A 56,577-nucleotide genomic window follows, 5' to 3' on the forward strand; every position below is an offset into this window, starting at 1 on the left:
TCGACGAAGCCGCTGCCGAACTGATCGCCCTCACCGATATTGATCAGCCAGGCGTCGTACTCGGCGTCCTTGCCCAGTGCCAGCAGCTCCTCGAACATCACCCCTGCCTTGACCCCGTTGGGGGTGGCCAGCGAATAGAGCTGGAACGGGTGCTTGCCCACCGGCAGCGCTTTCTCGTGGGTGGGCCCGGCCACCGGACGGTTGATGCTGGCGAACTTGCCGCCGCTCTGTTTGGGTTCCCAGACCTTGGGGGGCGTATAGCCAGTGTCACTCATGCAACTTCTCCACTCTTGGTCGATAGCGCGCGAAGCGCCTGTGTGAAGAAAGGTAGCTGGTTAATGGCCTGCGATCGAGGGGCGGTGATCGAAGCGCCACGCCCACGGCCATCCTCGATCGCGCTTTTCAGTAGCCGACGGTGAAGCGCTGACGTATATGACGCGGGGTTTCCAGCTCGTCCACCAGGGCGATGGCATAGTCCTCGAACGAAATGCGTGAGCCCTCCGCATAGGTCAGCAGCGTATCCTGCCCCAGCCGGAAGCGGCCGGTACGCTCGCCGGGCACGAATTCGGCGGACGGCGAGAGGAAGGTCCAGTCGAGATCCGTCACCGCCTGCAGCCGCTCGAGGAATTCACCACCTCGGGCCGCCTCGGCGCGGTAGGCTTCGGGGAAGTCCGGCTGATCGATCAGCCGCTGCCCTGGCGCCACCTCCAGGCTGCCGGCACCACCGACCACCAGATAGCGCTTGACGCCGGCATCGCGAACCGCGCCGAGCAGCGTCTCGACGTCACTGGCGACAAAATGCACCGCACTGATCACTGCGTCGTGCCCAGCGAGCAGCGCCGCTAGCGCCTGGCGATCGTTGGCATCGCCGGCGACCGGCGAGACACCCTCATGCTGGGCGATCTTCTCGGGGTGGCGGGCGATCGCCGTCACCTGATGGCCGCGGGCGGCGAGTTCGGCGAGGATGCGCGATCCGGCATTACCGGAGGCACCGATCAAAGCAATCTTGGCCATGGGTTCTTCCTTCGATGAGTCGAGTAGAGGACATGGGTCTACAAACTGGACCGTGAAGCAGAATCTATGCGAGTTTTACCCCTCTCACAAGAAGTCACGCCGGCCTGACCCGGTCACACCCGACTGACCTATGACCACCGCCATGGCTGCCACTATCGAGATTCCGGTCGCCATCCCGATCACGAGGAGACACCCCATGAGCGACCGAGCGCTCCCGTCAGATACGCCTTCACCCGCCGCCTCCGAGACGCAGACGTTCGCCCAGCCCTGCCCGATCCGCGACGTGCTCGACCGGATCGGCGATCAGTGGAGCCTGCTGGTGCTCGAGTGCCTGGCCCCCGGCACCCGCCGATTCAATGCGCTGCTGCGAGAGATCGGCGATATCTCCAAGCAGATGCTCTCGCGTACGCTCAAGCAGCTCGAGCAGGATGGCCTGGTGACGCGAACGGTGTACCCGGAGGTACCTCCTCGGGTCGAATACACCCTAACCGATCTCGGCCGCTCGCTGCTGACGCCGGTCGCCGCCCTGGTCGCCTGGGCCGAACAGCACCAGCCTGAAGTGAACGCAGCGCGCGAGCGCTACCAGCGAGCTATCGAGCGCTGAGCGCCGGACAATACGCAGTCATTGGCCGGCGCCCGGGAGAGGGGGGCTAAGGCGACGTCTCCCCGAGGCAGTGCTCGGGTACCGGGTCCGGCACCAGAGTGTCACTCATGCAGACCCAGGTCATGCCGTCGAGTTCGTCCTGTTCGTCGAAGCGCGGATAGGGGTTCAAGGTCAGGCTCTGGCCCGCCAGCCATCCCCCGACGAAGGTGTACTCGAGCTCACCTTCGCTGCCGAGTTCGAGCGTGGCCGGCACGGCGGTATCGCTGTGGCGGCTGGCGATCCCCACCTGCTCGAGCGTCGAGGGCCACTCCATTTCACGCAGCGTGAACGCGGTGAGCGCTTCCCGATCCGGGTCGGTCTGTTCGATGAAGCGCGTCAACTGCTCCTTGGCCTGATACTGCTGAAACGCCTGCACGCCGACCACCGCCGCGACGGCGATGATCACCACGAACACCAGCGCACCGGCGCCACCGAGCCCGGGTACCCGCGGGCAGAACGCCGCGAAACACCAGGCCAGCGGGTGGCGGCGCGGCTGCGAAGGCGTCTCGCCACGGGCAAGCTGGAGAATCGCATGGGCCCGTTTGGCGGTCCAGGGGTAGTCGCCGATCAACTCGTTCAGCGAGGCCCAGAACCCCTTGACGTCGTGGCGCTGCGCCGCGAACACCTCGAGATCGAGACTCGCATGCCGAGAGCCCCCCGCCGCCAGCGCCGACATGGCGGCAAAGGCCGCGTCCGGGTCCGGGCAACAGGCCAGCCCGTGTCGGTCGCAGGTGTACTCGCACGCGCGGCGGTAGGCAGCGCCCAGCAGCGGCAACCAGGCCGCGATCGCGACCACGAGCCCTTTACTCAGATGCCCGCGCCGGATATGCCCCAGCTCGTGGCCGATATAGAAGCGCAGCGCTTCCGGACGATCTTCCAGCGCATCGACCACCGAGGAGTAAAGCACCACATAGTGGCGACGCAGGAAGCGGGTGGCGAGCGCGTTGAACAGCCCATCGGCATGCAGCAGATAGGCCTCCGGCGGCCGCTCTATGCCCACGATCCGGCAGCAGTCTTCGATATCCGCCGCCAGCGCCGGAAACTGCTGCGCGCTAATGCGAACCCCATTGCCACGGATCGTGGAGATGAACGCAGACTGCACGAAGAGAGCACCCACCCAGATGAACAGCAGATAGACCAACACCAAGCCCAGCGACGCGACAAAGAGCAACGCCCATAGCGTGACGGCAATCACCATGAGCACAGCGAAGCGTCGCCGCTCCCCCGGATAAATCAGAGAAAATTGCATTACTGTTCCCTTGCTTTCGTATTTTTCTTGATCGGCAGTGCCGGCCGTAGGGCAACGCCAGGTTGGATATCAGGCCCAAGTCGGCCATGGCGCAACAGCACTCACGCGCATGCGGCATATCGCGCCGCGCAGAATCGTATCCCGAGTTTTGGGCAAGCTCCATGTCTAAATGATGACGCGGAGGCGAGCGCGACGAACGATGACATCGAAGCGTCAGTGAGTCGCCGAAAGGCGTGCGCCTCATTCGCCGAGCGCCTCGCGCCGGTTGGGCGGGACGAGCCCATGGCGGCGCATGCGCCGGTAGAGCGTCGGCCGCGACACGCCCAACTGGCGCGCCACCTGGCTGACGTTCCAGCCTGCCTGGGCCAGAGCACGCGCCAGTGACTCGGCCTCGGCCGGCGCGTCGTCGCTGTCATGCTTCAACTGGGGCGTCGTGGGTGTCGCCGATGTCGGGGAGAAGTGTGGCGCTGCGCCCCGATCAGCGCGGCAGCCCTCGGGCAGGTCATGCACGGTGATCGCTTCCCCCTCGCGGGTGGCGAGGGCGAATGCCAAGGCACTCTTGAGCTGGCGCACATTGCCCGGCCAGGGGGCGTCGAGCAGCGCGTTCATGGCGTCGCCACGCAGAGGTGCCGAAACGCCCTGCTCGGCGGCCAGCGCGGCCAGCAGACGCTGGATCAGATAGCGACGGTCGGCGCGCTCGCGCAGGGGCGGCAACACCAGCTCGGCGCCGTTGAGACGATAGTAGAGATCCTCGCGGAAGTGGCCCTCGGCGATCAGCGCGGCGAGGTCGCGATGGGTAGCGGTGACCACGCGCAGCGCCACCTTGACCGGCCGCTCGGCCCCCAGCGGCATCACTTCCTGCTCGGCCAGCACTCGCAGGAGACGGCTCTGCAGCGCCAGCGGCATGTCACCGATCTCGTCGAGGAACAGCGTGCCGCCGTCGGCCTGCGGGATCAGACCGCGCATGCCCTTGGGGTTGCCGCCGGTAAAGGCCCCGGGCAGATAGCCGAACAGCTCGCTCTCGATCAGCGACTCGGGTATCGCCGCGCAGTTGACCGCGACAAAGGGGCCTCCGGCACGGTCGCCGCTGGCGTGCAGCGCGCGCGCCAGCTCCTCCTTGCCGGTGCCGGTCTCGCCTCGGATCAGCACATTGAGCGGCTGCCGGCAGAGCCGTCGGGACAGGCCCAGCAGCCGCTGCATCGCCGGATCGTCCCCCGCCAAGCGATCCAGCGCCGGCGTCGAGGTGGGCGCCACCGGACCGTGGGACGCGGTGGCGACGTCACTCGCCATGTCCGTCGCAATGTCCCTCGCAATGTCCGTCGCGATGCCACTTGCCATGTCTCTCGTGGTGCCGGTCGCCGCCGCGTCACGCTGCCGCGCACGCCCACCACGCGGTTCGACCAGCGCAGCGAAGCGGATATCGCCGCTGGCACGCAGGCGCAGGTCGCGCAGCTGGTCCGGCTCGCAGCGTGGCAGCGCCAGCAGATCGTCGAGTTCGGCCTCGAACAGCTGGGTCACCCAGATCGGTGCCGGCGGCGTGCGCCGGGCGTGGGCGTCGATCAGCGCCCGGCCCTCGCCGTTGGCGGCGAGCACCCGCCCCTGTGGGTCGAAGGCGAGCAGCCCGCGGCCATTGAAATGGACGAAGGCACGGGTGGTATCGAAGCGCAGGATGGTGGTATCGCGGTAGCGATGCAGGAAGTAGGCGTCCTCGATCATCCGCGCGTAGAGCGTGACCAGCGGCAGCGCAAAGCTCTGGCTCTCCAGGCCACGCGGTGACTGCAGCGCCGAGATATCGAGCACCGCGATAGGCCGCCCCTGGGGGTCATGAATCGGCGCCGCGGTACAGGTGAGCGCGATGTGAGTCGCGTCGAAGTGCTCACGCTGATGGCAGGTCAGGGCGCGCGACTCATGAATGCAGGTGCCTACGGCGCAGGTGCCGGCATGGCGCTCGTCCCAGTCGGCGCCGAGATAGAGCCCGGCGCGACGCAGCGCGGCATCCTGCGCTGGATGACCGCGGAAGTCGACGGTGACTCCGTGCCGATCGGTCAGCAGCAGGACATAGCCCATCGGCGCGACCTGGGCGAAGAGCTGGTCGACCCCGGCCCGGGCCACATACAGGAGCTCATCGACCGGCTCGCGCGAGTCGACCAGCGCCTCCTGGGTCAGCACGCGTACCGGCTGCGGGCGGCTGGGGTCGAGCCGGTAATCATCGACGCAGCGCCGCCAGGAGCGCTGGATGATCTCGCGCCCTGCCAACGCCTCGCGCCCCTCACCCAGACGCGCCACCGCCGCAATGTGCTGACGCTGCGCTTGTTCGAACCTGCCCGCCTTGGTCAAGCCGAGTTCCATACCGACGCCTCCTGCCGATGGCCTGCTGCCAGCCCGCGCCTGTGCGCCAAGCCGGCGCGCGACGGCCAGTCCGGTCTCCAGACTACGCTCTCGCGGCTGGCTGACGCCCTTGTCCGTTGGTCGCAGCGGCACTGCCCGACGTGACAGCTGTCACAGGCGACGTTACAGCTATGACGCCCCGGCGTTACACCCGCACCATCGGCGCGCTCGTGCCGCGCCCTCGACCTGACCGCCCTTCCCGCAAAATGCCTTTTTATCAGCCACTTGAATCATAAGACCAAAGCACTAGCACGGTCTGGCACGCGCGCTGCAAAGCGTTGAGCCGAGCGCCCTGTGCGCCACATCCCATAGCAATAACAGGAGCAGACCATGCCCGCATCCACCCCGACCCAGCAGGCCGCACAGTGGCTGGCGGATTTCGACGCCGCCCTGCGCGCCGGGGATATTCCGCGCGCCACCACGCTGTTTCGCGCCGACGGCTACTGGCGCGACCTGGTCGCCTTCACCTGGAATCTGAAGACCCTGGAGGGCCGCGCCGAGATCGCCGCGATGCTCGAGGCCACCCTGGCGCGTATCGCCCCCAGCCAGTGGCAGCTCGACGGCGAAGCCAGCGAGAGCGACGGTGTGATCGAAGCCTGGTTCACCTTTGCCACCGGGGTCGCCACTGGCAAGGGGCTGCTGCGCCTCAAGGAGGGCCAGTGCTGGACCCTGCTGACCACGATGCAGGCGCTCCAGGACTACCCCGAGCCGCGTGGCCGCAACCGCCCCAAGGGTGCCGAGCACGGTGCCAACAAGACGCGCGAGACCTGGCGCGAGGCGCGCGAGCGCGAAACCGCCGAGCTGGGTATCACCCGCCAGCCCTACTGTCTGATCATCGGCGGCGGCCAGGGTGGCATCGGCCTCGCCGCGCGTCTGCGCCAGATGAACGTGCCGACCCTGGTGGTCGACAAGCACGAACGCCCCGGAGATGCCTGGCGCAAGCGCTACAAGTCGCTGTGCCTGCACGACCCGGTGTGGTACGACCACCTGCCCTATCTGCCCTTCCCGGACAACTGGCCGGTGTTCGCGCCCAAGGACAAGATCGGCGACTGGCTGGAGATGTACACAAGGGTGATGGAGCTCAACTACTGGTCCAGTACCGAGTGCGAGAGCGCCAGCTTCGACGAAGCCAGCGGTGAATGGACAGTGAAGGTAGTGCGCGACGGTGAGCCGTTGACGCTCAGGCCCAAGCAGTTGGTGCTCGCCACCGGCATGTCCGGCGTCCCCAACGTGCCGCACTTTCCCGGGGCCGAGGACTTCGCCGGCGAGCAGCACCACTCCAGCCAGCACCCGGGGCCGGATGCCTACCGCGGCAAAAAGGTCGTCGTGGTGGGTGCCAACAACTCGGCCCACGACATCTGCGCCGCGCTGTGGGAGAACGATGCCGACGTCACCATGGTGCAGCGCTCCTCGACCCATATCGTCAAATCCGACTCGCTGATGCAGCACGCCCTCGGCCCGCTCTACTCCGAGGAGGCACTGGCCAACGGCATCACCACCGACAAGGCGGACCTGATCTTCGCCTCGATCCCCTACCGGCTGCTGCCAGACTTCCAGCGCCCCGCCTTCGACGCCATCCGCGAGCAGGACGCCGACTTCTACCGGCGTCTCGAACGCGCGGGCTTTCTGCTCGACTTCGGCGCCGACGATTCGGGCCTGTTTCTCAAGTACCTGCGCCGCGGTTCCGGCTACTACATCGACGTCGGCGCCAGCGAACTGGTCGCCAGCGGCGAGATCAAGCTCTGCAGCGGGGTCGACGTGGCCCGGATCAACCGCCACTCGGTGAGCCTGAGCGACGGCCGCGAGCTGCCCGCCGATCTGATCGTCTACGCCACCGGCTACGGCTCGATGAACGGCTGGGCGGCCAAGATCATCTCGCAGGAGGTCGCCGACAAGGTCGGCAAGTGCTGGGGAATGGGCTCGGACACCCCCAAGGACCCCGGCCCCTGGGAGGGCGAGCTGCGCAACATGTGGAAGCCGACCCAGCAGCCGGCGCTGTGGTTCCACGGCGGCAACCTGCACCAGTCACGCCACTACTCGCACTATCTCGCGCTGCAGTTGAAGGCCCGCCTCGAAGGTATCGAGACACCGGTCTACGGATTGCAGCCGGTCCATCACCTGGCGTGATCGCCAAACCACAGCAGCAGGAGAGACGTCATGAGTGAACAGCACATGAAGGCGGCCCGCTGGTACCAGGCGCGCGATATTCGCGTCGAGCAGATCGAGGTTCCGATCCTGGACGACCCGCACCAGGTCAAGGTGAAGGTCGCCGCCTGTGGCATCTGCGGCAGCGACCTGCACGAGTACGCCGCCGGGCCGATCTTCATTCCGGTGGATGCGCCACACCCGTTGAGTCACGACCAGGCGCCCATCGTCATGGGTCACGAATTCGCCGGAGAGGTGGTCGAGGTGGGCAGCGCGGTGACCCGGGTGGCGGTGGGCGACCGGGTGGCGATCGAGCCGATTCTCTCGCCCCACCGCGACGGCGCCTATCTGATGGAGCGCTACAACTTGAGCCCGCAGCTGGGCTTCCACGGGCTCTCCGGCGGTGGCGGCGGCTTCGCCGAGTACACCGTGGTCGGCGAGCACATGGTGCATCGGCTACCCGATGGGCTCTCCTTCGAGCAGGGCGCGCTGGTCGAGCCCGCCGCGGTCGGCCTGCACGCGGTACGTCAGAGTTCACTCAAGGCGGGCGACAGCGCGGTGGTGTTCGGCGCCGGGCCGATCGGGCTGATGGTGATCGAATCGCTCAAGGCTGCCGGCGCGGCGTCGATTCACGCAGTCGAAGTCTCCGCCGCGCGCAAGCAGCGCGCCAGCGACTTGGGCGCGGTCGTGCACGATCCCACGGAAGGCGACATCGTCGAGCGGCTCATGGCGGCCAGTAACGGCGGCTTCGACATCGCCTTCGAGGTCACCGGCCTGCCAGCAGTGCTCAACCAGGCGATCGCCAGCACCCACGCCGGTGGCGAGACGGTGATCGTCAGCATCTGGGAGTCGGAGGCGGCGATCCATCCCAACCAACTGGTGATCCAGGAGCGCACGCTCAAGGGCATCATCGCCTATCGCCATATCTACCCCGCAGTGATCGCGCTGATGCAGCAGGGCTACTACCGCGCCGAGGATCTGGTGACCGCGCGCATCGCCCTGGATGACGTGGTCAGCCAGGGGTTCGAGGCGCTACTCGCCGACAAGGCGCAGGTGAAGATCCTGGTAGACCCCAGCGCCTGAGCCGAGGCACCGACGGGCGTGGCTTTGGCGTGTGGAGCGAGGCCACGCTCGCCCATCCTCAGCATTCGCCGCTGCTACGCTTCTCTCGCCGTTAGCGTGGGCACATTCCGCCCACTGGGCGCTCCGCGCATCGCTCTTGGCCACACTCCGAGATACGCCTACCGCCCTGTCTGCGCATCAGTCGCGACCTTCGCGAATGACGCGCGAAGCTGGACCGGTTCAAGTGTTCAGAAATCCAGCCGATAGCAGTCAAAAAAACAAACAAATACTCATAAAAACGATAAGCACGCCTCTCCCTACCGCCATATCCAAAAGCTGAAAAACAATAGGGAATCTCTCTCATGAGGCAAGTCGTGCAATACCTTTCGGTGAAGGGCAAATTCCTGCTGGTGCTCGCACTCCCCATCCTGGCGATGCTCTATTTCGCCGTCGACGGCGCGATCGATCGCCAACGGGTCGCAACGGGCATGGACCGGCTCCATACCTTCACCTCGCTAGCCCAGCAGGCGGGCAATCTGGTACACGAGCTGCAGCGCGAACGCGGGATGACCGCTGGTTTCCTCGGCAGCCAGGGGGAAAGTTTCGGCAAGCGTTTGCAAACACAGCGCAGCGCGTCCGATCAGCAAGTCACTCGCCTACTCGACACGCTGACCACGATCGACCGCCAGCAGCTCAGTCAGGCAGCAGACGACAGCCTCACCAAGGCGGAGAAGGATCTCGGCGAACTCTCGGCCATGCGCCAACGCGTGGATACCCTGAAGGTCCCGCTCGCCCAGGCCCTGTCTTACTACACCGGGGTCGACAATGCGCTGATAAGGCTGGCCGGCCAGCTCGCCCACCAGACCAGCAATGCCGATATCGCCAGACGCCTGACCGCCTACCATGAACTGCTGAAAGCCAAGGACCTGGCGGGGATCGAACGCGCCCTGCTGACCAATACCTTCGCCGCCGACCGGATGGCGGACGCCACCTACCGCCGCTTCCTGCGCCTGCTGGGCACCGAAGCCGCATCCCTGGACAGCTTCCAGGTGCTGGCCCGCCCGGCACTCGTCGAACGCTACCGTCAGGCGCTTTCCGGCCCCGAGATCGAGCGCCTCGACAAGTTGCGCCAGCTCGTCATCGATCGCGCCAGCCAGGGTGGCTTCGGCGTCGACCCGCAGCAGTGGTTCGACTGGCAGACCGTCAAGCTCGACCGCCTGAAGCAGGTCGAGGACGCCGCGGCATCCGGTATTCTCGAGCAGGCCGATCACTTACGCGCCGCGGCACGCATCGCCCTGTGGGTTTACATCGCCGTGGCCCTGGGCGTTCTGCTGCTCACCCTGACGCTGGCGCTGCTCGTCGTGCGCAGTATCCTCGGGCCGCTGACGCGTAACCTGCAGGCCATCAACGCCCGCGGCGGCGACCTGACCCAGCGTCTCGAGGCAAGCGGCAGCGACGAACTGGCTAGCCTTTATCGGGCGTTCAATCGCACCACCGAGGAAACGCAAACCCTGGTCGCCGGGATTCGCGGCAATGCCCGCTCCATCGATCGGGCCAGCGATGAGATCGCCCAGGGCAATCAGGACCTGGCCCAACGCACCGAAGAGCAGTCGGCATCGCTGGTGGAGACCGCCTCGAGCATGGAACAGATCACCTCGACAGTGCACAACACCGCCCAGCATGCCGCCGAGGCGCGAACCCTGGCCACCCAGGTCGCCGAACAGGCCGTCCAGGCCCAGGGCATCGCCAATCAGGCGCGCGACGCCATGCAGGCCATCCACAGTGCCAACCAGACCGTTACCACCATCGTCGGCGCCATCGACGACATCGCCTTCCAGACCAACCTGCTGGCCTTGAACGCTTCGGTCGAAGCCGCCCGCGCCGGCGAGCACGGCAAGGGTTTCGCCGTGGTCGCCAGCGAAGTACGCCAACTCGCCAGCCGCAGTGCCGGCGAGGCCCAGCGGATCCGCGAGCAGATCGCCCATAACGTCGCCACCATCGACAGCGGCAACGATCTGGTCTCGACGACCCACGACACCCTCACCGAGATCGTCGCGCGCATCGATCAGGTGTCGTCGCTGGTGACGGATATCTCGCATGCCGCCACGGAGCAGTCCGGCGGTATCGAGCAGATCAACCAGGCCATGGCGCAGCTCGACGAGGTCACCCAGCACAACGCCGCTCTAGTCGAACAGGTCGCCGCCGCCAGCCGCTCGCTGAACGAACAGGCCAGCGACATGGTGGTCAGGGTCGAGCATTTCAGCCTCGGCGACGATGGGCAGCCGATGCCCACCGCGCTACCCGAGACGCGCGCCGAGCGCCCCCGCCGCAAGGCACTCGCGCAAGCCGCCATCGCGTGATTCTGATAACCTCATAAGAGAATAGTGATAACGGACTAGTGATAACGGAATAGTGATAAGAGACTCGACCCAGCGGCCGGCTCAGTCGGTCGCCGCCCCGGACACAGTGACGTGTCCGGGTTCGTGAATGCCAGGTCGCGAACGACAAGGAGTGCCGTACCATCGTCATCCCCGTATCGGGCCGGCCGGCCTCGACTATCCATCCCGCCCACGTAAACCGACACGTGCCACGGCGCGGGCCACCGCAAGAGCTCCGTCCATGAGCGACAAACGGCTGTTCCGGTCGCTCAGGGTCTACAACTACCGCCTGTGGGCCGCCGGCGCACTGATCTCCAACACCGGTACCTGGATGCAGCGCGTCGCCCAGGACTGGCTGGTGCTCACCGTGCTGACCCAGCACAACGCCAGCGCCGTGGGGATCACCATGGCGCTGCAGTTCGGCCCCCAGCTACTGCTGCTGCCCCTCACCGGTTACGCCGCCGACCGCTGCAACCGGCGCCGCCTGATTCTGCTCACTCAGGCGCTGCTCGGCCTGCTCGCGCTGGGGCTCGGTGTGGTCACCCTCACCGGCGTGGTCACACTGTGGCAGGTCTACGCCTTCGCCCTGGGGCTGGGCTGCGTCAGCGCCTTCGATGCCCCGGCGCGCCAGACCTTCGTCAACGATCTGGTCGGCGAGAAGTACCTCTCCAACGCGGTGGCGCTCAACGCCACCTCGTTCAACGCCGCACGCATGGTGGGCCCAGCGGTGGCCGGCTTGCTGATTGCAGCGATCGGCACCGGCTGGGTGTTCATCGTCAACGCCATCTCGTTTGCCGTGGTGCTGGGGTCGCTATGCTTGCTGCGCGTGGGCGAGCTCTACCCGACCCCGTGTCCACCGCGCCAGGCCGGCGGCCTGACCGAGGGGTTTCGCTACGTGTGGCGGCGCCGGGACCTGATGGCGATCCTGCTGATGCTGTTCTTGATCGGCACCTTCGGCTTCAACTTCCCGATCTATATCTCGACCATGTCGGTCAGCGTCTTCCACGGCGATGCCGGCCAGTACGGTCTCTTGACCTCCTGCCTGGCGGTCGGCTCGGTGGTGGGCGCGCTGCTCGCCGCCCGGCGCGAGCGCCCGCGGATACGCCTGCTGTGCATCGCCACCCTGAGCTTCGGCTTCTTCTGTGGCGTGGCGGCGTTCGCCCCCAACGTCTATCTGTTCGCCGCGGCGTTGACGCTCATCGGCCTCTCCGCGCTGACCTTCATGACCGCGGCCACCGCGCTGATGCAGCTCGCCACCGAACCGATGATGCGCGGGCGCATCATGGCACTGCGGATAGCGGTGACCATGGGCGGCACGCCGGTCGGCGCACCCATCGTCGGCGCCATTGCCGATCACGCCGGCCCGCGCTGGGCCCTCGGGGTGGGCGCCGTGTCAGGGCTCGTCGCCGCGGCGATCGGCGCACGCCTGATGCTCGAAACGCACCGCCGTCGCCAGCGTCAGCCCACCCAAGAGACGACCTGAATCGCGCTCAAACCATGCCGCCGTTGACGCGCAGGATCTGGCCATGCACCCAGCGCCCCTGGGGCCCGGCGAGGAAGGCCACGACATCGGCGATCTCCTCTGGCTCACCCAGGCGCTCGAACGGCGACAGCGCGGCGATATTGGCGACCTGCTCGTCGCTCTTGCCGGCAAAAAACATCTCGGTGGCCACCGGCCCCGGGGCCACGGCATTGACGCTGATCCCGCGCCCGCGCAGCTCGTTGGCGAGCACCCGCACCAGCCCTTCGACGCCGGCCTTGCTGGCGATATAGGCGCCATAGCCGGGGAACGACTTGCCCAGCACCGATGACGAGAAGGCGATGATGCGCCCGCCTTCGCTGAGGCTCTCGGCGGCTCTGGCCATCACCAGCCAGCTGCCACGCAGATTGGTCGCCAGGGTACGGTCGAGAATCGCCAGGTTGTCGCTGGTCACCTGCCCCATCTCCAGCACACCAGCGCTATTGACCACCACGTCGAGACGACCGAACGCTTCATGGGTGGCCGCGAACAGCTGCTCCACCGCCACCGGGTCGGCGATATCGGCCTGTACCGCCAGCGCCCGGCCGCCCGCGGCTTCTATTTCTGCGACGGTCTCCTCGGCGCGCCGAGTATTACCGGCATAGTTGACCACCACGGCGAAGCCCTCGGCCGCCAGCTTCAGCGATACGGCTTGGCCGATGCCGCGGGAACCGCCGGTGACGATGGCCACCCGTTGATCGGTATGTGGGGTATTGGCATGACTCATGATCTGGCTCCTTGGATAGCGATATCAGGGACGTATGTCCGACAGGGGTATTGCCTGTGACACCAGTATCGAGATTCATCCGCAGGAAATAATCACCGCTATACTGGCAACACCATTCAATCTGACATAACAATTGCCATGGACCGCTTCGACGCCCTGACGCTGTTCACCCGTATCGTCGAGACCGGCAGCTTCACCCGCGCCGCCAACGGCCTCGGCATCCCACGCGCCACCGCGACCCTGGCCATCCAGCAGCTCGAAGCGCGTCTGGGTGCCCGTCTGCTGGCGCGCACCACGCGTCAGGTGCACCCCACCCCGGAGGGCGCGGCCTTCTACGAACGCTGCGTACAGCTGCTCGCCGAACTCGAAGAGGCGGAGGCGGCGCTGGGCCCGGTCGCCGCAAGCCCGGCCGGCACCCTGCGCGTCGAGATGCACGGCGTGCACGCGCGGCACATCGTACTGCCCCATATCCAGGCGTTTCGCGCACGATATCCCAAGCTAGATGTGGTGCTGACCAGCGGCGACCGCCGCGTCGATCTGGTGGGTGAAGGCATCGACTGCGCCCTACGCGCCGGCGAACCGGCGGACTCCAGCCTGATCGGCCGCCGGCTCGCCGAGCTGCCCCAAGCGATCTGCGCCAGCCCCGCCTATCTGGACCGAGCCGGCCGGCCCCACCACCCGGATGAACTGCGTGATCATCAGGTGGTGCGTTTCTTCTCCGGCAGCAACGCCGCGGACGACACCCTCGATCTGCGCATCGACGGGCGAATACGAGGATTCGCCGCCGGCGGCTGGCTCACCGTCAACGACGCCGGCAGCTACGTGGAAGCCGCCCGCCAGGGCTGCGGGCTGATCCAGCTACCGCGCTTTCATATCGAGAAGCAGCTGGCCCAGGGTGTGCTCGAAGAGGTACTGAGCGAGTGGGAGAAGCCGCGCCTGACGCTGTGGGCGGTCTACCCGCAGCGGCGCCAGCTCGCCGCTCGGGTGCGGGTGTTCGTCGACTGGGTGAGCGAGCTCTACGCTGCGCGCTTTCCCGCCTGAGCGCCCGGCGGCGCCCATCTCTCACGCATGCGCCATCGGTGGCGTCAGACGCGGCAAGCGTGTTTCCAATAGACGCGCCACCGCCATCACCCGATCATCACGATAGCGTGGCCCCACAAGTTGGAGCCCCACCGGCAGGCCCCGATCATCGAGCCCACAGGGCATGGATGCTGCCGGCTGCTGGGTCAGGTTGAAGGGGTAGCTGAACGGGGTCCAATCCACCCAGTCGACGTAATCGCTTCCCGGTGGCACCTCGTGTCCGGCGGCGAAAGGGGCCAGCGGCAGCGTGGGCGTGACCAGCAGTCAGTGTCGCCGCCAAGCGCCAGGAGACACGCTCACCGGCAGACGCCCTCACCTCAGCCTCACCTCAGGCTAGGCCACACGCCCATAAACCACGCCGACCCGAAGTCAATCATGGGGCGGCGTGATGCACAGCTTGTCGCCCCAAAATCGCCACTTCTGGTACGGCCGGATGAATCGGCACGCGGACTCATGAGCGAGCCAAAGGCAACGCCTCAATATGCTGCCGGATGATCGCCGCCAGCCGGGTGACGGCAAGCGTGGGGGCGGATTCGGCACAGTAGAGCGAGAGTCCCAGATGCGGCAGCGCCGGCAACCCGGCCGCCGATGCCTCCAGCACACGCACGCTCGGGGGCAAGCACAGTGGTGTACGCAGGCCGATGCCCAGCCCCGCGGCGATGGCGGCCCAAGTGGCGGCGAGACTGGCGCTGCTGAACGCAATGCGCCAGGAAATTCCCGCCCTGTCCAGGGCATCGAGGGCTGCCTGGCGCAGCAGACATGGCCCCTCCAACACCACCAGCGGCAGCGGCGCCGCAAGCGGCATCGGCCCGTCAGCGGAAGACGGGCCGATCCAGGTCATGGGGACGCGGGTGAGCATCTCACCATCGAGCAACTCGCCCTCTCCCTGCCAGGCCAGTGCCAGATCCAAACGGCCCCGGGTAATGTCATCCTTCATCTGCCCGTTGCTGGCGACGCGCACCGCGATCTGCAGGTTCGGATGCGCGCGAGAAAAACGCGCCAGTACCCCCGGCAACAGACGCTCGCCGAAATCCTCCTGCAACCCCAGACGGATACGCCCTACGAGCGTCTCACCACAGATCGCCGCCGCAGCCTCGTCGTTGAGTTCCAGCAGTCGCCGCGCGTAGCTCAACATGAGCTCGCCCTGTTCGGTGAGCATCAGGCCACGCCCCGCTTTCTTCACCAGGGGCGTGCCCGTCTGTTCCTCGAGGCGTTTCAGCTGAGCACTCACGGCAGAGGTCGAGCGGTTCAGGCGCTCGGCAGCCTTGGTGAAGCTACCCAACTCAGCCCCCAAGACGAAGCTGCGCAATACGTCAGGATCAAAGGCAATTCGGCGCACACAAAAGTCCCGAAATCATGGACATTCAATCCTATTAATTTCGATGTTAAGGATCATGGTCAAGCGTTAACGTCGAGGGCATCGACATTCGCTCTTCGGGAGATCGTTATGCCACTCGTCCGTATTTCATTGCGTCATGGAAAAGACGCCGCGTATCTGCAAGCCATTCGTGACGGCGTCTACGCGGCGCTTCGCGAAGCCTTCGGAGTGCCGGAAAGTGATCGCTTCATTCTGGTTCACCAACACGATGAAGACGCCTTCGACTGTAGCCCCGACTATTTAGACATCGTGCGAAGCCAGGACCTGGTGATCATACAGATCACCTGCAGCAACACCCGCAATTCGGCTCAAAAGCAGGCGCTCTATCGGCAACTGACGCAAAACCTCAGCGCTTCCCCCGGACTCAGGCCGGAGGACGTCTTCATCAATCTGCTCGAAACAGACCGCCACAACTGGTCTTTCGGTAACGGCGGCATGCAGTACGCTTAGGTAAGACCGCGTTCGGTCCCGTTAACCGGCCTCGCCCCGCGTCTGCGCCAGACACGCTTCGAGCTCTTCCAGAAAGCTCTCCAGCACCAGGTTGGGCGGGCGCCCCTTGCGGGTGATGGCATAGTAGCGAGTTGAATATTCGTAGCGGGTGGAATATTCGTAGCGTGTAGCGTGCTCGGAAGTGTCCGGAACGAGGCGCCGCATGCGCCCGTGATCGCTCCAACGCTGGGCGTAGTGGGTGGGCAGAAAGCCGATATAGCTGCCGGTGAGCACCAGAAAGGCGACCCCCTCGCGATCAGTGGCCGAGGCCATCGGCTTGAGCGCTTCGTGCACGCGCTTGATCTCGGGCGTCTGGGCGTAGGAGGGCACGACCGCGTCGTGGCCGGCGATCTGATCCACGCTCGGCGCCTCGCATGCGAACAACGGATGCCGGTCGCTGCAGTAGAGCGCCGACTGCTCCTCGTACAGCGCCAGGTAGTCGAGCCCCGGCACGCGCTTGAGTTCCGGCACCACGCCCGCGTGCAGGCTGCCGCCGAGCACCGCCATCTCGATATCGTTGGGCGGGGCCATGCGGATATTGATGTGCACGTTGTCGCCGCGCGCCTTGAGGGCACGCAGCGCCTCGGTCACCTGCATGTCGGGCAGCGTGACCAGATTGTCGGTGATGCCGATGTTGAGCTCGCCGGTCAGGCGCGAGTGCAGGCCGTTGACCCGGGTACGGAAGTCTTCCACCGCGGCCAGCAGTTGCACCGTGGCCTCGTAGACGTCGTGCCCTTCGCTGGTCAGCCGGAAGCCACTGCGTCCGCGCTGGCACAGGCGCATCGACAGCCGTGTCTCCAGGTCGCTCATCGCCATGCTGATCGCCGCGCGGCTGATGTTGAGCTCGACCTCCGCCGACGAGAAGCCGCCGCACTCCACCACCTTGCGAAAGATCCGCAGCAGGCGCAGGTCGACGTCGCCCAGTTGCCCCATCAGCGTGATTCTGCGCTGGCTCATGCCCCGCTCCTCTCCTTTGTTCTTTTTCCCAGCCCCGCATTACGCCGCCGCTGCGTCGGTGTCGACGCGCCGAAGGTTAACCAAATGCTTTAGTGACCTTAAGCATACCGGGATTGCTTGACGCTCTGCTCCTGCCGCAGGCTACTTCGCAGCACACTTTTTCGCCCCGTGCCGGCCGCCGAACCCGTTGGCCGCACGCAGACCCATTGACTCACGCTCCGGAGACGCTGCCCCATGTCTGCACCCATCACGCATTTCATCGATGGCCAGCGCGTCGCGCTGAATTCGACCCGCACCAGTCCGGTGTCCAATCCTTCCACTGGCGCCCAGTCCGGGGAGGTGCTGCTGGCCTCTCGCGATGACGTCGAGTACGCCATCAACGCCGCCAGCCGCGCCTTCGAGAGCTGGTCGACGCTCTCGCCGCTGAAGCGCTCGCGCATCCTGTTCAACTACAAGACGCTGCTGGAGCAGCACAGCGACGAGCTGGCGCGGCTGATCTCCCAGGAGCACGGCAAGGTGTTCTCGGACGCCAAGGGCGAGCTGACCCGCGGCCTGGAAGTGGTCGAGTTCGCCTGCGGCATGCCGCATCTGCAGAAGGGCGAGCACTCGCTCAACGTCGGCCCCGGCATCGACTCCTTCTCGCTGATGCAGCCGCTCGGGGTGTGCGCCGGTATCACCCCGTTCAACTTCCCGGCCATGGTGCCGCTGTGGATGTTCCCGATCGCCATCGCCGCCGGTAACACCTTCATACTCAAACCGTCGGAGAAGGACCCGTCCTCGACCCTGCGCATCGCCGAGCTGTTCAGCGAAGCGGGGCTGCCCGACGGCGTGCTCAACGTGGTCAACGGCGACAAGGAAGCGGTCGACACCCTGCTCACCGACACGCGCGTGCAGGCGATCAGCTTCGTCGGCTCGACCCCGATCGCCGAGTACGTCTACGCCACCGCCTCCGCCCACGGCAAGCGCGTGCAGGCCCTCGGCGGGGCCAAGAACCATATGGTGGTCATGCCCGATGCCGATCTCGACCAGGCCGCGGACGCGCTGATGGGCGCCGCCTACGGCAGTGCCGGCGAGCGCTGCATGGCGATCTCGGTGGCGATGCCGGTGGGCGAGGAGACCGCCGAGAAGCTGCGCGAGAAGCTGCTGTCACGCCTGGACGAGCTGCGCGTGGGCGCGAGTATCACCGACGGCCCGGACCACGACATGGGCCCGCTGGTCTCCCGCGCGCATCTGGAAAAGGTGAGCGGCTATATCGAGCAGGGCGTGCAAGAAGGCGCCGAGCTGGTGCGCGACGGCCGCCAGCTCCAGCACGACAGTGACGGTTTCTTCATCGGCGGCACCCTGTTCGACCACGTCAAACCGGGCATGCGTATCTACGACGAGGAGATCTTCGGCCCGGTACTGGCGATCGCCCGTGCCGAGAGCTTCGATGCCGCGGTCAAGATGGTCAACGACCACGAGTTCGGCAACGGCACCGCCATCTTCACCCGTGACGGCGACAGCGCACGGCAGTACTGCGAGCAGATCCAGGTCGGCATGGTCGGGGTCAACGTGCCGATCCCGGTGCCCATGGCGTTCCACAGCTTCGGCGGTTGGAAGCGTTCGCTGTTCGGCGCACTGCACGTGCACGGTGCCGACGGCGTGCGCTTCTACACGCGCATGAAGACGGTCACCGCGCGCTGGCCCTCCGGTCTGCGGGAAGCGACCAATCAGTACACCATGCCAACGCTCTAGGCCATGCCTGAAAAGTACTGCGCTCGCCCATACGGCGTTAAAAATTGGCTCAAGATGCTCATTTACACCCAGTAAACTCCGCGCTTTCGCCAATTTTTGCCTTGTCTGGGCTTCGCTCGTCGACTTTTCAGACAGGGCCTACGCAATGAGAAATAGACAGGGTCTGGCGCAGTTCCCCGGACACCATGTGACATGACAGGATCCCCCATGCACTCGATCGACAATCAGCAGGTGAAGGCGCTCGACCGCGCCCATGTGTTCCACTCCTGGTCCGCCCAGGGCGCGCTCGATCCGCTGGTGATCAAGAGCGGCGCAGGCTGCCGGCTGTGGGACTACGACGGCCGCGAGTACCTCGACTTCTCCAGCCAGCTGGTCAACACCAATATCGGCCACCAGCACCCGCGGGTGATCGCGGCGATCAAGGCCCAGGCCGACGAGCTGACCACCATTGCCCCCGCCCACGCCAACTGGATGCGCGGGCGCGCCGCGGAGAAGATCCTCGAACGCGCCCCGGCCGGCTTCGCCAAGGTGTTCTTCACCAACGCCGGCGCCGATGCCAATGAGAACGCCATCCGCATGGCGCGCGCGGTCACCGGCCGCGACAAGATCCTTTCGGCCTACCGCTCCTACCATGGCGGCACCGGCTCGGCGATCGCCGCCACCGGGGATTTCCGCCGCGTGCCCAACGAGTATGCGCGTGGCCACGTGCACTTCTTCAACCCCTGGCTCTATCGCAGCGAGTTCTGGGCCGGCAACGAGGAGGAGGAGTGCCAGCGCGCGCTGCACCACCTGCGCCGGGTGATCGAGTGCGAGGGGCCGGCGAGCATCGCCGGGCTGCTACTCGAGACCATCCCGGGCACCGCCGGCGTGCTGGTGCCGCCGCCGGGCTATCTGGCCGGCGTGCGCGCGCTGGCCGACGAGTTCGGCCTGGTGCTGATCTTCGACGAGGTGATGGCCGGCTTTGGCCGCACCGGCGCCTGGCTGGCGCTGGACCACTTCGGCGTGGTGCCGGACCTGATCACCTTCGCCAAGGGGGTCAACTCGGGCTACGTGCCCGCCGGCGGGGTGATCGTCAACCAGCGCATCGCCCACCACTTCGACGACGAGATGTTCTACGGCGGCCTGACCTACTCCGGCCACCCGCTGGCCATGGCGGCGATCTGCGCCACCCTGGAGACGATGCAGGAAGAGGGTATCGTCGACAACGCCCGCCAGATCGGCGAGACGGTGCTCACTCCCGGCCTCGCTCGCCTGGCCCAACGCCATGCGCATGTCGGCGAGGTGCGCGGCCTGGGCGTGTTCCACGCCATCGAGCTGGTCGAGGATCGCGACAGCCGCACGCCGCTGGCGGCGGCCAAGGTCGGCAAGCTCAAGCAGGCGATGATGGAGCGTGGCCTGCTGGCATTCGTGGTCGCCAACCGCATCCACGTGGTGCCGCCGTGCATCGTCACCGCCGGCGAGGCCGAACAGGGGCTGGCGATCATCGACGAGGCGCTGGGTACACTGGGCTGAGAGGAGGCCGGATCGAAAACCGGCCAACCCCGGCGGGCGTGACGTCTATATCGGGGTAACGTCTATAGCGACATAACGCCCAAGACGACGCGCCCGCCGCCACTCGCCCTATTCATTCGCAAGGAGTTCCCCATGCAGATCGCCGCTTGGCAGGCACTGAGCACGCACGGCGATATCGCCACCAATCTTGCGCGCCTGGACGAGAGCGCCCGTCGCGCCGCAGCGGAAGGCGCGGCGCTGTTGATCACCCCGGAGATGTTCCTGACCGGCTATGTCCTCGGCGACGACACCCGGGCGCTGGCGCAGGCGGCACCGCTGGAGCGCGCCCGCGAAATCGCCGCACGCCACGCCATCGGGCTGGTGGTGGGCGGGCCGGAGATCGAGGGCGGCGCCTGCTATAACGCCGCTCACCTGATCGCTGCCGACGGCCAGGTGCTCGCGCGCTACCACAAGGCGCACCTGTTCGGTGCTGTCGATCGCGATCAGTTCACCGCCGGCGACCGCCCCACCTGCGTGGCGGACTATCACGGCGTGCGCATCGCCCTGATGATCTGCTACGACGTGGAGTTCCCGGAGAGCGTACGCGCCGCCGCGCGCCAGGGCGCCGAGCTGATCTGCGTGCCCACCGCCCAGATGCAGCCGTTCGCCCACGTCAATCAGCGGCTCATCCCCACCCGGGCGTGGGAGAGCCAGGTCTATGTGGCCTATACCAACCAGCATGGCCAGGAGGCGACGTTCGACTACGTCGGCCACAGCCTGATCGTGGCACCGAACGGCGAGCCCCTCGCCGAGGCGCCCAGCGCCGGCGAGGCGCTGATCCACGCCGAGGTCGACCCCGCCGTCGTCGCCGCGGGCCGCGCCGCCAACCCCTATCTCGACGACCTGCGCCAGGAGCTATTCATCACCTAGACATCCTCATAGCGACACCACACTTCTAACTACCCGTGTTTCCAACTACTCGTATTTCCAACCCCGAATTTCCAACCAATAACAACGAGGAAATCGTCCCATGGACAACACCACCCCTGCGGATCCGACGCGCCTTCACGGCAGTCTGGGTACCGGCAGTATCGTCTTCATGGTCATCGCCGCCGCCGCGCCGCTCACCGTGATCGGCGGCAACGCCCCTATCGCGCTGGCCTCCGGCAACGGTGCCGGGGCGCCGGTGGGCTTTCTCATCGCCTCGCTGGTAATGCTGATCTTCTCGGTCGGTTTCGTGGCGATGACGCCCCACGTCAAGGAGGCCGGCGCCTTCTTCTCCTACGTTACCCTCGGGCTGGGTAAGCGCCTGGGCCTGGGCACCGCGTTCATGGCGCTGGTCGCCTACACCGCCATTCAGGCCGGCGTCTACGGCTACATGGGTTGGGCGGTCGGCGACTTCGTCCGCCACAGCGGCGGCCCCGCCATCCCCTGGTGGATCTACTCGCTGCTCACCGTCGCCATCGTTGCCTATCTCGGCTATCGCCATATCGAACTCAGCGCCAAGGTGCTGGGGGTGGCGCTGGTGCTGGAGATCGCGGTGGTGGTGATCATGAATCTGACCATCTTCGCCGACGGCGGCGCCCACGGCATCGAGTTCTCCTCCTTCACACCCAGTGCCGCGCTCACCAGCGGCCTCGGCGTGGCGGTGCTGTTCGCGCTCACCGGTTTCATCGGCTTCGAGGCCACTGCGGTGTTTCGTGACGAAGCCCGCCAGCCGGCGCGCACGATCCCCCGGGCGACCTATCTGGCGGTACTGATCATCGGCGTGTTCTACACCCTCTCGGTGTGGGCTCTGGTGGTCGCCAATGGCGCCGGTGAAGTCGCCGGCATCGCCCAGAAGACCCTGGATGGCGACGCCAACCTGCTGCTCGATACCGCCGAGCACTACACCGGCGGCGTGATGCGCGATCTGATGCAGGTGCTGCTGCTCACCAGCCTCTTCGCCTGCGTGCTGAGCTTTCACAACGTGCTTGCCCGCTATCAGTTCACCCTGGCGCGTCAGGGTACGCTGCCGCGGCGGCTGGCGCGCATTCACCCGCGCCATCGCGCGCCTTCCCACGCCTCGCTGGTGCAGACACTCACCGCACTGGTGCTGATGCTGCTGTGTCTGGCGCTGGGGCTGGACCCGCTGACGCAGGTCTTCGGCTACATGGCGGGCATTGCCACCGTGGGCATGATCGGTCTGATGCTGCTGACCACCCTGGCTTCGCTGGCGTTCTTCCGGCGTCATCCGGAACTCGCCGGGCAGCGCCGCTGGCAGACGCGGATCGCGCCGAGTCTCGCCGCCGTGCTGCTGCTCGCCAGCCTGGCCCTGGTGCTCTCCAACTTCACCCTGGTGACCGGTGGCAGTATCGGTATCAGCGCCCTGCTGGCACTGATTCCGCTGCTCGCTCTGCTGGCGGGGGTACTGTTCGGCCGTGCGCGTGCGATGGCCGGCGACGCGTCGCTCTCGCCGCCCGGCGCCGGGGCTTACTGACCGGCTGATCGTCTTCGGATCGCCTCGCTCAGAGGCGCGGACTCTCGCTCAGGTGGTCTCACCCACCCTGAGCGAGAGTGCGAGTTTTTCGCGCTGGCGATAGAGGATGGGCTCCTCCGCGCAGCGGTAGCGGATGATCTCTCCGGTCATGGCGCCCATGGCGTGCCGCGAGGTGTGGATCGTGGTCAGCCGCGGGCGTACGAAACGGCCCATGTCGAGCCCGTTGAAACCCGCCAGCGCGATCTCGCTGGGCACGCCGATACCCTGCTCCTGGCACCAGTAGAGCGCGCCCAGGGCGAGATCGTCATTGGCTAGGAAAACCGCATCGACATCGGGATGGCGCTCGCGCAGTGCCGCCATTCCCAGCGCACCGGTTTCCAGCGACGACGGCTCCTCACGAATCACCACGCGCGTCAGCGCTTGCCCGGCAGCGGCCAGTGCCGCCTCGAAGCCCTGGCGACGCTTGCGTGAGCGCATCGGGCGCTCGCCCCAGGCGCCGATGTAACCGATATTGGTGTAACCACGGGCGAGGAAGTGGCGCGCCATGATGGCACCGGCCTCCGCCTGGGAGATGCCTACGGCGACATCGATCGGCTCGCCGTCGGTATCCATCACTTCGATGATCGGCCCACGAAAATCGGCGAGCAGTTCCCGCGTTCGCGCCGAATGCTCGACCCCACTGAGCACTACCGCCGCAGGGTTCCAGGAGAGCATGTCGCTGAGGACCTGCGCCTCCTCGTTCGCGTCGTACTGGGTCATGCCCAGCACCACTCTGAGATCGCTCCCGCGCAGTCCCGCATGAATCCCGTCGACCAGTTCGGAAAAGACCTGGTGGCTGATCGACGGCACCAACACAGCCACCAGCTCACTGACCGCACCACGTAGCGACCCGGCCGCACGGTTGCGTCGGTAGCCCAGCGCCCTGGCAGCGTCGAGCACCTTGCGCCGTAGAGGCTCGGCCATGCTGGGCTCACCGCGCAGCGCCCGCGAGGCTGAAATCACGCTGACGCCGCTGGCAGCCGCTACGTCCTTGAGCGTCGGACGGCGCTTTTTGCTCTGCATAAGCCACTGTCTCCAAGGGTGATAACCCAAAGTCTAACTGAGGCGCCATTGACGATGTTAACGTATTGAGACAACGTTACCATCAAGTGAAACAATTACAACGGTGACTGCCATGCCCCGCTTCTCGCGCCTCACCCACTGCCTTGCTACCGTCTCCCTAGCCCTCGGTATTACCGCGCCGGCGCTGGCGGCGGACTTTCCCAGCAAGCCGGTCAATATCGTCGTGCCGTTCAATGCCGGCGGCAGCCACGATCTGCTGATGCGGGCCTTCGCACCGGCCTTTGCCAAGGCGCTGGACGGCAACGTCATCGTCTCCAACATGGCCGGCGGCTCGGGCACGGTCGCTGCCTCGACCCTCGCCCACGACACACCCGACGGTTACAAGCTCGGCTACTGGTCAGTCACGGTTTCGACCATTCAGCCGCAGATCAAGGATCTGCCCTACGGCGAGGATAGTTGGACACCGATCTGCTCGGTCGCCGCGTCGCCGACGCTGCTGTTCGTCAACGCCAAGAGCCCCTTCCACACCATCGACGACGCAGTGGCCGCGATCAAGGCGCAGCCAGGGCGCTATATCTACGGCTCCTCCGGCCCAGGCACCATTACCCAATTGGCCTCGGTCGCCGCGTTCTCCGGATTGGGCGTGCTCAAAGACGTCCGCCACCTGCCCTTCCAGGGCTCCGGCCCGGCGCTGCAGGGCATGGCCGCCGGCACCATCCAGTTCTACGGCGATACCGAGCTGCTGATGCAGGGCGGCGACTTCCGGCCGCTGCTGGCGTTCAGCGACACCCGGCTGGCGGATCTCCCCGACGTGCCCACCGCCCGGGAAGCCGGGATCGAGCCGCCGCTCGATCAGCTCTATCTGTGGGGCGGGCTATTCGCACCCGCCGGCCTGGCGGCAGACAAGCGCGACGTGCTCAGCAAGGCCTGCGGGGCAGCGGTGGCATCACCGGAGTTCCAGGCCTTCGCCGAGCGCACCCGCACGGTCCTGCACTATCGCGATGCCGCAGCGTTCGATGCTTTCTACCGTGCCCAGTACAGCGCCAACGCCAAGCTGATCGACGCCGCCGGGCTCTGACAGCGACACCCTGATCATTCCACGCGGAGGGGGCGCGCATGCTCAAGTCATTCAGCGAAAATCGGCTGATATCGGTGGTGCTCATGGTCTCGAGCGGCGGCCTGCTGGTATCCAGCCTCGCCAGCCCCAGCGCCCCCATCGATCTGGCATTCAATCCTCAGTTCTTCCCGCGCATCGTGCTGGGCGTGCTGTTCGCGCTCGCCCTGCTCGACCTCGGCATTAGCTTCGCCAAGCGCCAAGAGCGAACGGCCCTGGCCTGGCGCAGGACGCTACCGGTGGTGCTCGCGCTGCCGCTCTACGTGCTGCTGATCCCGGTCCTGGGCTACTTCATCAGCTCGACCCTCATGGGCATGCTGATACTCGCGGTGATGCGAGCCGGTCTCGTCGCGACGCTCGTCATGCCAACCGTTGCCGCCGGCGCGCTGGTGCTGCTGTTCAATCACCTGCTGAGCATGCCGCTGCCCACCTCGCCCTTCACCTGGTGGTTCTGAGCGATACCTCGCTGACACGCTCGCCGCGCGACGGCTCTCGCGGTTTCCTCTCCCTTTACGACACGGAAGACCTGTCATGCTCGAGCTGCTGCCCCAGGCCATCGGTCTGATCATGACCCCGGAGGGGTTGATCGCGCTGATCTTCGGTACTCTTCTGGGCATCGTGCTCGGTGCCCTGCCGGGCATCGGCTCCACGGTCGCGGTGGCCATGATCCTGCCGTTCACCCTGACCATGGGCCAGGCACCGGCCATTCTGCTGCTGCTGGCGATCTATGCCGGCTCGGTCTATGGCGGCTCGGTCTCGGCGATCCTGATCAACACCCCGGGCACGCCGCAGTCGGCCGCCACCTGTCTCGATGGCTATCCCATGGCGCAGCGCGGCGAGGCCGGCAAGGCGCTGGGCTGGGCCACCCAGGCGTCAGTCGTCGGCGGGCTGGTCTCGGCCGTGGTACTGATCCTGGCCGCACCGCAGCTGGCCGCATTCGCCCTCAATTTCGGACCGATAGAGACCTTCGCCCTGATCCTGCTGGGGCTGACCTGTATCGTCTCGGTGTCCGAGGGCTCGATGCGCAAGGGGCTGATCGCCGGGGCACTGGGGCTGTTCCTGGCGACCGTGGGTGGCGACCCGATCACCGGCGAGACCCGCTTCACCTTCGGGCAATTCCCCCTCATCGCCGGCTTCGATCTGCTGGCCGTGGTGATCGGCGTGTTCGCCGTCTCCGAAGTGCTGATCCGGCTCTCCGGAGGTGACGACGGCAGTGCCTCCGGCGTCCAGTTCAACGGCCTCGTCCTGCCGCGGCTGCGGGAGTGGAAAGGCCGACTCAGCGGCCTGAGCAAGTCGGTGCTGATCGGTAACGTCATCGGTATCTTGCCCGGCACGGGTGCGGCGACCTCAGCGTTCATCTCCTACGCCGAAGCCAAGCGCTCGTCACCGCGCCGCGCGCGCTTCGGCCAGGGCGAGCCGGATGGCGTCATCGCCTCGGAAGCCGCCAACAACGCTGTCACCGGAGGCGCGCTCGTACCCACCATGGCACTCGGCATTCCAGGTGACGCCGTGACCGCGGTGATGCTGGCAACGCTCACGCTGCACGGGGTCACCCCCGGCATACGGCTGATGGCGGACAATCCGCTGCTGATCGCGGCGATCTTCACCGGTTTCTTCATCATCAACCTGCTGCTGCTACCGCTGGGTGTGCTGTTCGGCAAGATGGCCTCGCCGCTGCTGCGCATTCCCGAGGCGTGGATGCTGGTGCTGATCCTGATGCTCAGCTCTCTAGGGGTCTACTTCGTCCGCGGCAACCCGTTCGATCTGATCGTGATGGCGGCGGCCGGTATCGGCGGTTTCGTGCTGCGGCGCCAGGGTTACCCGATGGCACCGCTGGTGATCGGCATGGTGCTGGGGCCAACCCTTGAGATGAGCCTGCGTCAGGGGCTGATCATCACCAACGGCAGCTTCGCTGCCCTGTTCGTCGGCCACCCCATCGCCATCGGACTGCTCTGTCTGACGCTGCTGGCACTGTCGCTACCGCTGATCCGAGCGATCCGCCAGCAACGGGGATAGTCCACGTCGCCTCGGGCCTCGCCGCCGCATCTCGCCCAGGTAGCAGGTAGCAGGTAGCAGGTAGCAGATAGCAGCTAGCGTGGCAGCAACCGCCAGGCGACTTCGACGAAGCGTGACACGCCCGCATCGCGGAAGCTGAGCGCGGCATCGAGCACGTCCTTGCGCGACAGCTCTGCGAGCTCGTGGGTGTCTGCATAGTGGCGGGCGACCTCCGCCGGCAGTACCGGAAACGGCGGGCCCTCTTTCTCTGCCGAGTCGTACTCGAAGGTGATCAGCAACTGCGGTGCGGCAGCGCTCAGCGCGAGCAGCTGGCTGGCGTAGGCGTCACGCATCGGCGGCGGCAGCGCCACCAGGGCGGCGCGATCGTAGACCAGGTCGACCGCGCCCAGCGCCGCCGGGGTCAGCGCGAAGATGTCGCCCTGGTAGACAGTCAGCGCGTCGTGCTGCCAGCGCTGGCCGCCCTCCCACTCGCTCACCGTCGGCTCGACCCCGAGCTCGGCGAACAGCTGCGCCACCGCCAGCTCGCTCAACTCGGCGCCGACCACCGCATACCCCTCGCTCAGCAGCCAGCCGATATCCAGGGTCTTGCCACACAGCGGCAGGAACACCCGCGCCCCCGGGCTAAGCGCATAGTGCACCAGATGCCGCTTGAGGATGGGGTGGACGAAGCTCAGATGAAAGCCGAGCTGTGACTGCTCCCAGCGCTGCTGCCAGAATCGATGTTCCATGTCGCGCTCCGCCTGGTTGAATAGGATCGAATCTATCAGCGGTCTCTTGAAGGATCGACACTCTCATCCCGCCGAGTCTTCCAGCGGTGGCAGCCGCCGCCGGCGCAGATTGAGTGTCACCAGCGAGACGCCGACGATCACCACCAGCGCGCCGATCACCTGATTGAGGGTGATCGGCGCGCCGAGCATCAGATAGCCGAGCCCCATGGTCACCACCGGCAGCAGGTTGAGCGAGGTCGCGGTGTGGCTGGGTCCGACTAGCAGCAGCGCGCGGTTGTAGCAGATCAGCGCGACCAGCGAGGGGCCGAGTCCCAGATAGAGAATGGCGGCGAGGGCATGACCGTCGAGCTGCCAGGCCTCGGCGAAGAAGGCGTTTTCCACCACCACCAGCGGCGTGAGGAACAGCACCGCAATGCCGGTCATCGGCACCAGCGAGGCGTAGAACGGCACCCGGCTCAGCCAATGGCGCGCCGCCACCGAATAGACCACCCAGGCCAGCACCGCCGCCGCTACCAGCGCATCACCGGTCTGCAACCGCGCCAGCGTGCGCACTATAGCCCCGTCCGAAACCACCCACGCCGCACCGGCGGCGGAGAGCAGAATCCCCAGCCAGCGTATGCGCCCCAGACGCTCGCGGAAGAACAGCGCCATCAGCATGGCGGTGGCCGCCGGAGTCAGGCTCTCCAGCACCGCCACCGTGGTCGCATCGCTGACCCGCAGCGCCGAGTAGAGCAGCGCGGAGAACAGCGCCATGCCGTTGATCGACATGATCGTCAGCGCCTTGATCTCGCGGCCCAGCACCTGACGCTGACGCCAGGCGGCAGCACCGAAGATCAGCGTCACCGCCAGGAACACCACCAGCATGCGCGACCACGCCAGGGTCAGCGGCGGCACGCTGGCGGTGGCGAACTTGCCGACCACCAGATTGCCGGAAAAGAGCAGCACGACGACCGCGAGATAGAACACGGCGATAAAAGGCACATGGCACCTGTCGATGACGATGAGAGTGAGGCGGCCAGCCGCCGATGCCGGAGCACGATAGCAACGCCGGTGCGCCGATGACATGCGCCTTCGGTACAAGGCGGCAGCACTCGCCCAAGGGGACGCCCATAACGCCGCGACAAGCCGGGTATGTCGGCTACACTTCAATCGACAGCGCTAAATCACGAGCTTTCTCGAAGGGCTCGGCTCGCAGCGCCTCGCTGGCCACCGCAAAAGGACCTTGCCATGACCACCACCGCCGAATCGACCCGCGTCCGCGTGGTCCGTCGCGGAATCAATCCGCTGCACGGGCTGCTGCTGGCGGGCACCTTCCCGCTCTATCTGACCGCCGCGCTGAGCGACTACGCCTATGCCACCAGCTATCACATTCAGTGGTCGACCTTTGCCTCCTGGGCGATCGCCGGCGGCTTGGTGTTCAACGGCCTCGCCTGGCTGTTCGCGCTGGGCGGCATCGTGATGGCCAGCGGCCAGCGCGGCCGCGCCGGGCTGGAGTGCCTGCTGCTGCTGGTCACCTTCGTGCTCGGCTTCATCAATGCGCTGGTCCACGCCCGCGATGCCTGGGCGATGATGCCCACCGGCTTCGTGCTCTCGATCGTGATTGCACTGCTCGCCCTGGTAGCGGCCCTGATCGGGCTTTCGCGCAACCGCGCTATCGCACAAGAGATGACGGGAGGCCGCGCCTGATGACCACTCGCCCGCGTCACACCGCCCCGCTCGCGTGTCTGCCTCGCCTGACCCTGCTGCCACTGCTGCTGGTCGCCTCTGGCGCCCTGGCCGCCGAGGCCCAGTATGGCGCCGACCCTCAGTTGCCCGAGCCGCAGCGCGGCCTGCTGCCCAATATGGGTGTGCCCGAGCAGACACCCTGGAACGAGCGCAAGCCCGAGGTACCCGAGGGCTACACCATCACCGCCATCGCCACCGATCTACAGGTGCCGCGTCAGACTCTGGTGCTGCCCAACGGCGATATCCTGGTCGCCGAGGGCAAGGGTGGCGGCAACGCGCCCAGGGTCCGGCCGAAGGACTTCATTGCCGGGCTGATCCAGTCCAAGGGCACCACTGCGGTCAAGGGCGGTGATCGTCTCACCCTGCTGCGCGATGCCGATGGCGATGGCACCTACGAGCAGCAGACGGTGTTCGCCGACGGGCTGAACGCCCCCTACGGCCTGGCACTGGTGGGCGGCGACCTCTATGTTGCCAATCAGGATGCGCTGGTGCGCTTCGACTATCAGCCGGGCCAGACCGCCGCCCGCGGCGCTCCCGAGACGCTGACCCCGCTGCCGGCACAGATCAACCACCACTGGACCAAGGCGCTGACCGCGAGCCCCGATGGTGACTACCTCTACGTGGGGATCGGCTCCAACAGCAATATCACCGAGCGCGGCATGGCCGCCGAGGTCGACCGCGCCGAGATCTGGCAGATCGATACCGAGACCGGTGCCCATCGCACCTACGCCAGCGGCCTGCGCAACCCCACCGCGCTGACCTTCCAGCCCGGCACCGATACGCTGTGGGCGGTGGTCAACGAGCGTGACGAGCTGGGCCCCAATCTGGTGCCGGACTATCTCACCAGCGTGCAGGAAGGCGGCTTCTACGGCTGGCCCTACAGCTACTGGGGCCAGCACGTCGACCCGCGGGTGCGTCCGCAGGACCCGGCCAAGGTCGAGTCCGCCATCGCTCCCGACTACAGCCTCGGCTCCCACCGCGCGCCGCTCGGCGTCGCCTTCTCCAACTCCGCAGTCGGCGGCGAGTTCAGCGACGGCGTTTTCGTCAGCGAGCACGGCAGCTGGAACCGCGCCGATCCGGTCGGCTACAAGGTGGTTTTCATTCCGTTCGAGAATGGTAAGCCTGCCGGTGATCCGGTCGACTTCGTCTCCGGCTTCCTGGCCAGCGACGACACCACCCGCGGCCGCCCGGTGGGGGTCAGCGTGGCACCCGACGGCGCGGTGATCATCGCCGACGACCTCACCAACGCGGTCTGGCGGGTGACCCGTGATGCCCCGATCGATGCGGACGGCGATACTGCCACCCGGGAGGGTATGGGTAACGATGAAGGCGCCGGCGCCACCGGCGATGCATCACCGCCACCGGCATCCGAGGCCGCACCCATCGACGGTGACAGCGACACCCGCAATACCTGACAGCGACAGACCGTACCAAACGCGTGCCCCGGTGGAGAGATCCACAGGGGCACTTGCGTGATGAGAGATAGCGCCACGCCTGCATGGCGCGGCAGGCTCCGCTCCCAGGCACTATCAGTCGAACATGTCGGGGCTGCGAGCCACCAGTTGCTCCCAGATCGGCTGGAAGTGCAGCCAGCCGATATAGTCACTGCCCACGTGCTCGCGGCTGTAGCGCGCGCGCTCAGGCGTCACCAGAATAGGTTTGATGTCAGTGGCTTCGATCATCAACTGCTGCTGGCAGCAACGCTCCAAGGCCAGAAACCAGAAAGCCGCCGACTCGATGCTATGGCGACTCGCCGTCAGCAGACCGTGGTTCTGGTGAATCGCCGCCTTGACGTTCTTGAAGGCTGCCGCCACGTTGGAGCCAGCGTGGTTTTCCACCGCCACAGCGCCAGCCTCGTCTCCGATCAAGACATGGTCTTCGAAGAACGCGCAGGCATCTTGGGTGATCGGTTCGAGCGGCCGGCCGAGCGCTGCGAAAGCGGTACCGTAGACGGTGTGCGCATGACACATGGCAACGATATCTGGATGCGCCTCATGGACATTGGCGTGCAGCACGAAGCCAGCACGGTTGACCGCATAGTCGCCCTCGACCACGCGACCTGCGTGATCCACCAGAATCAGATTCGACAGCTTGACCTGTGAGAAATGCACCGCCATAGGGTTGGTCCAGTAAAGCTCCGGGTGCTCGGGGTCCCTGACTGTCAGATGGCCGGCGAAGCCGTAGTCGAGCCCATGCAGATCGAAAGCCCGACAGGCGCCCACTAGGCGCTCTTTCAAGTATCGGCGCTCGTCTGCAACACTATCGAACCGAGGGATCTCGGGGAATATCAGCCCCTCCTGCTCCGGCTGATAAATAGATGTACGATTTTTCAACTCGATCATATCGATGACTCCTGCCCATGAAAAAGGTCGACTCACCCGCAACGAGTGGGTAGGACCAAAGTAATCCGGCAGTGCCCATAGAAAAATAGGCTTTGCGCGATAACACTCATCACGCCAGCCTATCGTCATGCATTTATTTGCAAACCAGACAAAAAATCTGCTATGCGGCGCATACCGCATAGCAGACTATTTTTTTGCCCTTAACCGAAAACCGATAGCAGTCCCGGAAAGAAGATAAACAACACCAACAATGTCGTGTAAAGAAGCAGGTAGGGAACGATACTTCGGCAAACCTCTTCGAAGCGTCTATCGGTCAAATTGGTGGCGATGAACAAGTTGAGACCAACGGGCGGTGTTATCTGACCCACAGCGATAGCAATAACGATAAAAACACCGAAGAATATCGGATCGATACCCAACGCCTGAACTACCGGCATCAGTGTCGGAGTAATCAAAATGACCGCCGCCACGTTGTCTAAGAAGGTACCTAGCACCAGCAACATAGCCAAAATCATCAGCAGAATGATCACCGGACTCTCGGAAACCCCGATGAGATAGGCAGCCAATCGCATGGGCACGTTCTCGGCGGTGAGGATATAGGTAAAGACATTGGAGGCTCCAATCAGGAAGAGAATCGCCACTGTGACCTCGACGGTCTTCTTGCTCACCTGGAAGACGCTTTTCAAGGTCAGGTTGCGATACCAGAAAAAGCCGGTCAGCAAGCCATAGGCACACGCCACGGCAGCGGACTCTGTAGGCGTGAAGGCGCCGGAGTAGATGCCACCCAAGATGATCAATGGCATGGCCAGAGCGACCAGACTGTCACGCGCGATGGCGATGGCATCCTTGCGTGGCACCGGCGCACCGCCCTGATAGCCCTTGCGATAGGCGGTGTAATAGTTGACGCCCATGAGTCCCGCCGAGATGATGATCGCCGGTAGAATACCGCTCAGGAACAGATCACCGATCGAGACGCTGGCGACGACGCCATACAGCACCATGGTGATACTGGGTGGTACCACCAATCCAAGAATTCCCGATGAGGCGACCACAGCCGCGGAATCCGCCTGATCGTAACCCCGCTTGGACATCTCCGGGATCATCACTGAGCCGATTGCCGCCGTGGTGGCGTTGGCCGACCCCGAGATAGCTCCGAAAATTGCCGACGACCCGGTAGCAACCAGCGATAGCCCACCTCGATAGCGGCCCAGGAAAATCGACGCCAGCGCCACAAGCCGCGCGGAAATCTTCACCTCCGACATGAGATAGCCCGCGAACAGAAACAGTGGTATCGCCATCAGGGCAAAGACATCCAGCCCCGAATACATCCGCTGCACCACCAGCAGCATCGGCGTGTCGGTGAAAAGTATCAGCGACAGCGCGGACGCCGCCGCCAGTGAGAAGGCGATCGGCACGCCGAGAAAGATCAGAACGAAGAAGAGCGCAAATAGTGTTATGACCATGGGGTTACCCCTGCGTCCGCTGAGCGCCACGCTGCGCCAGCAGACCCACTATATAGAGGATCATCAGCGCGCCGCTGATGGGAAAGGCAAGCACAAGCGCACCGCGAGACAGCTGTAGCGCCGGGGTCTTCATCATCATCGTGCGCTGTGCCAGGTCGTAACCCTCCTTGATGAAGAGCACGGCGATGAACAGCAGCACAGCGTAATAAACGATTGAAGAAAGCCGCTTGAGCGATCTTGGAAAGCGTTCGTGGAAATAGTCGATGGCCATGTGCGAGCGATTACCGATAGCCACGGCGCTGCCGATCATGACGATATAGAGCAGTAGTGTACGTGCGGCCTCTTCCGACCCCACCAGCGGGCTGTTGAGCACGTAGCGGTAGAATACCTGAAGGCAGACCAGCAGCGTCATAAGCAGAAACAGTATGGCCATGGCGCCATTGATCCAGCTCGTTACTACCGACATGAATCTGGAGATCATGTTGCATCCATCCCAATCGGGGGGAGGCCGAAGCCTCCCGCGGTTCGTTCAGGGCGTGCTCTGGATACGGTCGATAAGGTCATCGCCGAAGACCTGACGGTACTTGTCGATGACCGGACGCGTCGCTTCGACAAACGGCCCCTTGTCGACATCGTCGATCTCCATCCCCATTGCCGCAATTTCGCGCCACTGCTCATCCTCCTGAGCTAGCACCAATTGGGTGTGCTTGGCAGCCATTTCACGGCCAGTATCCAGCAGTATCTGCTGATACTCGGCCGGCATACTCTCGAACAGAGTTCGATTGATCAGCACCGGTGAAGAGAGATAGATATGTCCGGTTCGCGAGACGTAGTCCTGAACCTCGTAGAACTTCTGGGTCAGGATGTGCGCCGGAGGATTCTCCTGACCATCCACAACGCCCAATTGCAGTGCCGAATAGAGCTCGCTGAAGGGAATCGGTGTAGGATTGGCTCCCAGGGCCTTGAAGGTCTCGACGAATACGGGCCCCTCTGGAACGCGGATCTTCATTCCCTTCAGATCATCAGGTCGGGTAATCGGTTGCTTGTCGTTGGTGACATGGCGAAAGCCATTCTCCCACCAGCCAATGACAACGGCGCCTTGTGCCTTCACTCTCTCTGCAAGTTCTTCGCCGATCTTGCCATCAAGTACATGACGGACATGTTCGCTGTCACGAAAGAGAAACGGCAGGTTGATGACACCGACCTCCGGAACCATATTCGACAGTACGGCATCGGAAGTCAGCACCATATCGTTGGTGCCAATCATCGTGCCTTCGACGAGTTCCGTTTGCTTTCCCAGCGAGTCAGAGGGATAGGTAGTGATCTTGACATGGCCATTGGTACGTTCACTGACCAGATCCGCATATTGCGTCGAAATCGTCTCGAAGTGATGATTGGGGGCACCGGTGTGGCCCAGCTTGAGGTTGTAGTCCTGAGCGTGAGCGGTACCGAGGGTAAGTGCAAATGTGAGCCCCAGAAGCCCACCCATACAGGAGATTTTTTTGTACATGCTGTGCATCCTTCTATTCTAGTTATATCGGATTTTTCGCTAGCGTGGTTACATCATGGAGATAACGGAGCGCGCAAATTCAGAATCATCGACTAATCACGAAGCGATTAAAAAATCATTCCATCGAGAAAATTCGTAATAAACGCCATTCTCATCGTTCCTCCAGTCTGTCTTTACACAATGTATCGAAAGACGTCTGGCAGAACCAATGCCTGAACGGGATAAGTTTTATCACCACTCACGATAAATCCCGTGCCTCCCAAGGGGGAACACGGAAGGTCTCGACCAAATAGTCGACGAATCCTCTTATGCGCGGCAGCAGCTCACGTTCCGGTAGAAAGACAGCATGAAAAGCAGTTTCGTCCCTGGCCTGATAGGCGCTCAGCAGTGGCACGAGAATGCCCTTGTCGATGGCCGGCAACGCCAGGTGATTGCCCAGACGCATGATCCCCACCCCGGCGACGCAGAGCTCGAACAGCGTCTGACCGCTGGTACTGCGAAAGTTGCCCCGTACCGGAAGGTGGATACGCTGACCGGCGACGGTGAATGGCCAACGATTGAGGTGCGATTGGGAGCCTTCCCACATCAGACAGTTGTGATCATCGAGAGCCTCCGGCGTGCGTGGCTCACCGCGGCTCGCAAGATAAGCGGGTGCAGCGACGACGATACGCTGCAGATCGCACAGCTTGCGGCTCTTCAGGGACGAGTCCGTCAACTTGCCCATGCGAATCGCCACATCGACATTGTCCTCGATCAAATTGGCCAGCGAGTCGGTCAGCGCCAGGTGCAAATTGAGCCGAGGATTCTCGGCCAGATAATGCGGTAACCGCGGTACGATCTGGTCCAGCCCGAACGCCAGTGGCGCGCTAACACGCAGATCGCCACTCGTATCCTCCTTGGCCGATGTGATCGCAGCCTCAGCATTCTCGATGTCATCGAGAATACGTGTGCACGCGGCCAGAAACTGTTCGCCCTCCTCTGTCAGCCGCTGCCCACGGGTGGAACGATGCAGCAGATGTACTCCCAGTCTGCGCTCCATATTGGTGATCGTCTGGCTAATGAAGGGCTGGCTCGAGCCCAGAGCATGCGCCGCAGCGGTAAAGCCGCCCGTTTCCACCACGAGCTTGAAGACTCGCATCTCTATCAGTTTGTTATCTCGCATAGCGTATCAACCCGGCTGCGCCAAAAGCGCCTGTGTCGAATCAGGATGAGCGGCCTCCCCAAGCCTGCAAAGGCCACCTCGGTCTACTAGACGCTAACCCGGTTATGCGCTAGATGCGCGCCTGGCGCGAGGCATCCCACGTATAGGCACTACCCAACTTGGCAGCCGGCAGCCCGAAGCCGACCTCGCCAACGTCCATCAAGAGCGAGTCTATCGCTACGATACGATTACAAATTCCTAATTAAAGTTTACCTTTAGTAACGCCGATAGTCCCCTCGGCAGCCAGCGAGAGCTGGAACAGAGACACCGTCGGGGTAGCTACGCAGGGACGAAAGATCCTGCGGTATCGACCAGCAAGACGGCTCGCGCCACACCGTCGCACACATGGCCGATCACCCAGAGATCCTCGAGATGAAAACTTTCAAGACCGTCAAGCGCTTCAATACCGCCAAGCGCTTCAAGACCGTTACCGGCCTCGCGAGCCTTGCGCTCGTCGCCTCACTGCTCAGCGGCTGCGCGGGCACCCGTGGCCCGGGCCTGGGCACCACGCTGGACGCCACCACCACCGCCTACGCGCTGGATCACGGCTATGACGAGGCCAACCCGCTGCTGTCGCCGATCGGTGACCCGTATCTCACCGCCCTGGCCTCCATCGGCCTCAAGCAGGGAGTGAAGTACGCGCTGCACGAATATGGCGGCGTCAATGAAGCCTGCGCCCACTACGGCGTCGAGACCGCCGGCATGACCGCGGGAGGCTGGAACCTGGCCATCGTCGCCGGTGCCGCCAGCGGTCCCGGCCTGATCATCGGCGCCCTGTTCGGCGTCGGCTACTGGCTGTGGGTGGATGGCGAGGAAGCCTGCCGGTAATACCCGCCCAGGCTCAGGGCCAAACAACGGCACGGCGAGTCCGGGCGTCTCATGGCGCCGGCTCGCCAGCCTCGCCCGAGGTGTGCCCTCGGGCGATATCGCGATGGCTGAGCACCACCACGTCCCGGGGCCACCACTCGGGATGCTCGTCGCGAATGAACGCCAGCAGCTTCTCGCGGATGCTGACCTCGGCGGTCCATCCGGATAGCGGATCGACCGTCATCAGATAGCAGGTCACGGTCTGTGCCGGGCCGGTCTGATCGGTCACGCAGCACAGCAGCTTGTGATGCTCGATCACGTTCTCCTCGGCCTTGGCGAAGGCGAGGAATTTCTCGCGCAGGATCGCGATGTCGGCGCTCAGATGCAGCGTCAGCGCAATGCTGCGGTACTCCTTGGCACTCTTGGAGGAGAGGTTCTCGAACGCCTTCGAGGCGAAGTAGGTGACCGGCACGATCAGGCGTCGCTCGTTCCATAGCCGCAGCCGGATATGCGTGTAGAAGATCCCTTCGACATAGGCCCACTGCCCTTCGAACATCACCAGATCGCCGACCCGGATCGGCTTGGCCAGCGAGAGCTGAAACGATGACAGGATGTTGCCGAGCACCGCCTGCCCCGCCACGCCCACCAGCACCGCCAGTACGCTGGCCGAGGCCAGAAGCGAAAGCCCCAGGGTTTCGAACAGCTGAACCTGCCCCAGAACATAGATCGATACCACCGTCACCAGAATGAGGATGATGATGCGCCGTACCGCGTAGAGCGTGGTCAGCAGCTTGCGTTCGTCCCTGGGTTTGGAATCATCGATCTGTCCCGCGAGACGCCGCGTCATCTTCAGCATCATGGTATCGACCAGGCGCAGCCCGACAGCCCCGATCCCCCAGGCCAGGATGGCGATCAGCACCACACGCAGGGTGGTCGTCGCCACCGCCGAGAAGGAGACGACGTAATCGAGCAGCGCCTGGGTCAGCAAGGACATCACGATCAGCGCTACCGGGCCGCGAATCTGCTTGGCGAAGATGCTCGGCGCCCCGGAGGGCAACCAGCGCGTCAGCACCTCGATCAGGCGATAGACACCCAGGCCGACCAGCGCGACCGCCAGCAGCACCAGCGGAATCGCGATCCACTCCCAGATCCGCAGCGGCCCGAACGAGGTCTTGAAGCGCTCGGGAATGTGGCGCTCGAACGCCGTCGGGCCATATTCGCGATAGAGCGCGGGAATCGCCGCCACGCTCTCCGGCGTTATCAGCCACACCGGATCCGCGTTGCCGACGCGATAACGTCCCAGCCGGATGTCATAGGCGTCGCCATCGGCCTCGAGCGAGGCCAGTTCGATATCGCGACGCGATTCGCCAACGTGGGGGCTCTTGCCCGAGGGGTCCTCAATGGCGGCATCCTGACGCCCGGAGAGACCGGAAAGACGGATCGACTTGCCGCGCTGGAAGATGGCGGCGAGCTCTCGCGCCCGCGCCGCACCCTGCTTGCGCTGTTCCGCCGGGGAGAGATCGGCGAGGTTGAGGATATGCGCCGCCGCCGCGAAATCATCCTGGTCGGTCAAATCGCGGAAGGTACGCAGCGCCTCCCGCGGGGTTCTCAGCTTGACGGCGTCCGGCACCGGCCCCAGGCCGCTATTCAGCGAATCGGTCGCGTACCACTCCTGGGCACCGCCGGCGTCCGGCGTTTGTGCCAGGCACAGGCTGGAGACCAGCCATATCGCTGCCGCCAGCCACCAGCGCGGCCATGAGCTCGTTCGTGTCATCCCTGAGTCTCGCTTGCGTGAATCGTGCGCCGAATCATCCGGCCTTCCCTGGGGCGCGTCCATCACGTGGGTCAATCCCGCCGGCGGGGCCGTGTCATCCGTGTCTGCCGTGCATACCTACCGTGACAGCCGTGACAACCCGAGACGGCGTCAAGGAATCAGAATTTGGCGGCTTCCGGCGGCGCCACCGCCGGGCGGTGCTCGCTCTCCAGCGACTTCACCATCGATTCCAGATGGCTTGCGTTGATATCGGCAGGCGATTGGGCACCGATCAGCGTCATGGTCACGCGCAGATCGGCCGCGATCAGCTCCAGCAGATGCGAGACGCCGCGCTCGCCGGCCGCCGCCAGCGCATACGCATAAGCCCGGCCGAGCAGCACACCCTTCGCCCCCAGCGCCAGCATCCTGACCACATCCAGCCCGGAGCGCACGCCGGAGTCCGCCAGCACGGTGAGCTCGTCGCCCACGGCCTCGGCGATATGCGGCAACGCCCGCGCGGTGGGGATGGCGCCATCGAGCTGCCGGCCGCCATGGTTGGAGACGATGATGCCATCGGCGCCCATACGCACCGCATCACGGGCGTCCTCCTTGTCCAGCAGCCCCTTGATGATCAGGTTGCCCTTCCAGCTCTCGCGGATCCACTCCAGCTCGCTCCAACTGATGGAGGGATCGAAGTTCTTGGCCAGAAACCCCATGTAATCGTCCATGCTCATCTGGCGACCGGTGTACGCCTCGATATTGCCGAACGATAGCGGCTTGCCCTTGAGCGCGACGTCGAACGCCCACCAGGGGTGGGTCAGCGCCTGAGTCACCTGGCGCAGCTTGGCATGCGGGCCGGACATGCCGGAGTGGCGGTCGCGGTAACGCGAACCCGGCAGAGGCATGTCGACAGTGAAGACCAGGGTCTTCATGCCCGCCGCCCAGGCGCGCTCCAGCGCGTTCTGCATGAAGCCGCGATCCTTGAGCACATAGAGCTGCGACCACAGCTCACCGCGGGCCCCCGCCGCCACCTCCTCGATGGAGCAGACCGACACCGTCGACAGCGTATAGGGGATACCGGCCTTCTCGGCGGCTCGGGCGGCCTGCACCTCACCACGCCGCGCGTACATGCCGGTCGCCCCGACCGGCGCTAGCGCCACCGGCAGCTTCCAGCGGCTGCCGAGCACCTCGGTCTCGAGCCGGGGATCACCGCCACCCTGGAGCACCCGCTGGCGCAGCGGAATGGCCTGCAGCGCCTCGACGTTGCCGCGCAACGTGCTTTCGGTCACCGCCCCGCCATCGAGATAATCGAACAGAAAGCGAGGAATACGCCGCTTGGCAGCTCGGCGGTAATCGGTAGGGCCTGAGATGATCATGAGTTCGCCTTGAAGCTCGGTTAGCAAGCGGTGGAAAAGGAACTGGCCGCAGACAGCCAGGGAAGATAGAAGCAGCGGCTAGCGTACCAACTCCCCTCGGCGAAAAGCGTTCCAGGCATTCAAGACTTTAGTCGCAGACACCAGTCGCTGTCGCTCCTCTCGTGTCACCCCGCTGGACCAAAGGTCTCGAAGGCGATGCGGTCCGCCGCGACGCCGTGCGCTTCCAGACCAGCGCTGAGGTCGGCGAGAAACCCGGCGGGCCCGCAGAGCAGATAGTGGGCGTCCTCCCCGGCCTCCAGCGCCAGCAGGTCCGCGGCGGTGAGGCGGCCTTCGGCGTCATAATCCTGGCCGAGGGTATCGTTTGCCCGCGTGGCGCTATAGAAGACGCGGCGCTCGATTCGGTGGGCATCCGAATGTGCGCTGGCTCGAATCGCGGCCTCGACCTCCGCCCGGAAGGCATGGGCGTCACCGTTGCGGGTGGCGTGCACGAACCAGATATCGCGCGCGGCGCCGCGCGCGCCCTCCGCCATCGCCGCGTACAGCATCGCCAGCATCGGCGTGATGCCCACGCCGGCACTGATCAGCACCAGCGGCCCCTGCCCGGCGGGCAGCACGAAGTCACCGGCGGGGGCGTGGGCGGTGAGGCAGTCGCCGGCCGCGACCCGGTCGTGCAGAAAGCGTGACGCGATCCCATGCGCTTCGCGCTTGACGCTGATGCGGTAGGTCTCATCCCCCGGCGACCCCGAGAGCGAATAGCTGCGCCGAACCCGACCCGGTTGCCCCGGCACCGAAAGTTCGAGCGGCAGGTGCTGCCCGGCCCGGAACGGGGGCAGCGCGCCGCCGTCGGCGCTGGCCAGCAGAAAGGACGTGACCAGGTCGCTCTCCCGGCGCTTTTCGAGCACTTCGAGTCGCAGCGCCGGCGTCTCTCGCTGCCAGCGCAGGGCCAGCGCTTCGGGGCGCTCGACCACTTGCTCGATGCTGACCTCGACCCAGCGCTGGGCGCTCGGATCCTCGCCTTGCTCCGGCTGCCACTCGATGCGGGCACGCCCGCTGATCTGCAGCAGGCCGCCGGTCTCGAAATCGACGAACAGCAGGCCCACGCGCGGGTTCTGAATCAGGTTGCCGAGGGTGTTGAAGAAGTTGTTGCCGGGATAGTCCGGGAAGCGCAGCGTGCCAGCCCCGGTGACCTGGACGAACCCCGGCTCGCCGCCACGGTGGGAGGCGTCGTAACCGCGCTTCGTACGCTGCTCCCTGCCTGAATTGTGAGCCGAGTCGGGGGCGGCGGCACCGGAAACGGAGCCGATAAAGAAGGTGTCCGCGGCGCTGATTCGCGCGCGCTGGTCGGCATTCAGCCGCGACGAAGCGGTGGCAGCGGGCGCGGGCGCGGGCTCGACGCGATGCCACGCCCGCTCGCGGATGTACTGCGGGCAGTTGCCGAAACTCTGCTGCACCGCAACGACCAGACGCCCCTGGGCCTCGCGGACCATCCCGTTGAGCCGGTTGCGACGCCGCGTCGCCAGCTCGATCCCCAGCAGGCCGACCTCGGCGCCCTCCTCCAGCGCCGTCGCCAGTGGATCCTCGCGCCCCGGCGCCGCCGCCACGCTCAGCGTTCGTGAATCGGGCGTGTCGATGAACCCCGGCGCTCCCTCCAGCAGCGTGACCCAAGGCCGGCCCTGGGCATCGCCGGTGGCGAGGACAATGAAAGGCAGCTCGGCGAAGAACTCGCGATGCTGCTCGGGCATGTAATCGCGGATGAAGCGACCGGATGGCGCCACGCCGGCGCGGCGCTGCGCCTCTAGCTCTCCCGCATGGAAGGGCGTCGTCTCGCGTGTCATGACCAACCTCCGTACGCCATTCTCCGGTTCAGGCCAACCGCGGCGAGGACGCCATGGCAACGAAACGCGGCAGCGCCTCGATGCGCCCCAGCCAAGCGTGCACCTGCGGATAAGGATCGAGACTCACACCGCCCTCCGGCGCATGGGCGATGTAGCTGTAGCCGGCGATGTCGGCCAGCGTCGGATGATCGCTCGCCAGCCACGCGCGGCCATCGAGATGGGTTTCCATCATCGCCAGCAGGGTGTGCGAACTTGCCTTGGCGGCGTCATGGTCCAGCGGCGCGCCGAACACCGTGACCAGCCGCGCGGCGCAAGGGCCGTGGGCGATCTCGCCGGCGGCGATGGAGAGCCAGCGCTGCACCCGGGCCTTCTCCAGCGGTTCGCTGCCGATCCAGCGGGCAGCATCCCCATAGCGCTCGACCAGATAGACGAGGATCGCATTGGAATCCGCCAGGGTGAGGCCGTTGTCATCGATCGCCGGCACCTGCCCCAACGGGCTGATCGACAGATAGGCGGGCTCACGGTGGGCACCGTTGGCCATATCGAGATCGACGTTCTCATAAGGGATATCCAGCAGCGCCAGCATCAGTTCGACACGGTGGCAGTGGCCCGACTTGGGGTTGCGGTAGAGCTTGATGGGGGCGTCGCTAAGGGCGTTGGCATTCGCCATGACCAGACTCCTTCAGTGTTGGCACGGATCGGCGTGTTACGACTCATGAACGGCACGACTCATGGACGGCATGAGTCAGTGACGGCCGTGCGGCGCGTTCTGATGACCACACTATTCGCCATCGTTTACTGAAAGAATGGGTCTATTCTGAAAGGAACTGTTTTGTATTTTGAAATGCCAAGATGAATGCTGAAACACTATTCACACCGGAGCCACGCCACCGTCATGGATCGTCTACAGGCCCTGAGCGTTTTCGTCGCCGTCGCCGAGGCGGAAAGTTTCGCCCAGGGGGCACGCGCCAGCGGGCTCAGCGCGCCCTCCGCGACCCGCGCCATCAACACCCTGGAAACCCATCTGGGCGCCCGCCTGTTCACCCGCTCGACCCGCCGTGTGCGCTTGACCGAGGCGGGCCGGGCCTACCTCGGAGAAGTCCGCGAGATCCTCGCCCAGCTGCAGGCTGCCGACGATGCCGCCTCGGGGGCCGCCAACACCCCGGTGGGCCGGCTGCGAATCACCTGCCCGCAGGAGTTCGGCCGCCTTCACGTCACCCCGCTGCTCACGGATTTCCTCGACCACTACCCGCAGGTCGAGGCGGAAGCGGTGATGCTCGATCGCATCGTCAATCTGGTCGAGGAGGGCTTCGACATCGCCGTGCGCATCGGTCATCTGCCCGACTCCGAGCTCACCGCCGTGCGCATCGGTCAGGTGTATCGCGTCATCTGCGCCTCACCGGACTATCTCGCTCGCTGGGGGCACCCGCGCACGCCGGACGATCTCGCCCAGCATCGCCTCGTCGCCCTGGCGGGCGGCGCCGCAGCGCGGGAGTGGCAGCTCGGCACGGCGGCAACGCAGCGTGTCAGCGTGAACGCGCGGCTCACGGTGAGCAGCGTGGCGGCGGCCATCGATGTCGCCAGGCAGGACTGGGGGCTGTGCCGGGTACTCTCTTATCAGGTGGGACCGGACCTCGACTCCGGGCAACTGGTGCGCTTACTGCAAGACCATGAACCCGCTCCACTGCCGGTGCATCTGGTTCATGTCGAAGGGCGCCGGGCGGCGGCCAAGGTGCGCGCCTTTCTCGACTTCGCGGTGCCGCGACTACGGGCACTGCCCGTGCTTCGGGGCGACACCGAGCGCGACTAGCGAGCGCCGTCCTGGTGGGCATCTGAAGACCGTCTGGTGAGCGTCTGGAGAGCAGGCCGAGTCACCGGCCCAGCCCGCTCATCAGCACATACTTCACGTCGACGTACTCCTCGATACCGTAGTAGCTGCCCTCACGACCATAGCCGGACTGCTTGACGCCGCCGAACGGGACCGACGCCGTCCCCACCGAACCGCTGTTGAGGATGACCATCCCCGCCTCGAGCGCTCGGGACAGGCGCAAAGACCGGCCCAGGTCGCGCGTGTAAGCGTAGGCCACCAAGCCATATTCGGTGGCGTTGGCGCGTGCGATGACCTCCTCCTCGGTCTCGAAGCGATAGACGGCGAACACCGGGCCGAAGATCTCGGTCCGCGCCATCTCGGCATCGTCATCGAGCCCAGTGACGATGGTCGGCTGGTAGAACAGCCTACCCTTCGCATGCACCTGGCCACCGAGCACGATGCGAGCGCCCTGCGTGCGAGCTTCGTCCACCAGCGACGCCACCTTGTCGAAACCGGCCCGATTGATCATCGGCCCGACGACGAAGTCCTCACGCATACCCTCGCCGACCTCGACTCGCGAGACGCGTTCGACGAGCGCCTCGACGAAGGCATCGTGAATCGACGCGTGCACATAGAAGCGATTGGGCGAGATGCAGACCTGGCCCGAGTTTCGCAGCTTGGAACTCACCGCGCCCTCCAAGGCGGCCTCGAGGTCGGCATCGTCGAAGACGATGAACGGCGCATTGCCACCCAGCTCCAGTGTCATGCGGGTCAGCGTCTGCCCGCTGGCGCTGGCAAGCAGACGCCCCACTGCCGTCGATCCGGTGAACGAAAGCTTGCGGATTCGGGTGTCGCCGGTGAAGCATTCGCCGATCGCCTTGGGGTCTCCGGTGACCATCTCGAACACGCCTTCCGGAATACCGACTTCCCGCGCCGTTGCCAGCAGCTTGTAGGCGGTCAGCGGCGTTTCCTCGGAGGGCTTGATGATCATGGTGCAGCCCGCCGCCAGCGCGGTGGCGATCTTGCGCGTGATCATCATGAAGGGGAAGTTCCACGGCGTGATGGCCGCCGTCGGGCCGAGCGGCTCCTTGACGACCGTGATGGCCGAATCCAGCGCATGGCTGGGGATGGTATCGCCGTAGACGCGCTTGGCCTCTTCCGCGTACCACTCGATGAAACCGAGACCGTACTCGATCTCGCCGTAGGCTTCGGCGAGACACTTGCCGTTCTCCTTGACGATGAGCTCGGCGAAGGCCGCCTTGTCGTCGCGGATGCGCTCGAACCAGCGCCGCAGCAGATCGCTGCGCGCCTTCGCCAGCTTGCGTGACCAGGCGGGAAAGGCGGCGCAGGTTCGGTCAATGGCAGCGTTCACTTCACTCACGGACATGGCCGGCGCATGGCCGACTGTTTGACCATTGGCGGGGTTCAAAACGTCGATCACAGCAGCACTCCTCACAAGTCATTCGAGAACAACACAGCACTCGTAAAACGACTTGCATGATAGAAATGACGCAAACGACCAACGATGGCTCACGCTCTCACATCATTGCCTAAAGCTATTTCGACTGCCCTGGATCCGGCCAAACCATGCCAGACTCTAGCGGCCACCACATCGAGCAGCGCACCATAACCATCCGTTGAAAAAGGCTGCCAGCATGCCCCCAGCAAACCAGCGGTATCGCGCCGAGCCTGACGCCCAGCAGCAGGCGATCGTCGCCCTGCTGGAAAGGCTCGCGCCCGAGGAGGGCTACAACCTGACCGCGCTGCCGGACGTGAGGTTCCTGCGCTCGAACCGCCCGCTCGCGTCGACACCGGTGCTCTACGACCCCGGTATCGTGATCGTCTGCCAGGGCCGGAAGCGGGGTTTCTTCGGCGGCCAGATCTATCGCTACGACGCTCAGCATTACCTGGCGGTCTCCGTGCCGGTCCCCTTCACCATGGAAACCGACGCCAGCGAGCGAGAGCCGCTGCTGGCGATCTACATGCACCTGGACTTCGAGCTCGCCGCGGAATTGATGCTGCAGATAGACACCTTCGGCGATGTGCCAGCGGCCACCCCGCGAGGGATGATCTCCACCCCCATGGAGGCGCCTCTACAAACCTCGGTGTGGCGTTTTTTGGAAGCCATGAGCCGCCCGCTGGACGCTGCGGTTCTGGGGCCGGCGCTGGTGCGCGAGATCTACTTTCACGTGCTGACCGGGGCTCAAGGCCCCTCGATGCGGGCGGCGCTGGCGATGCAGGGCCAGTTCGGCAAGGTGGCGCGGGCACTGCGCTGCATTCACGCCGCTTACCAGGACGATCTCGATGTCGATCAGCTATCGCGGCGCGCCGGCATGAGCATCGCGACCTTCCATGCCCACTTCAAGGCCGTGACAGGCACCTCGCCGATGCAGTACCTGAAGTCCACCCGCCTGCATCAGGCCCGGCTGCTGATGGTGAGAAACGGCATGACCGCCGCCGCCGCGAGCGCCCAGGTCGGCTACGAAAGCCCCTCGCAATTCAGTCGCGAGTTCAAGCGCCTGTTCGGCCGTCCGCCGATGGCCGAGGTGAAACGCATGAAGGCAGCGTTCGCGGTCCCGCCGGCGCAGGCCGTGGCTACCTTCGTCTCCTCACACTAGATTGTCTCTTCACACTGAATCGTCTCTTCGCAATAGGTTTTCTCTTCATACCGAAGACCCAAGCGCCTCATGAGACGACCGGAGATCCATCACTTCAGACTGTCTTCGACACGCTCTTCGGCGCTTATCTCGGCGCAGGCCACCACCTGATCTCGGCCCTCGCGCTTGCCCGCGTAGAGCGCCCGGTCCGCTCGCGCGATCACGTTCTGCAGCGAGACTTCATCGCCACGGGCGACCGCGATACCGATGGTGACACTCAACTGCAGCTCACTCATCGCCTCCTCGAGGGGCAGCGCGGCCACCTTTCTTCGCAAGCGCTCGGCGACGATCGTGGCCTGCTCGGCGTCGGTATCGGGCAGCGCCACCACGAACTCCTCCCCCCCGAAGCGGCCAATCACATCGGTGGGGCGCAGTGCCTGGGTGCAGATCTCGGCGATCTGGGTCAGCACCCAGTCACCCTGGCTATGGCCCCAGGTATCGTTGATACGCTTGAAGTGATCCACGTCGATCATGAACAGGCTGAATGGCGTCTGGTCCTCGCGTGAGATCTGCAGCAGCGCGTCGGCCAGTTTCATGAAATGACGCCGGCTGTTCAGACCCGTCAGCGAGTCCCGTTCGGCGACCCGGCGCAGCTGTTCTTCCAGCAGCTCGCGGTGGGCGATCTCCTTGAGCAGTTGGCGGTTCTGATCACGCTCATCGTGCAGCAGCGAGAACTGTCTGCGCTGCAATTTCTCCAGCCTCAGCAAGGCACAGAAACCCACGCCGTTGGCCATGATCAGCAGCAGCGCCAGGCGCAGGAGCGCGCCAGGGGGCGCGTCTGCAAACAGCGCAGCGGCAGCGAGAAATCCGATGCTCAAGTAGAGACTGGCAAACGCCACGACCGTCAGCAGATTGGGGATCAGGAGATAGAAGCCGATGGTGGCCACGATCACCGCCATGACCTGGGTGGAGAGACTGTCCGGACGCAAGGGAACGATCAGGATGATCCCCGTCGCGAGCACCCAGAGCGGCATGGCGTGCAACCACACCTCATGGGAGACGTCTCCTCGCAGCAGCATGATCAGGGCCAGGAAAAGACAGAGACCGACCACCACGATGCGCATGGCGACCAGCAGATAGTACGCTTGAGTCAGCCCCAAGATCTGGTAATCGGCAATCGCGAACATGCCGAATATCAGCGTGGCGATGGCCAAGGAAACAGGTGCCTCGAGGCGTATCCGAGACTGCATCGACTGCCGATACACCGACTCTCTATCGATATCGCAGAACTGCCCCGTCAGCCAATGCAGGCCGTGTTTATTATGTAATGAAGACAAATGCTTACCGCCCCCTGCTCAAGGTGCCGTGCAACCGCCACAGCGGACCGGAAGCCCCCTCGGCACTGCCTCGTCGGCGCACTTGCCAGATGCTATCGCCATTTCATTATGTAGTGAACTGTTATTCTTTGTACGCCAGAGTCTGTATGCCAGCGTTTGTACGCCAACGCTTGTAAGCCAGAGCTTGTACGCCAGAGAGACGATGTTCAGGTATCCAACGCCTGGCGCCCGGCCCGGCGGCAGCGCTCGGAGCAGTAGACGACGTTGTCCCAGTCGCGCGCCCACTTCTTGCGCCAGGTGAAGGGGCGCTGGCAAACCGGGCAGGTCTTGGTCGGCAGATGAGGCTTGCGGTGGGCCATCGCGGTGGCTCCGTCTGCGGCCGCCAAGGCGGCCCGGGTGAGATTCGGCGGTGACGAGGCGGCTGGGCGGATGTGATTCCGGCAAGCGCAATGCGCCACTCTCGTCCATGCTGAGCATAGCAAGCCATCGCCGACGCCGATCAGCCTATCGGCAACCTATCGACGACCATGCCGATAACCGTATCGATGACCATGTCGATCACACGCCAGGGAGCCGACAATGACCACCCCAGCCGACGCCACCCGCAAGACGCTCTACGCCGAGGCCCAGCAGCGCGGCATCGAGGGGCGCTCGACGATGACCAAGGCACAACTGGCGCAGGCGCTGGCGCAGCACGGCGACGCTGCCGCAGAGGCGCCCCAGGTGGCCACCCGTTACGCCACCTTCAAGCGCCTGGCGGAAGCGGTCGCCGCAGGCGAGTTCGTACTGCGCCCGCGCGCCCTCAGCGGCCACGAGCGGCGCCGCCACGTACGCCAGACGCTGCGCGAGGACCACCAGACGCGTATCGCCGACGGCTCCGAAGAGGCCAGTGCCAAGTTCGACAAGCTCGCCGATTCGTTCTTCTCGTTCTTCCGCGGCACTGCCCTGCTGTTCTATCGCGACATGGCCGGCGACGACGCCTGGATGCCCACGGTGCTCGCGCTGGGTGACGTTCATCCCAGCAATTTCGGCGTCATGCCCAACGCCGATAACGTGCCGATCTTCTCGGTCAACGATTTCGACGAGGCCTACTACGCCCCCTTCACCTGGGACCTCAAGCGCGGCGCGGTGGGCTTTCTGATCGCCGCCGAGGTCGAGGGCGATCTCAAGCGCAAGCAGGCGCTCAAGGTCGTGCGCCACTTCGTCGAGGGCTATATCGACGCGATGCAGCGGCTGGCGCGGGAGGGCACCGAGCAGGACGAGGAGATGCGCCATGACAACGCGCCCAAGCTGATCAAGAAGCTGTTCGAAGACGCCGACGAGCCCCGTGACGAGTGGCTGGCGGACGACTATCTCGATGAAGGCCGCCGCGGCTTTCGCCCGACCCAGAAGCTGGTGCCGATCTCCTCGCGGCGCGACGAGTTCCAGACGATCATGGATCGCCTGATCGCCGAGAACGACATAGAGATACCGGCCCGTGCCCGCGCGCAGGAGGGTAACGGCGTGCGGGTCAAGGACGTGGCGATCCGGCTCGGCCAGGGCACCGCCTCGCTCGGGCTGAACCGCTACTATGTGCTGCTCGAAGGCCCCGGCGGCAAGGGCAAGGACGATCTGATCGTCGAACTCAAGCAGGCCCGGCGCTCAGCCCTCTCCGGGCTGGTGCCGCCCTCTGCCTACACCCTGGACAGCCGCGCCGAGCGCGTCAGCCACGCCCAGGCGGTGCACCTGGTGCGCGGCGACATCTTCTACGGCCACGTCGAGTTCGAAGGCCACAGCTATCTCTCTCGCGAACGCGCGCCCTTCCGCGACGATATCGATCTCGACGACCTCTCCAAGAGCGAGTGGAAGACCTATGCCCGCCTCTGCGGCCAGGTGCTGGCCAGCGTGCACGCCCTCTCCGACGACTCCGGCCGGATCGACTACGACATCGAACCCGCGATCGTGAAGGCGGTGACACCCGCCGAGCTATTCACCTGCGACATGGTGGAGTTCGCTGCCGAAGCCGCTGACCGCCTGCACCGCGATCACGAGATGTTCCGCGAGGATCATGCCCATGGCGCCTTCGAGCATCTGGACTGGGTGCATCGGTGAAACCTTAAGAGCCGGATCGGCACCCCGCGCCTATCTCGACGCGAGCGCAGGCTGGATAGCCACACGGGTCACGCACGCCCCGGCGGGATGAGCGGGGCGTGCTGCGCCATGAGCTCGACGATCCAGTCGATGAAGACCCGCAGCTTGGCGCTGACATGCCGATTCGGCGGATAGGCCAGATATAGCGGTAGCGGGTCGAGCCGCCACGTCTCGAACAGGGCGACCAGCTCACCCGCGGCGAGCGCTGCCTTGGCCATGTAGTCCGGCAGCCACAGGATGCCGAGGCCAGCGAGCCCCGCCGCCAGATAGCTGTTGCCGTCGTCCGTCGACAGCACGTAACGGCCTTGCACCCGGATGGTTTCGTCGTCGCGTTGCAGCGTGACGGGCTCGCCGAGCCGGGAGTTCAGAAAGCCCACGATCCGGTGATGGCTATTCTCCAACTCGCGGGGATGCGCGGGCACCCCGGCGCGCGCCAGATAGCCGGGCGAGGCATAGACGCCCAGCGGCAGGTCGCCGATACGACGCGCCATCAGCGACTGATCGGTCAGCTCGCCACCGCGCACCACGCAATCCACCCGCTCGTCAATGATATCCACCATGCGGTCGCTCGCGCCCAGGTCCAGTTGGATCTCCGGATAGCGGGCATGGAACTCGCCTAGTGCCGGGATGAGTATCAGCCGCGCCAGCGGGCTGGGCACATCTACCCGCAGCCGGCCCCGCGGCTCGGTCGCAGCGCTGGAGAAGCTCGTCTCGGCATCGTCCAGGTCGGCCAGCAGTCTGAGCACGCGCGCATAGAAGGCGGCACCGTCGGCGGTGACGTTGACCTTGCGCGTGGTGCGGTTGAGCAAGCGAACACGCAAGCGCGCCTCCAACTGCTGTACCAACTGGGTGACACTGGTTCTACTCAGTTGTAGGGTCTCGGCGGCCCGGGTGAAGCTCCCTGTCTCCACCACCCGCGCAAACACCCGCATTGCGTCAAAACGATCCATGACTCTCCCGCCCACGCCTCGGGGCAACGCCCGATCGCCGTAGTAGGCTCCGTATGATTGTTCGCTCTCCACGAACAGTGATGACCAGACTCGCCCGTTTATCCGCCTCGTCACGCCGCCTAGATTGTCACCCGTATTCACGGTGGGGCGCCACGGCCCATCCATAGAGACGGAGATAGCGCATGAACCAGCGAGACGTCGTGTTCCCGACCGGACGCCAGGCACTCTACGAGCGTAATCACTACTCGCCGGCGGTTCGATCCCAGGGCTTCCTGTTCGTGTCGGGCCAGGTAGGCAGCCGAGAAGATGGCTCCCCCGAGCCGGACCTGGAGGCGCAGGCCAGACGCGCCTTCGTCAACCTGAACGCGATCCTGACGGCCGCGGGATGCACGTTCGACGACGTGGTCGATGTCACCCTCTTCCTCGTCGACCCTGAGTCGACCCTGGATACGCTGTGGAAAGTGCTGCCCGAGTTCTGGGGCGAAGCGCCCTACCCGACGCTGACCGGCATCGGCGTCACTTGGCTCTACGGTTTCCACTTCGAGATCAAGGTCATCGCCAAGCTACCGGCGTCAGCCGGCTGATTGAACCGGAGCGCTCAGCGCTCGCTCTGCTGGGCCTGAGACTCAGCCTGTGGCGGCAACGACAAGGCCAGGCCCAGGTCGTTGCATGACACCTGCCTCGCCCCAGCGAGTCGGAGCGGAGCAGCAACCCGCCTCTGCTTGTCGATGACATCCGCCGGCTACGCAATGGTCTTATTGACAAGTCAAACACGGGTAATTATGCGAACGCCAAGACGTTGCGACCAACGTCGTATTGAAAAGCGCCTTGGCGATATCCTGAAAGAAAACTGATTGCGCCGGTAAGAATTATTCGCTTTAGCCAAGCCAGCAACTGCCTTTAACTGCGCTGACGCCGACCACGCATTGAAGGGCAAAAATCATGAGACTTAAAACAATTGCCGTCGCTGCTGCCTTCCTGATATCGGGCGGCCTGACTTCCACCGCACTGGCGGACTACCCGGAAAAACGCATCGACATGATCGTCGGCTTTGCCGCAGGCGGCGGCACCGATGTCATGGCGCGTACCATCGCTCCTTATCTGGAAAAATATCTGGGTAATGACGTCTCGGTAGTGGTCAAGAACATGCCGGGCGCCAGCGGCCAGATCGGGGTGACCGCGGTCGCCGAAGCCGACCCCGACGGCTATACCCTGGGCACCTATAACCTGCCCGGGGCGATGGCGCGGACACTCGATCGGCATGCCGATTACGACGCCGACAGCTTCACTTATCTCGCCAATGTCGTTAACGACCCCAACGTGATCGTGACACCCAAGAACAGCGACATCGACTCCATGGACAAACTGGTCGAGGCGGCCAAGGCACGCGCCGGCGCGGTGACCGTGGCCATGTCCAGCCTTGGCGGCGACGATCATTTCTTCCTGCAGAAGCTTTCCGACGTCACCGATGCCGACTATACCGTGGTGCCCTTCTCGGGCTCTGCGCCGGCTCGCAGCGCCCTGATGGGTGGACATGTCACCATGGGTATCATCAACGTTTCCGAAGTCGTAGCTTTCAGAGACGAGCTGAACGTGCTGGGCATTGCGTCCGAGAAGCGTTCGCCCATGGCCGAGGACATTCCCACCTTCAAGGAGCAGGGGTTCGACCTGGTCAACGGCGCACTGCGCGGCTTCGTCGCCCCCGCTGGACTGCCGGACGACGTCGAGTCAAAGCTGCTCGCGGCGTTTCAGAAGACTTACGACGACCCCGATTTCCAGAAGGCGATGCAACGCTCCGGCAACCCGACCGAGCTAGCTCTGGGTGAGCAATTCAAGGCACTCAATGCCGAGCAGTTGGAGCTCGCCAAGCGCATCTGGGAAACCCATCCCTGGAAGTGATGTTCGCCTTCTCACGCTGAAGTCGTCGTCCCGACTCGCAGCCTGAGAGACCCGCCACCGCGATGACCTCGACGCCATCGCGGTGGCCCGAGTCACCCCAGACCATCACCGCTTCCCCGCTACGCCCTCCCAAGAGACATCGCATGAACGACTCGTCTTCTGCCAACACGCCGAGCGCCGCCCGTGGCATCGACCCGGATCTGATCGCCGGCATCATCATCGTGCTGGGGGCCGGCGCGCTGCTGACCCGGACCTCCGACATGCCGGGCATGACCGCGCTGCTGCCGGTCACCATGCTCTCGGCGCTGGTCGTACTGGGCCTACTGATGATCGGGCGCTGCCTGCTGCGCCGCCGACGTCGCAACGATCCGGAAACCGCCGCCCCGGCCCCGTTGAAGGTGTTCGACAACGCGCGGCGCTTCTTCGGCATCATCGTCGCCATTGCCGTCTATGTCACCGGCGTGGCGCTGCTCGGGTTCTACACCACCACGGCGGTGATGATTCCGGTGGTGGCCTGGTGTTTCGGCTATCGCAGCCTCAAGGGCCTGCTGCTCGCGGACCTGATCTTCACCGGTGGCATCGCGATCATCTTCGTCGTGCTGATGGGCCAAGAGCTGCCCACTGAATTCTTCCTGCGCTAACGAGGACACACCATGTACGGCAACCTCATCGACGCGCTACCGGCAGTGCTCTCCCTGGGCAACCTGGCAGCGGTCGTCATCGGCGTCGTCGCCGGTATCTGCGTCGGCGCTCTGCCCGGCCTGAGCGCGACCATGGCGATCTCGGTGCTGATTCCGTTCACCTTCGGGATGGACCCTCTGGTCGCGCTGGGCATGATGGCGGGCATCTACAACGGCGCCATGTATGGCGGCTCGATCCCGGCCGTGCTGCTGCGGATTCCGGGCACGCCGGCCGCGGTCGCGACCAGTTTCGATGGCTACCCGATGGCCCAGCAGGGGCGCGGGGGCTACGCCCTGCAGGTCGCCGTGGTCTCCTCGGCGATCGGCGGCATCGTCTCCGCGCTGGTGCTGATGCTGCTGGCTCCGCCGCTGGCCAAGGTGACACTGCTGTTCGGCCCCACCGAGATCTTCTGGGTCGCGGTGTTCGGCATGTCGGCGATCGTCTTCCTGCTTGGCGGCGACGTGCTCAAGGGCTTGATCAGTGCTGCCTTCGGTGTCTTCGTGTCGCTGGTCGGTGCCGACACCATCACCGGTGCCGAGCGCTACACCTTCGGCCATCTGGAGCTGCTCGACGGCATCAACATCGTGGTCCTGCTGGTAGGACTCTACGCCCTGCCGCCCGCCATCGGGCTACTCGAGGAAGTACGCGATTTCGATACCCAGAATACCGGACGCTTGAATACCACCAGCATCTGGAAAGCGATTCCCGGCATGCTGAGATACTGGAAGACCTGGGTGCGCTCTTCGGTGATCGGCGTTTTCGTAGGAATTCTGCCGGGTGCCGGTGGCTCGATGGCCGCCTTCCTCAGCTACAACGAGGCGCGCCGCGCTTCCAAGAACCCGGATGAGTGGGGCAAGGGCGAACCGGAGGGTGTCGCCGCCTCGGAGACCTCCAACAATGCCGACACCGCCGCCGCGCTGATCCCGGCGCTGACTCTGGGCATCCCCGGCACGGCTGTAGCCGCGGTCATGCTCGGCGGGCTGCTGATCCACGGACTGCAGCCAGGGCCGATGCTGTTCCGCGACAATCCGGGAATCGTGTTCGGATTCATGTGGCAGTTCCTGTTCGCGGCGGTCCTGCTGATCTTCCTCGGCGGCGCCCTGGCGACCAACAGCTTTGCCCAGGTTCTGCGGCTGCCGCGGCCGCTGCTCGGCGCGATCATCATTGCCCTGGTGTTCATCGGCGTCTACTCGATCAACGGGCGCCTGTTCGATGTCTATCTGATGCTCGGCTTCGGCTTGATCGGCTACTTCATGGACAAGTTGAAGTTCCCGCTGCCGCCGGTGGTACTGGGCCTGATCCTGGGTGGCTTCGCCGAACAGAACCTGCGTCTGGCGCTGCGTATCGGCGGCGGCGACTGGAGCATCCTCGCCGCCAGCCCGACCGCCAAGATCCTGATCGCGATGATTCTGCTAGTGGTGCTGGCGCCGCTGTTCTCGCGCTGGCTGCGCGCCCGCAAGACACCGCGAGCCGCCGCCTGATGACACCCCACGCGCCGATTCGGGAGGCGTGGCTGGCACTGGTCGTGGAGCCGGTGCTGGACCCTGGTCAGCCGATTCTCGACGCCCATCATCACCTCTGGGATCGCGACGAGAGCCGCTACCGCAGCGCCGAGTTCATCGCCGATGTCGGCACGGGGCACGACGTACGCGCCAGCCTCTATGTCCAGTGCCGCACCGGCTACCGCCGTTCCGGCCCCGAGTCGCTGCGCCCGCTGGGCGAGGTCGAGACGATCCTCGACTGGAGCGCACAGACACCGCACTACCCGGCCGGCATCGTCGCCTTTGCCGACCTGATGAGGGGAAGTGAAGTCCGCGACACGCTCGAGGCGCTGCGCGCGCTGGCACCCGGCTGGGTCCGCGGCATTCGCAATACCACGGCCTTTCATCCCGACCCCGCGGTGCGCTCCAACCCCAACCCGGCACCGGACGGCCTGCTGCGCTCGGAAGCCTTTCGCCGGGGCGCCGCAGAGGTCGCCCAGGCGGGTCTGGTGCTCGACGTCTGGGCCTATCAGACCCAGCTCCATGAGGTCGAGTCGCTGGCACGCGCCTTGCCCGAGCTGACAGTGGTGATCGATCACTGCGGCGGCCCGCTGGGCGTCGGGCCCTACGGTGCCAGAACGTCCGCCGATATCGCGGCCTGGCGCCGGGGGGTGGCTGCGCTGGCCAGGCTGCCCAACACCCGCATCAAGATCGGCGGCTTCGGCCTTGCCGTCTTCGGTAATAGCTATCACCAGCGGCCGCTGCCACCGCACTCCCGCCAGCTCGCCGCGGACTGGGCGCCCTGGGTCGAGCACTGTGTGGAAGCCTTCGGGCCGCAGCGCGCGATGTTCGAGAGCAACTTCCCCGTGGACAAGGGGATGTTCTCCTATGTCGCGCTATGGAATGCCTTCAAGCGCCTCACCCGCGGCGCGAGCCAGACAGAGCGGGAACAACTGTTCTGGCGCAGTGCCGCCGAGACCTACGGTGTGCCCTTCCCGGCATGCCGCGCACGGACCAGCGATGCCTGAAGCATCCAGCACGCTGCGAGAACCGACGAGAACCGACGAGAACAACAACGATCACCGCGATACGAGGAGTCACGCCATGTTGAAAACCCTGGATGCTGTCCCAGAAGCCGCCTCCCGGACGACCCGGACCCTGGCCACCGTCGCCCTGGCGACACTGGCGCTGGCCGCCTCCAGCCTGCCGGCGTTCGCGGCCTATCCCGACAAACCGATCGAGGTGATCGTTGGCTACTCTGCCGGGGGCGGCACCGACGTCCTCGCTCGGGTGGTCAGCAAGTATCTGGAGCGGGAACTGGGTGAGGATGCCAGCGTGGTGGTCAAGAACCAGCCCGGCGCCGGCGGCCAGATCGGCTTCACCAGTGTCGCCACCACCAAGCCCGACGGCTATACCCTGGGCACCTTCAATCTGCCGGCGGCGATGGCCATGACCTACGACCGCAAGGCGGCGTACGACGTCGATAGCTTCGACTATCTCGCCAACGTGGTGCACGACCCCAATACGCTGGTGGTCAGCCGGCAGTCGCCCTACCACACCCTGGATGACCTGATTCAGGCCGCGCGGGCCCAGCCGGGCAGCATCAGCGTGGCGCTATCCGCCCTCGGCGGCAACGACCACTTCAGCGCTCTGCTGCTGGCCGCCGCCACCGACACCCAATTCAATCTGATTCCCTTCAACGGCGCCTCGATGGCACGTACCGCCCTGCTCGGCGGCCACGTGGCGGTTGGCACCATGGCCTTGAGCCAGACCATCGGTTTCGACGACGACCTCCGCGTGCTCGCCGTCCTCGACGACAAACGCTCTCCCTTCGCCCCCGACGTACCCACCGCCAAGGAGCAGGGTTACGCCATCGAGATGGGCTCCTATCGCGGCTTCGTCGCGCCGAAGGGACTGCCCGACGAGGTCAGCAGCCGGCTCAGGGCAGCATTCGCAGCGCTGGCCGACAACACAGCACTACATGACGAACTCGCCGCTCAGGGCAACGCGCTGGATATCCAGGTAGG

Annotated in this window: 50 protein-coding genes (2 of these 50 only partly in view); 26 read left to right on the forward strand and 24 right to left on the reverse strand. The window is 65.1% G+C overall.

Features of this window, described 5'->3' with window-relative positions:
* Both yghU and J0A90_RS06440 read right to left on the reverse strand, forming a co-directional pair.
* Nucleotides 1-275 carry the 5' portion of a glutathione-dependent disulfide-bond oxidoreductase gene (gene yghU, locus J0A90_RS06435; RefSeq protein WP_207032591.1) on the reverse strand. The gene continues 586 nt to the left of window position 1, outside the view, so the window shows 275 of its 861 coding nt (coding positions 1-275); it begins with the start codon at nucleotides 273-275; its stop codon lies off the left edge, out of view.
* A gap of 127 nt (nucleotides 276-402) precedes the next feature.
* A complete protein-coding gene (locus J0A90_RS06440) occupies nucleotides 403-1,014 on the reverse strand; it encodes an NAD(P)-dependent oxidoreductase (RefSeq protein ID WP_207032593.1) in 612 nt (203 codons plus the stop codon).
* Nucleotides 1,015-1,210: 196 nt separating this feature from the next.
* Between J0A90_RS06440 and J0A90_RS06445 the strand changes: the two genes are divergently transcribed.
* Nucleotides 1,211-1,618, forward strand: a complete 408-nt coding sequence (locus tag J0A90_RS06445; protein ID WP_207032595.1) for a helix-turn-helix domain-containing protein — start codon at nucleotides 1,211-1,213, stop codon at nucleotides 1,616-1,618.
* 46 nt (nucleotides 1,619-1,664) lie between these two features.
* On the opposite strand, the gene J0A90_RS06450 is transcribed toward J0A90_RS06445, so the two are convergent.
* On the reverse strand, nucleotides 1,665-2,906 hold the full coding sequence (locus J0A90_RS06450; protein WP_207032605.1) for a M48 family metallopeptidase: 1,242 nt from the start codon (nucleotides 2,904-2,906) through the stop codon (nucleotides 1,665-1,667).
* A 240-nt stretch (nucleotides 2,907-3,146) separates the two neighbouring features.
* The gene (locus J0A90_RS06455; RefSeq protein ID WP_207032607.1) at nucleotides 3,147-5,255 is read right to left on the reverse strand and encodes a sigma-54-dependent Fis family transcriptional regulator; all 2,109 of its coding nucleotides are present in this window, start codon (nucleotides 5,253-5,255) and stop codon (nucleotides 3,147-3,149) included.
* Nucleotides 5,256-5,624: 369 nt separating this feature from the next.
* Here J0A90_RS06455 and J0A90_RS06460 point away from each other — a divergent pair, with 369 nt between their 5' ends.
* From J0A90_RS06460 to J0A90_RS06475, 4 genes are all read left to right on the forward strand, one after another.
* Nucleotides 5,625-7,421, forward strand: a complete 1,797-nt coding sequence (locus J0A90_RS06460; protein ID WP_207032617.1) for an NAD(P)/FAD-dependent oxidoreductase — start codon at nucleotides 5,625-5,627, stop codon at nucleotides 7,419-7,421.
* Between the two features lie 30 nt (nucleotides 7,422-7,451).
* Nucleotides 7,452-8,522 (forward strand): 2,3-butanediol dehydrogenase, encoded by a 1,071-nt coding sequence (locus J0A90_RS06465; RefSeq protein WP_304618002.1) that lies wholly within the window; start codon nucleotides 7,452-7,454, stop codon nucleotides 8,520-8,522.
* A 341-nt stretch (nucleotides 8,523-8,863) separates the two neighbouring features.
* Nucleotides 8,864-10,861, forward strand: coding sequence for a methyl-accepting chemotaxis protein (locus J0A90_RS06470; RefSeq protein WP_233076554.1), 1,998 nt, complete (start codon nucleotides 8,864-8,866; stop codon nucleotides 10,859-10,861).
* Nucleotides 10,862-11,120: 259 nt separating this feature from the next.
* Nucleotides 11,121-12,362: an MFS transporter gene (locus J0A90_RS06475; RefSeq protein ID WP_207032619.1), complete on the forward strand. Its 1,242-nt coding sequence runs from the start codon at nucleotides 11,121-11,123 to the stop codon at nucleotides 12,360-12,362.
* A gap of 7 nt (nucleotides 12,363-12,369) precedes the next feature.
* On the opposite strand, the gene J0A90_RS06480 is transcribed toward J0A90_RS06475, so the two are convergent.
* A complete protein-coding gene (locus tag J0A90_RS06480) occupies nucleotides 12,370-13,125 on the reverse strand; it encodes an SDR family oxidoreductase (protein ID WP_207032621.1) in 756 nt (251 codons plus the stop codon).
* Nucleotides 13,126-13,263: 138 nt separating this feature from the next.
* Here J0A90_RS06480 and J0A90_RS06485 point away from each other — a divergent pair, with 138 nt between their 5' ends.
* Nucleotides 13,264-14,166, forward strand: a complete 903-nt coding sequence (locus J0A90_RS06485) for a LysR family transcriptional regulator (protein ID WP_207032623.1) — start codon at nucleotides 13,264-13,266, stop codon at nucleotides 14,164-14,166.
* A gap of 21 nt (nucleotides 14,167-14,187) precedes the next feature.
* Here the strand turns inward: J0A90_RS06485 and J0A90_RS06490 are convergent, their stop codons facing one another.
* Both J0A90_RS06490 and J0A90_RS06495 read right to left on the reverse strand, forming a co-directional pair.
* The gene (locus tag J0A90_RS06490) at nucleotides 14,188-14,469 is read right to left on the reverse strand and encodes an amidase family protein (protein WP_353057330.1); all 282 of its coding nucleotides are present in this window, start codon (nucleotides 14,467-14,469) and stop codon (nucleotides 14,188-14,190) included.
* A 187-nt stretch (nucleotides 14,470-14,656) separates the two neighbouring features.
* The gene (locus J0A90_RS06495) at nucleotides 14,657-15,544 is read right to left on the reverse strand and encodes a LysR substrate-binding domain-containing protein (RefSeq protein ID WP_207032633.1); all 888 of its coding nucleotides are present in this window, start codon (nucleotides 15,542-15,544) and stop codon (nucleotides 14,657-14,659) included.
* A 108-nt stretch (nucleotides 15,545-15,652) separates the two neighbouring features.
* Here J0A90_RS06495 and J0A90_RS06500 point away from each other — a divergent pair, with 108 nt between their 5' ends.
* On the forward strand, nucleotides 15,653-16,033 hold the full coding sequence (locus J0A90_RS06500) for a tautomerase family protein (protein WP_207032643.1): 381 nt from the start codon (nucleotides 15,653-15,655) through the stop codon (nucleotides 16,031-16,033).
* 21 nt (nucleotides 16,034-16,054) lie between these two features.
* Here J0A90_RS06500 and J0A90_RS06505 read toward each other — a convergent pair whose 3' ends face one another.
* Nucleotides 16,055-17,029 carry a LysR family transcriptional regulator gene (locus J0A90_RS06505; RefSeq protein WP_207032645.1) on the reverse strand — a complete coding sequence of 325 codons (975 nt, stop codon included), beginning with the start codon at nucleotides 17,027-17,029 and terminating at the stop codon, nucleotides 16,055-16,057.
* Nucleotides 17,030-17,263: 234 nt separating this feature from the next.
* On the opposite strand from J0A90_RS06505, the gene J0A90_RS06510 reads away from it, so the two are divergent.
* The 4 genes from J0A90_RS06510 to J0A90_RS06525 all read left to right on the forward strand — a co-directional run bounded on the left by J0A90_RS06510 (nucleotide 17,264) and on the right by J0A90_RS06525 (nucleotide 22,733).
* Nucleotides 17,264-18,763, forward strand: a complete 1,500-nt coding sequence (locus J0A90_RS06510) for a CoA-acylating methylmalonate-semialdehyde dehydrogenase (RefSeq protein ID WP_207032655.1) — start codon at nucleotides 17,264-17,266, stop codon at nucleotides 18,761-18,763.
* Nucleotides 18,764-18,955: 192 nt separating this feature from the next.
* Nucleotides 18,956-20,275, forward strand: coding sequence for an aspartate aminotransferase family protein (locus J0A90_RS06515; RefSeq protein WP_233076558.1), 1,320 nt, complete (start codon nucleotides 18,956-18,958; stop codon nucleotides 20,273-20,275).
* Nucleotides 20,276-20,407: 132 nt separating this feature from the next.
* Entirely contained in the window at nucleotides 20,408-21,184 is a 777-nt protein-coding gene (locus J0A90_RS06520) for a carbon-nitrogen hydrolase family protein (protein WP_207032659.1), read from the forward strand.
* 100 nt (nucleotides 21,185-21,284) lie between these two features.
* Entirely contained in the window at nucleotides 21,285-22,733 is a 1,449-nt protein-coding gene (locus J0A90_RS06525) for an APC family permease (RefSeq protein WP_233076560.1), read from the forward strand.
* Between the two features lie 48 nt (nucleotides 22,734-22,781).
* Here the strand turns inward: J0A90_RS06525 and J0A90_RS06530 are convergent, their stop codons facing one another.
* Nucleotides 22,782-23,795: a LacI family DNA-binding transcriptional regulator gene (locus J0A90_RS06530; protein ID WP_207032665.1), complete on the reverse strand. Its 1,014-nt coding sequence runs from the start codon at nucleotides 23,793-23,795 to the stop codon at nucleotides 22,782-22,784.
* 112 nt (nucleotides 23,796-23,907) lie between these two features.
* Between J0A90_RS06530 and J0A90_RS06535 the strand changes: the two genes are divergently transcribed.
* The 3 genes from J0A90_RS06535 to J0A90_RS06545 all read left to right on the forward strand — a co-directional run bounded on the left by J0A90_RS06535 (nucleotide 23,908) and on the right by J0A90_RS06545 (nucleotide 26,925).
* Complete coding sequence (locus tag J0A90_RS06535; protein WP_207032667.1) at nucleotides 23,908-24,873, forward strand: tripartite tricarboxylate transporter substrate binding protein; 966 nt, start codon at nucleotides 23,908-23,910, stop codon at nucleotides 24,871-24,873.
* A gap of 38 nt (nucleotides 24,874-24,911) precedes the next feature.
* Nucleotides 24,912-25,364 carry a tripartite tricarboxylate transporter TctB family protein gene (locus tag J0A90_RS06540; RefSeq protein WP_207032677.1) on the forward strand — a complete coding sequence of 151 codons (453 nt, stop codon included), beginning with the start codon at nucleotides 24,912-24,914 and terminating at the stop codon, nucleotides 25,362-25,364.
* 76 nt (nucleotides 25,365-25,440) lie between these two features.
* Nucleotides 25,441-26,925, forward strand: coding sequence for a tripartite tricarboxylate transporter permease (locus tag J0A90_RS06545; protein WP_207032688.1), 1,485 nt, complete (start codon nucleotides 25,441-25,443; stop codon nucleotides 26,923-26,925).
* A 74-nt stretch (nucleotides 26,926-26,999) separates the two neighbouring features.
* On the opposite strand, the gene tmpT is transcribed toward J0A90_RS06545, so the two are convergent.
* Together tmpT and J0A90_RS06555 are read right to left on the reverse strand one after the other, a co-directional pair.
* Nucleotides 27,000-27,653 (reverse strand): thiopurine S-methyltransferase, encoded by a 654-nt coding sequence (gene tmpT / locus J0A90_RS06550; RefSeq protein WP_207032699.1) that lies wholly within the window; start codon nucleotides 27,651-27,653, stop codon nucleotides 27,000-27,002.
* A gap of 63 nt (nucleotides 27,654-27,716) precedes the next feature.
* A complete protein-coding gene (locus J0A90_RS06555) occupies nucleotides 27,717-28,634 on the reverse strand; it encodes a DMT family transporter (protein WP_207032701.1) in 918 nt (305 codons plus the stop codon).
* Nucleotides 28,635-28,880: 246 nt separating this feature from the next.
* Between J0A90_RS06555 and J0A90_RS06560 the strand changes: the two genes are divergently transcribed.
* A complete protein-coding gene (locus tag J0A90_RS06560; protein ID WP_207032703.1) occupies nucleotides 28,881-29,339 on the forward strand; it encodes a hypothetical protein in 459 nt (152 codons plus the stop codon).
* Complete coding sequence (locus J0A90_RS06565) at nucleotides 29,339-30,793, forward strand: sorbosone dehydrogenase family protein (protein ID WP_207032720.1); 1,455 nt, start codon at nucleotides 29,339-29,341, stop codon at nucleotides 30,791-30,793. The genes J0A90_RS06560 and J0A90_RS06565 overlap by 1 nt, the downstream gene beginning before the upstream one ends.
* A gap of 114 nt (nucleotides 30,794-30,907) precedes the next feature.
* Here the strand turns inward: J0A90_RS06565 and J0A90_RS06570 are convergent, their stop codons facing one another.
* From J0A90_RS06570 to J0A90_RS06590, 5 genes are all read right to left on the reverse strand, one after another.
* On the reverse strand, nucleotides 30,908-31,720 hold the full coding sequence (locus J0A90_RS06570; protein WP_207032722.1) for a class II aldolase/adducin family protein: 813 nt from the start codon (nucleotides 31,718-31,720) through the stop codon (nucleotides 30,908-30,910).
* A gap of 200 nt (nucleotides 31,721-31,920) precedes the next feature.
* Nucleotides 31,921-33,183 (reverse strand): TRAP transporter large permease, encoded by a 1,263-nt coding sequence (locus tag J0A90_RS06575; RefSeq protein WP_207032724.1) that lies wholly within the window; start codon nucleotides 33,181-33,183, stop codon nucleotides 31,921-31,923.
* A 4-nt stretch (nucleotides 33,184-33,187) separates the two neighbouring features.
* Complete coding sequence (locus J0A90_RS06580; RefSeq protein WP_164999588.1) at nucleotides 33,188-33,664, reverse strand: TRAP transporter small permease; 477 nt, start codon at nucleotides 33,662-33,664, stop codon at nucleotides 33,188-33,190.
* A gap of 48 nt (nucleotides 33,665-33,712) precedes the next feature.
* Nucleotides 33,713-34,693 (reverse strand): TRAP transporter substrate-binding protein, encoded by a 981-nt coding sequence (locus J0A90_RS06585; protein WP_207032734.1) that lies wholly within the window; start codon nucleotides 34,691-34,693, stop codon nucleotides 33,713-33,715.
* 238 nt (nucleotides 34,694-34,931) lie between these two features.
* Nucleotides 34,932-35,855, reverse strand: coding sequence for a LysR family transcriptional regulator (locus J0A90_RS06590; RefSeq protein ID WP_207032744.1), 924 nt, complete (start codon nucleotides 35,853-35,855; stop codon nucleotides 34,932-34,934).
* 411 nt (nucleotides 35,856-36,266) lie between these two features.
* Between J0A90_RS06590 and J0A90_RS06595 the strand changes: the two genes are divergently transcribed.
* Nucleotides 36,267-36,722: a hypothetical protein gene (locus J0A90_RS06595; protein ID WP_207032746.1), complete on the forward strand. Its 456-nt coding sequence runs from the start codon at nucleotides 36,267-36,269 to the stop codon at nucleotides 36,720-36,722.
* Between the two features lie 49 nt (nucleotides 36,723-36,771).
* Here the strand turns inward: J0A90_RS06595 and J0A90_RS06600 are convergent, their stop codons facing one another.
* The 4 genes from J0A90_RS06600 to J0A90_RS06615 all read right to left on the reverse strand — a co-directional run bounded on the left by J0A90_RS06600 (nucleotide 36,772) and on the right by J0A90_RS06615 (nucleotide 42,335).
* A complete protein-coding gene (locus J0A90_RS06600; protein WP_207032756.1) occupies nucleotides 36,772-38,475 on the reverse strand; it encodes a mechanosensitive ion channel family protein in 1,704 nt (567 codons plus the stop codon).
* 158 nt (nucleotides 38,476-38,633) lie between these two features.
* The gene (lldD, locus tag J0A90_RS06605; RefSeq protein WP_207032775.1) at nucleotides 38,634-39,830 is read right to left on the reverse strand and encodes an FMN-dependent L-lactate dehydrogenase LldD; all 1,197 of its coding nucleotides are present in this window, start codon (nucleotides 39,828-39,830) and stop codon (nucleotides 38,634-38,636) included.
* A gap of 164 nt (nucleotides 39,831-39,994) precedes the next feature.
* Complete coding sequence (locus J0A90_RS06610; RefSeq protein WP_233076561.1) at nucleotides 39,995-41,665, reverse strand: pyridoxamine 5'-phosphate oxidase family protein; 1,671 nt, start codon at nucleotides 41,663-41,665, stop codon at nucleotides 39,995-39,997.
* A 28-nt stretch (nucleotides 41,666-41,693) separates the two neighbouring features.
* Entirely contained in the window at nucleotides 41,694-42,335 is a 642-nt protein-coding gene (locus J0A90_RS06615; protein WP_207032796.1) for a glutathione S-transferase family protein, read from the reverse strand.
* Between the two features lie 225 nt (nucleotides 42,336-42,560).
* Between J0A90_RS06615 and J0A90_RS06620 the strand changes: the two genes are divergently transcribed.
* Nucleotides 42,561-43,475 (forward strand): LysR family transcriptional regulator, encoded by a 915-nt coding sequence (locus J0A90_RS06620; protein WP_207032798.1) that lies wholly within the window; start codon nucleotides 42,561-42,563, stop codon nucleotides 43,473-43,475.
* Between the two features lie 61 nt (nucleotides 43,476-43,536).
* Here the strand turns inward: J0A90_RS06620 and J0A90_RS06625 are convergent, their stop codons facing one another.
* Entirely contained in the window at nucleotides 43,537-44,931 is a 1,395-nt protein-coding gene (locus J0A90_RS06625; protein ID WP_370635744.1) for an NAD-dependent succinate-semialdehyde dehydrogenase, read from the reverse strand.
* A 181-nt stretch (nucleotides 44,932-45,112) separates the two neighbouring features.
* Here J0A90_RS06625 and J0A90_RS06630 point away from each other — a divergent pair, with 181 nt between their 5' ends.
* Complete coding sequence (locus J0A90_RS06630) at nucleotides 45,113-46,093, forward strand: AraC family transcriptional regulator (RefSeq protein ID WP_233076563.1); 981 nt, start codon at nucleotides 45,113-45,115, stop codon at nucleotides 46,091-46,093.
* 89 nt (nucleotides 46,094-46,182) lie between these two features.
* On the opposite strand, the gene J0A90_RS06635 is transcribed toward J0A90_RS06630, so the two are convergent.
* Both J0A90_RS06635 and J0A90_RS06640 read right to left on the reverse strand, forming a co-directional pair.
* Entirely contained in the window at nucleotides 46,183-47,259 is a 1,077-nt protein-coding gene (locus J0A90_RS06635) for a GGDEF domain-containing protein (RefSeq protein WP_233076564.1), read from the reverse strand.
* Nucleotides 47,260-47,615: 356 nt separating this feature from the next.
* The gene (locus J0A90_RS06640) at nucleotides 47,616-47,768 is read right to left on the reverse strand and encodes a DUF2256 domain-containing protein (protein WP_207032803.1); all 153 of its coding nucleotides are present in this window, start codon (nucleotides 47,766-47,768) and stop codon (nucleotides 47,616-47,618) included.
* Between the two features lie 220 nt (nucleotides 47,769-47,988).
* Here J0A90_RS06640 and J0A90_RS06645 point away from each other — a divergent pair, with 220 nt between their 5' ends.
* A complete protein-coding gene (locus J0A90_RS06645) occupies nucleotides 47,989-49,500 on the forward strand; it encodes a DUF2252 domain-containing protein (protein ID WP_207032806.1) in 1,512 nt (503 codons plus the stop codon).
* A gap of 68 nt (nucleotides 49,501-49,568) precedes the next feature.
* Here the strand turns inward: J0A90_RS06645 and J0A90_RS06650 are convergent, their stop codons facing one another.
* Nucleotides 49,569-50,489 (reverse strand): LysR family transcriptional regulator, encoded by a 921-nt coding sequence (locus J0A90_RS06650; protein ID WP_207032808.1) that lies wholly within the window; start codon nucleotides 50,487-50,489, stop codon nucleotides 49,569-49,571.
* A 182-nt stretch (nucleotides 50,490-50,671) separates the two neighbouring features.
* On the opposite strand from J0A90_RS06650, the gene J0A90_RS06655 reads away from it, so the two are divergent.
* From J0A90_RS06655 to J0A90_RS06680, 6 genes are all read left to right on the forward strand, one after another.
* Nucleotides 50,672-51,073, forward strand: coding sequence for a RidA family protein (locus J0A90_RS06655; protein WP_207032810.1), 402 nt, complete (start codon nucleotides 50,672-50,674; stop codon nucleotides 51,071-51,073).
* A 358-nt stretch (nucleotides 51,074-51,431) separates the two neighbouring features.
* Nucleotides 51,432-52,388: a tripartite tricarboxylate transporter substrate binding protein gene (locus J0A90_RS06660; RefSeq protein WP_207032812.1), complete on the forward strand. Its 957-nt coding sequence runs from the start codon at nucleotides 51,432-51,434 to the stop codon at nucleotides 52,386-52,388.
* Between the two features lie 143 nt (nucleotides 52,389-52,531).
* On the forward strand, nucleotides 52,532-53,029 hold the full coding sequence (locus tag J0A90_RS06665; protein WP_207032814.1) for a tripartite tricarboxylate transporter TctB family protein: 498 nt from the start codon (nucleotides 52,532-52,534) through the stop codon (nucleotides 53,027-53,029).
* 12 nt (nucleotides 53,030-53,041) lie between these two features.
* A complete protein-coding gene (locus tag J0A90_RS06670; RefSeq protein ID WP_207032824.1) occupies nucleotides 53,042-54,550 on the forward strand; it encodes a tripartite tricarboxylate transporter permease in 1,509 nt (502 codons plus the stop codon).
* Entirely contained in the window at nucleotides 54,550-55,578 is a 1,029-nt protein-coding gene (locus J0A90_RS06675; protein ID WP_207032827.1) for an amidohydrolase, read from the forward strand. The genes J0A90_RS06670 and J0A90_RS06675 overlap by 1 nt, the downstream gene beginning before the upstream one ends.
* Nucleotides 55,579-55,654: 76 nt before the next feature.
* Nucleotides 55,655-56,577, forward strand: partial view of a tripartite tricarboxylate transporter substrate binding protein gene (locus J0A90_RS06680; RefSeq protein ID WP_207032829.1) — the 5' portion only. The gene runs 76 nt beyond the window's last position; only the first 923 of its 999 coding nucleotides appear in the window; it begins with the start codon at nucleotides 55,655-55,657; its stop codon lies beyond the right edge, outside the window.

It is taken from the genome of Salinicola sp. DM10 (assembly GCF_017306975.2).
GTDB lineage: Bacteria > Pseudomonadota > Gammaproteobacteria > Pseudomonadales > Halomonadaceae > Salinicola.

What these genes read in the sequence shown, in the direction of transcription:
- J0A90_RS06660 (WP_207032812.1), top strand. Translation starts at nt 51,432, where the DNA reads ATGAGACTTAAAACAATTGCCGTCGCTGCTGCCTTCCTGATATCGGGC.
- J0A90_RS06590 (WP_207032744.1), bottom strand. Translation starts at nt 35,855, where the DNA reads ATGCGAGATAACAAACTGATAGAGATGCGAGTCTTCAAGCTCGTGGTG.
- J0A90_RS06545 (WP_207032688.1), top strand. Translation starts at nt 25,441, where the DNA reads ATGCTCGAGCTGCTGCCCCAGGCCATCGGTCTGATCATGACCCCGGAG.
- J0A90_RS06530 (WP_207032665.1), bottom strand. Translation starts at nt 23,795, where the DNA reads ATGCAGAGCAAAAAGCGCCGTCCGACGCTCAAGGACGTAGCGGCTGCC.
- J0A90_RS06500 (WP_207032643.1), top strand. Translation starts at nt 15,653, where the DNA reads ATGCCACTCGTCCGTATTTCATTGCGTCATGGAAAAGACGCCGCGTAT.
- J0A90_RS06675 (WP_207032827.1), top strand. Translation starts at nt 54,550, where the DNA reads ATGACACCCCACGCGCCGATTCGGGAGGCGTGGCTGGCACTGGTCGTG.
- J0A90_RS06440 (WP_207032593.1), bottom strand. Translation starts at nt 1,014, where the DNA reads ATGGCCAAGATTGCTTTGATCGGTGCCTCCGGTAATGCCGGATCGCGC.
- J0A90_RS06520 (WP_207032659.1), top strand. Translation starts at nt 20,408, where the DNA reads ATGCAGATCGCCGCTTGGCAGGCACTGAGCACGCACGGCGATATCGCC.
- J0A90_RS06445 (WP_207032595.1), top strand. Translation starts at nt 1,211, where the DNA reads ATGAGCGACCGAGCGCTCCCGTCAGATACGCCTTCACCCGCCGCCTCC.
- J0A90_RS06465 (WP_304618002.1), top strand. Translation starts at nt 7,452, where the DNA reads ATGAGTGAACAGCACATGAAGGCGGCCCGCTGGTACCAGGCGCGCGAT.
- J0A90_RS06565 (WP_207032720.1), top strand. Translation starts at nt 29,339, where the DNA reads ATGACCACTCGCCCGCGTCACACCGCCCCGCTCGCGTGTCTGCCTCGC.
- J0A90_RS06505 (WP_207032645.1), bottom strand. Translation starts at nt 17,029, where the DNA reads ATGAGCCAGCGCAGAATCACGCTGATGGGGCAACTGGGCGACGTCGAC.
- J0A90_RS06560 (WP_207032703.1), top strand. Translation starts at nt 28,881, where the DNA reads ATGACCACCACCGCCGAATCGACCCGCGTCCGCGTGGTCCGTCGCGGA.
- J0A90_RS06620 (WP_207032798.1), top strand. Translation starts at nt 42,561, where the DNA reads ATGGATCGTCTACAGGCCCTGAGCGTTTTCGTCGCCGTCGCCGAGGCG.
- J0A90_RS06585 (WP_207032734.1), bottom strand. Translation starts at nt 34,693, where the DNA reads ATGTACAAAAAAATCTCCTGTATGGGTGGGCTTCTGGGGCTCACATTT.
- J0A90_RS06600 (WP_207032756.1), bottom strand. Translation starts at nt 38,475, where the DNA reads ATGACACGAACGAGCTCATGGCCGCGCTGGTGGCTGGCGGCAGCGATA.
- J0A90_RS06455 (WP_207032607.1), bottom strand. Translation starts at nt 5,255, where the DNA reads ATGGAACTCGGCTTGACCAAGGCGGGCAGGTTCGAACAAGCGCAGCGT.
- J0A90_RS06480 (WP_207032621.1), bottom strand. Translation starts at nt 13,125, where the DNA reads ATGAGTCATGCCAATACCCCACATACCGATCAACGGGTGGCCATCGTC.
- J0A90_RS06615 (WP_207032796.1), bottom strand. Translation starts at nt 42,335, where the DNA reads ATGGCGAATGCCAACGCCCTTAGCGACGCCCCCATCAAGCTCTACCGC.
- J0A90_RS06575 (WP_207032724.1), bottom strand. Translation starts at nt 33,183, where the DNA reads ATGGTCATAACACTATTTGCGCTCTTCTTCGTTCTGATCTTTCTCGGC.
- J0A90_RS06580 (WP_164999588.1), bottom strand. Translation starts at nt 33,664, where the DNA reads ATGATCTCCAGATTCATGTCGGTAGTAACGAGCTGGATCAATGGCGCC.
- J0A90_RS06540 (WP_207032677.1), top strand. Translation starts at nt 24,912, where the DNA reads ATGCTCAAGTCATTCAGCGAAAATCGGCTGATATCGGTGGTGCTCATG.
- J0A90_RS06535 (WP_207032667.1), top strand. Translation starts at nt 23,908, where the DNA reads ATGCCCCGCTTCTCGCGCCTCACCCACTGCCTTGCTACCGTCTCCCTA.
- J0A90_RS06525 (WP_233076560.1), top strand. Translation starts at nt 21,285, where the DNA reads ATGGACAACACCACCCCTGCGGATCCGACGCGCCTTCACGGCAGTCTG.
- J0A90_RS06485 (WP_207032623.1), top strand. Translation starts at nt 13,264, where the DNA reads ATGGACCGCTTCGACGCCCTGACGCTGTTCACCCGTATCGTCGAGACC.
- J0A90_RS06610 (WP_233076561.1), bottom strand. Translation starts at nt 41,665, where the DNA reads ATGACACGCGAGACGACGCCCTTCCATGCGGGAGAGCTAGAGGCGCAG.
- J0A90_RS06595 (WP_207032746.1), top strand. Translation starts at nt 36,267, where the DNA reads ATGAAAACTTTCAAGACCGTCAAGCGCTTCAATACCGCCAAGCGCTTC.
- tmpT (WP_207032699.1), bottom strand. Translation starts at nt 27,653, where the DNA reads ATGGAACATCGATTCTGGCAGCAGCGCTGGGAGCAGTCACAGCTCGGC.
- J0A90_RS06475 (WP_207032619.1), top strand. Translation starts at nt 11,121, where the DNA reads ATGAGCGACAAACGGCTGTTCCGGTCGCTCAGGGTCTACAACTACCGC.
- J0A90_RS06640 (WP_207032803.1), bottom strand. Translation starts at nt 47,768, where the DNA reads ATGGCCCACCGCAAGCCTCATCTGCCGACCAAGACCTGCCCGGTTTGC.
- J0A90_RS06655 (WP_207032810.1), top strand. Translation starts at nt 50,672, where the DNA reads ATGAACCAGCGAGACGTCGTGTTCCCGACCGGACGCCAGGCACTCTAC.
- lldD (WP_207032775.1), bottom strand. Translation starts at nt 39,830, where the DNA reads ATGATCATCTCAGGCCCTACCGATTACCGCCGAGCTGCCAAGCGGCGT.
- J0A90_RS06460 (WP_207032617.1), top strand. Translation starts at nt 5,625, where the DNA reads ATGCCCGCATCCACCCCGACCCAGCAGGCCGCACAGTGGCTGGCGGAT.
- J0A90_RS06470 (WP_233076554.1), top strand. Translation starts at nt 8,864, where the DNA reads ATGAGGCAAGTCGTGCAATACCTTTCGGTGAAGGGCAAATTCCTGCTG.
- J0A90_RS06635 (WP_233076564.1), bottom strand. Translation starts at nt 47,259, where the DNA reads ATGTTCGCGATTGCCGATTACCAGATCTTGGGGCTGACTCAAGCGTAC.
- J0A90_RS06450 (WP_207032605.1), bottom strand. Translation starts at nt 2,906, where the DNA reads ATGCAATTTTCTCTGATTTATCCGGGGGAGCGGCGACGCTTCGCTGTG.
- J0A90_RS06510 (WP_207032655.1), top strand. Translation starts at nt 17,264, where the DNA reads ATGTCTGCACCCATCACGCATTTCATCGATGGCCAGCGCGTCGCGCTG.
- J0A90_RS06670 (WP_207032824.1), top strand. Translation starts at nt 53,042, where the DNA reads ATGTACGGCAACCTCATCGACGCGCTACCGGCAGTGCTCTCCCTGGGC.
- J0A90_RS06650 (WP_207032808.1), bottom strand. Translation starts at nt 50,489, where the DNA reads ATGGATCGTTTTGACGCAATGCGGGTGTTTGCGCGGGTGGTGGAGACA.
- J0A90_RS06645 (WP_207032806.1), top strand. Translation starts at nt 47,989, where the DNA reads ATGACCACCCCAGCCGACGCCACCCGCAAGACGCTCTACGCCGAGGCC.
- J0A90_RS06570 (WP_207032722.1), bottom strand. Translation starts at nt 31,720, where the DNA reads ATGATCGAGTTGAAAAATCGTACATCTATTTATCAGCCGGAGCAGGAG.
- J0A90_RS06665 (WP_207032814.1), top strand. Translation starts at nt 52,532, where the DNA reads ATGAACGACTCGTCTTCTGCCAACACGCCGAGCGCCGCCCGTGGCATC.
- J0A90_RS06515 (WP_233076558.1), top strand. Translation starts at nt 18,956, where the DNA reads ATGACAGGATCCCCCATGCACTCGATCGACAATCAGCAGGTGAAGGCG.